The following is a 55,564-nucleotide window of genomic DNA, read 5'->3' as shown; positions in this document are numbered from 1 at the left end:
TGCCGGAGCCATAGACGGGGTCGCCGAGCAGGGGCGAGCCCCTGGACGCCATGTGCACGCGGATCTGATGGGTGCGGCCGGTCTGCAACATGCAGGCGACGCGGGCGGCGAGCGGGGCGTTGGAGGCCTTGGCCGGGCGGCCGAAGGTCTGCTGGACGACATAGTCGGTGATGGCCTCTCGCCCGCCGGAGCGCAGCACCGCCATCTTCTTGCGGTCGCCGCTGGAGCGGCCGATCTGGGTCTGGATGCGGCCCTTCTCGGGCGATGGCGCGCCGCGCGTCAGGGCCAGATAGGTGCGCTCGATATCGTGGGCGGCGAACAGGGCGGCCAGCCCCGCGTGGGCGCGGTCCGACTTGGCGGCGACCATGACGCCGGAGGTGTCCTTGTCCAGGCGGTGGACGATGCCGGGGCGGTCGGGATCGCCGAGGGTCGACAGGGCGGCGCAGTGGTGCAGCAGGGCGTGGACCAGGGTGCCGGTCTCGCAGCCGGGGGCGGGATGGACCGCCATGCCCGGCGCCTTGTCGATGACGATCAGGTCGTCGTCCTCGAACAGGATGGTCAGGGGGATGGCTTCGGGGCGCAGTTCAGCCGAGACCGCTGGCGGCAGGACGATCTGGTAGTCGCCGGGCGCAGGCTTGGCCTTGGCCCCCACAACGGCGCCGTTCAGGCAGACCGCGCCCGCGTCCAGCAGCGCCTGGATACGCGCGCGGGACAGTTCGGGAAGGGCGTCGGCCAGGGCGCGGTCCAGCCGCGCAGCGCCGGGGGCGACCTGGGCGGTCAGGACTGTCAGGTCGGATTCGTCGTCGGTCGCGGGCATGATGTCGGTCACAAGGTGCGTTTAGCACGGGTGGCGGACGCCATGAAAAAGGGCGGCCCGACGGGACCGCCCTTTCAATCGTCTCAGCGGGGTTCAGGCGTCGATCAACCGATGCGCGGGTCCAGGTCGCCGGCGGCGTAGCGCTTGGCCATCTGGGCGGTGGACAGCGGCTGGATCTTGGACGCCATGCCTTCGCAGCCGAACTGCTGATAGCGCTCCATGCACAGCTTGCGCATGGCTTCCTTGGCGGGCTTCAGATAGGCGCGCGGGTCGAACTCGCCTGGCTTCTCGGCCAGAACCTTGCGGATGGCGCCGGTCATGGCCATGCGGTTGTCGGTGTCGATGTTGATCTTGCGCACGCCGTGCTTGATGCCGCGCTGGATTTCCTCGACCGGCACGCCCCAGGTCTGGGGCATCTGGCCGCCGTACTGGTTGATGATGTCCTGCAGGTCCTGCGGCACCGACGAGGAGCCGTGCATCACCAGGTGGGTGTTGGGCAGGCGTTTGTGGATTTCCTCGATCACGTTCATGGCCAGAACGTCGCCGTCCGGCTGGCGCGTGAACTTATAGGCGCCGTGCGAGGTGCCCATGGCGATGGCCAGGGCGTCAACCTTGGTGGCCTTGACGAAGTCGACGGCCTGATCCGGGTCGGTCAGCAGGGCCGAGTGGTCCAGCTTGCCTTCGAAGCCGTGGCCGTCTTCGGCCTCGCCCATGCCGGTTTCCAGCGAGCCCAGAACGCCCAGTTCGCCCTCGACCGAAACGCCGCACGAGTGGGCCATCTCGACCACGCGACGGGTGACGTCGACGTTGTATTCGTAGGAGGCGGGGGTCTTGGCGTCTTCTTCTAGCGAGCCGTCCATCATCACCGAGGTGAAGCCGTACTGGATGGCGGTGGCGCAGGTGGCCGGGCCGTTGCCGTGGTCCTGGTGCATGCAGACCGGGATGTGCGGATAAAGCTCGACCAAGGCGTCGATCAGTCGGGCCAGGACCACGTCGTTGGCGTAGGAGCGGGCGCCGCGCGAGGCCTGGATGATGACCGGCGCGTTGACGGCGTCGGCCGCCTCCATGATGGCCAGGCCCTGCTCCATGTTGTTGATGTTGTAGGCGGGCAGGCCGTAGTCGTGCTCAGCCGCGTGGTCGAGCAGTTGTCGCAGCGTAATGCGCGCCATGGGTAGTCTCCTGAACCGATAGTGATTTTGCCCGAGGTCTTAGCCGGTCGGGTGCGGGAAGTCACGCCGCCGTGACAGGGCTTAGGCGTGGTGGACTTTGGGCGCGCAGGCCTTAAGTGCTCCGGCGCCTGCGGGGCGTCTGACCAAGGAGCGGCGATGAGCCAGAACGATGATGCGCTGGATGAAGACGGCGGCGGTTTCGACGTCGACGACTGGGCGCGGCTGACGCCTTTCGCCGGAGCGGTGGCGACGCTGGACGACGTTCAGGCGGGCAAGGCGGTCTTCGCCCTGGGCGACACCGAAGAGGCGCGCGTCATCGACATGGAGCTGCCTCAGCCCGTCATCTGGTGGGAGGAGGACGGCGAGCAGGCGGCCGTAATCGTTCAGGCCGAGGCCCATGTCGGTCCCCACGGCGAACTTATGGAAGTGCTGGGGCTGATCCTGCCCGATGGCGGCGGGGCGGTGGCTCTGCTGGACGATGTCGATCTGGTGGACGACACCGATCCGACGTGGCGCGATCTGGTCGCGCGTGCCGTCGATATGGACGGCGAAGGCTAAAGCTTCGGACAGCAGGGGCGAGGGCCGCGAACAGCCCTCGCCTTGACGTTTTTAGGCGGCGCGCAGGGCCTCTACGCCCGGCAGAACCTTGCCTTCCATCCACTCCAGGAAGGCGCCGCCTGCGGTGGAGACGAAGGTCATGTTGTCCGCCGTGCCCGCGTGGTGCAGGGCCGCGACCGTGTCGCCGCCGCCGGCCACGGCGACCAGCTTGCCGGCCTTGGCCAGTTCGGCGGCGTGTTTGGCGGCGGCCACGGTGGCCTTGTCGAAGGGCGGGACCTCGAACACGCCCAGCGGGCCGTTCCAGATCAGCGTCTTGGACAGGTCCATGGCGCGGTTCAGGCGGGCGACGGTCTCCGGCCCGGCGTCCAGGATCAGGTCGTCGGCGGCGATGCGGTCCAGGGCGCGGATGCCCGACTCGATGCCCGGCTTCACGCCCTTGGCGACCACGACATCAACCGGCAGCAGCAGTTCGCAGCCCTGGCGGCGAGCTTCCTCGATGATCTCGCGCGCGGTGTCGGCCAGATCCTTCTCGCACAGCGAACCGCCGACATCGACGCCCTGAGCGAACAGGAAGGTGTTGGCCATGCCGCCGCCGATGGCCAGGTAGTCCAGCTTGGCGACCAGGTTCTTCAGCAGGTCCAGCTTGGTGGAGACCTTGGCGCCGCCGACGATGCCGATGACCGGCTTCTGCGGCTTACCCAGCGCGGCGTCCAGCGCCTCGAGCTCGCGCGCCATCGCGCAACCGGCATAGGCGGGCAGAAGGCGGGCCAGACCCTCGGTCGAGGCGTGGGCGCGGTGCGCGGCCGAGAAGGCGTCGTTGACGTAGAGGTCGCCCAGTTCCGCCAGTTGTTCAGCGAATGCCGGGTCGTTCTTTTCCTCGCCCTTGTGGAAGCGGACGTTTTCCAGCAGCAGCACGCCGCCCGCGTCCAGATCGGCCACGGCGGCCTTGGCCTCATCGCCCACGCAGTCGTCGGCGAAGCGCACGGGGCCGTGCAGCAGCAGCTCAAGCGGCTCGACCACGGGGCGCAGGCTCATCGACGGCACGCGCTCGCCCTTGGGCCGATCAAAGTGGGCCAGCAGCACCACCTTGGCGCCCGCTTCGCGCAGGCGGTGAATGGTCGGCAGGGCGGCCTTCAGACGGGTGTCGTCGGTCACGTTCCCGTCCTCCATCGGCACGTTGAAGTCCACGCGGACCAAGGCGGTCTGGCCCGAAAGGTCGGAAACGTCGTCGAGGGTGCGGAAGGTCATGATGGCGTATCTCTGTTCTTCCTTCTCCCCTCGTGGGAGAAGGTGGCTCGCGGAGCGGGCCGGATGAGGGGCGGTGAACCAGACGCAGCGACTGAGAGCGGCGATGACGCCGGCCGAGGCGGCGATGTGGCGTATCCTGCGCGGTCGAGGGTTTGAGGCGCACAAGTTCCGGCGACAGACCCGCATCGGGCGCTGGATCGCTGACTTTTGCTGCTATGAACTCAGGTTGGTGATCGAACTGGACGGAGGCGTCCATCGGTTGCGCGAGGTCGAGGACGCTGCGCGCGATGCGGACCTGGGGCAGCGCGGCTTCACTGTCCTGCGCTTCGGCAATGAGGCCGTGCTGACAAATCCGAATCTGGTTCTGGATGCAGTCAGGCATCATGCGGCGCGTCAGCCCCCTCATCCGTCAGGCTCCGCCTGACACCTTCTCCCACGAGGGGAGAAGGGTCGAGAGCGGTGGTTTCAGATTACAGGTACTTGGCCATCACCAGGGCGGTGTCGGCCATGCGGGTCGCGAAGCCCCACTCGTTGTCGTACCAGGTCAGGACGCGGGCCAGCTTGCCGTCGACGACCTGCGTCTGCGGCAGGGCGGCGGTCGAGGAGGCGGCGACGTGGTTCAGGTCGACCGAGACCAGCGGGTCGGTGGTCGTGGCCAGGACGCCGCTCATCGGGCCGTTTGCGGCGGCCAGCAGGGCGGCGTTGATTTCCTCGGCGGTGACTTCGCGACCGGCGACGACCTTCAGGTCGACGACCGAGACGTTCGGGGTCGGGACGCGGATCGACGAGCCGTCCAGCTTGCCCTTCAGCTCCGGCAGGACCAGGCCCAGGGCCTTGGCGGCGCCGGTCGAGGTCGGGATCATCGACAGGGCGGCGGCGCGGCCGCGGTACAGATCCTTGTGCATCGTATCCAGCGTCGGCTGGTCGCCGGTGTAGGCGTGGATGGTGGTCATATAGCCACGCTCGATGCCGAACAGATCGTGCAGCACCTTGGCCACCGGGGCCAGGGCGTTGGTCGTGCACGAGCCGTTGGAGACGACGATGTCGTCGGCCGTCAGCGTCTCATGGTTGACCTTGAAGACGATGGTCTTGTCGGCGTTGTCGGCCGGCGCCGAGACCAGCACGCGCTTGGCGCCCGCCTTCAGGTGGGCCGAGGCCTTGTCCTTGGAGGTGAAGATGCCCGTGCATTCCAGGGCGATGTCGACCTTCAGATCGGCGTGCGGCAGGTTGGCCGGGTCGCGCTCGGCCGTGACCTTGATCTTGCCCGTGCCGACGTCGATCCAGTCCTCGCCGGTCGTGACCGTGCCGGGGAAGCGGCCGTGCACCGAGTCATAGCGGAACAGGTGGGCGTTGGTCTCGACCGGGCCCAGGTCGTTGATCGCCACGACCTCGATGTCCTTGCGGCCGTGCTCGACGATCGAGCGAAGGACGAGGCGGCCGATGCGGCCGAAGCCGTTGATGGCGACGCGAACGGTCATGGGGAGCAGTCTCCTGAACAAGGGGCGGTTGTGATTGGCGCCTTAGTGGGACGGAGCGCGCGCGGTTGCAACCCCGTCCCCGTCACAAGGCCCGTAACAAGATATGATCGCCTGTAACCGTCCGGATGCGGTCAAGCCGCTCAGCAGCAGCGGAAGCCGCCGCCTTCGCCGAACCGTCGCGCTTCGTGCAGGCGGAAGAAGGCGGTGCGGTCCAGCGGCGCCTGATCCGGGTGTGTCGCCTTCGCATGGGCGACATAGGCGTCGTAGTCCGGCTGGCCGATCATCAGCCCGGCGGTGCGTCGCGCGTCCTTGCCCCACCGCACCAGGGTGTCGCGGCAGGCGCAGAGGAGGTCCGCGCCGCCGGTGGCCGACGATGAAGAGGGCCTAGGCACGGGCGATGTCCATGGCTTCGTCGGCCAAGGTCAGCTCATGCGCGGCCGGGGTCTCCACCACGGTCGGTTGCTCGGACTTCAGCGCCTTGAGGCAGGCCCCGACGCCATACACCACGACCGTCAGCACCACGAACAGGAAGCCCGCCGTCAGCGCCGAGTTGACGTAGTCGTTGACGATGACCCGGTGCATGTCGCCGATGGTCTTGGCCGGGGCCAGGATTTCTCCGGCGGCCATGGCGTCCTGATACTTCCGCGCATGGGCCAGGAAGCCGATCTTCACGTCGGGGTGGAACAGCTTCTGCAGCCCTGCCGTCACGGTGCAGATCAGCAGCCAGACCGCCGGAACCGCCGTGGCCCAGGCGAACCTCTGCCGCTTCATCTTGAACAGGACGACCGTGCCCAGGATCAGGGCGACCGCCGCCAGCATCTGGTTGGCGATGCCGAACAGGGGCCACAGGCTGTTGATCCCGCCCAGCGGATCGACCACGCCGGTGTAGAGGAAATAGCCCCACAGCCCGACCGTCAGGGCCGTGGCCACGACATTGCCGGTCCAGGACTGGGTCTGGCGCATCTTCGGCACGGCCATGCCCAGCAGATCCTGGATCATGAAGCGGCAGACGCGGGTGCCTGCATCGACCGTGGTGAGGATGAACAGGGCCTCGAACAGGATGGCGAAGTGGTACCAGAAGGCCATCATGGCCTTGCCGCCGATGACGCCCGACAGGATGTGCGCCATGCCCACGGCCAGGGTCGGGCGCCGCCCGCGCGCGACAGGATGGAGTGTTCGCCCACGTCCTTGGCCAGCTGCTCCAGCTCGGCCGGGGTGATGTGGAAGCCCCACTGGGCCACGGCGGCGGCGGCCGAGGCCGCATTGTCGCCGATGACGGCCACCGGGCTGTTCATGGCGAAATAGACGGCCGGGTCCAGCACGGTGGCGGCGATCAGGGCCATGATGGCCACGAAGCTTTCGCACAGCATGGCGCCGTAGCCGATCAGCGGGATCTGGTTCTCGTTCTCCAGCAGCTTGGGCGTGGTGCCGGACGAGATCAGGGCGTGGAAGCCGGACACGGCCCCGCAGGCGATGGTGATGAACAGGAAGGGGAAGAGGGCGCCGGAGAAGACGGGGCCGCTGCCGTCGATGAAGGGCGTGATGGCGGGCATCTGAATGTGCGGGCGCACGATCAGGATGCCGATGGCCAGGGCGACGATGGCGCCGATCTTCAGGAAGGTGGACAGGTAGTCGCGCGGCGCCAGCAGCAGCCACACCGGAATGACCGAGGCGATGAAGCCGTAGGCCATCATGGCCAGGGCCAGGGTCGTGCCCGACAGGGTGAAGGCGGGGCCCCAGAACGGATCCGCGGCGATATGGCCGCCGCCGATGATGGCCAGGACCAGCAGCACCACGCCGATGACCGACACCTCGCCCACGCGGCCGGGCCGCAGATAGCGCGTGTACAGGCCCATGAAGACGGCGATGGGAATGGTGGCGGCGACGGTGAACGTTCCCCACGGACTCTCGGCCAGGGCCTTAACCACCACCAGCGCCAGCACCGCCAGGATGATGACCATGATCATCAGCACCCCGACCTGGGCGATGACGCCGGGGATCGGCCCCATCTCGGTGCGGACCATGTCGCCCAGCGACCGGCCGTCGCGGCGGGTCGACATGAACAGGACGATCATGTCCTGCACCGCCCCCGCCAGCACGGCGCCGACCAGGATCCACAGGACGCCGGGCAGATAGCCCATCTGCGCCGCCAGCACCGGCCCCACCAGGGGCCCGCGCCCGCGATGGCCGCGAAGTGGTGGCCGAACAGGACGTTGCGCGGCGTCGGCACATAGTCGAGGCCGTCGTTATGCCTGACGGCGGGCGTGGGCCTGCGCGCGTTCAGCCCCAGCACCTTTCCGGCCAGATAGCGGGCGTAGAAGCGGTAGGCGATGGCGTAGACGCACAGCGCCGCCACCACGATCCAGACGGCGCTGATGCTTTCGCCCTGGTGCAGGGCGATGACGGCGAGGGCTACGGCCCCCAAAATGGCGATGGCGCCGAAAATCAGCGCGGTCCTGAGCTTGCCCATGGCGAAGGGTCCTCCGGGTCGACTGGGTGCGACCTTTCGCCTTTTTGGACCCTAATCGCGCCCGGCGCCAATCGACAAAAGTCGTAGGCTGGCTTCCTTCTCCCCCTGTGGGAGAAGGTGGCAGGCGGAGCCTGACGGATGAGGGGTGTCGGCGCGGCGGTTTAGGTTCTGAGCGGACGTGGGGCCTTCCTTGAGGAAAGGTCGCGCAAGCACCCCTCATCCGGCCCTGACGGGCCACCTTCTCCCACAAGGGGAGAAGGATTAAGGAGCGACCACTCGTACCTTGCCCGCCGCTTCGCCTGCGCGCGAACGCGCCTCGTCCGTGTCGGCGCCGCGGGCCAGAGCCACGCCCATGCGGCGCGTCGCATAGCTCTCGGGCTTGCCGAACAGGCGCAGGTCGGCGGTCGGGACCGACAGGGCCTCGGCCACGCCCTCGAACACCACGCCTTGCGCCTCGATGCCGCCGTAGATGACGGCGCTGGCCCGGCTCGCGCAGGGTCACGTCCACCGGAAGGCCCAGAATGGCGCGGGCGTGCAGCGCGAACTCACTCATGACCTGCGTGGCCAGCGTCACGAGGCCGGTATCATGCGGACGCGGCGACACCTCCGAGAACCACACCTCGTCGCCCTTCACGAACAGTTCGACGCCGAAGACGCCCAGGCCGCCCAGCGCGTCGGTCACCTTGGCCGCAATGTCTTGCGCCGCCTTCAGCGCGCCGGGACTCATGGCTTGGGGCTGCCAGCTTTCGACATAGTCGCCCTTCTGCTGGCGATGGCCGATGGGGGCGCAGAAGGACGTAGCGATCGCGCCGTCCCGCAATGACCGCACCGTCAGCAGGGTGATCTCATAGTCGAAGTCGATCCGGCCCTCGACGATGACGACGCCGCCCGCGACCCGGCCCGAGGCTTCCGCGTAGGCCCAGGCGTCGGCCACGCCCTCAGGCCCCTCGACATAGGACTGGCCCTTGCCGGAAGACGACATCACCGGCTTGACGAAGCAGGGGAAGCCGACGGCCTGCGCGCCCGCCGCCAGTTCCTGCGCCGAGGCGGCGAAGGCGTAGGGGCTGGTCGGCAGGCCCAGCTCCTCGGCGGCCAGGCGGCGGATGCCCTCGCGGTTCATGGTCAGCTGCGTCGCCCGCGCGGTCGGGATGACGCGCGCAAAGCCCGCTTCCTCAATGCCGGCCAGCACGTCGGTGGCGATGGCCTCGATCTCGGGCACGATGATGTGCGGCGCCTCTGCCAGGATCACGCCGTTCAGCACCTGGGCGTCGGTCATGGGGATGACGTGGCTGCGGTGCGCCACCTGCATGGCCGGGGCGTTGGCGTAGCGGTCGACCGCGATCACCTCGGCGCCGAGGCGCTGCAGTTCGATGGCCACTTCCTTGCCCAGTTCGCCCGAGCCGAGCAGCATGACGCGGGTGGCCGTGTCGGAGAGGGGGTGCCGATACGCATGATCGTCTCCGCTTCCTTCTCCCCTTGTGGGAGAAGGTGGGTCGCAGCGCGACCCGGATGAGGGGTGACGGCGGCGCGGTGTCCGATGTCATGCCGCCGGTCGAAAAGATCATTGAGGGGCGCGCCGACACCCCTCATCGGATCTGCTTCGCAGACCACCTTCTCCCACAAGGGGAGAAGGAGTCTTCTTGATCGCTATCGCCTTACGGCTGCTTGAGCGCAGATTACAGCCGGGCCTTGACCTGTTCCACCACGGCCTCGGCGGTGATACCGAACTCGCGGTAGAGGACTTCAGCCGGGGCGGAGGCGCCGAAGCCGGTCATGCCGACGAAGCCGCCATCCTCGCCGATGAAGCGTTCCCAGCCCTGCTTGATCGCGGCCTCGACGGCGACGCGGACCGTGCCGCGGCCGATGACGGCGTCCTGATAGGCCTTGGGCTGCTGCTCGAACAGGGCGAAGCAGGGGACTGACACCACGCGGGTCGGCGTGCCTTCGGCTTCCAGCATCTCGGCGGCCTTCAGGGCCAGGGCGACTTCGGTGCCGGTGCCGAACAGGGTGACCTTGGCTTCGCCGCTGGCGGCCTTCAGCTCATAGGCGCCCTTGCGCGACAGGTTCTCGCCCGCGTCGGTGACGCGGACCGCCGGGGTCTTCTGGCGCGACAGGCACAGGGCCGTCGGCGTGGTCTTGTGCTGCAGGGCGACCTGCCAGCACTCCAGCGCCTCGACCGTGTCGGCGGGGCGCATGGTCAGCAGGTTGGGGATGGCGCGCAGGGCCGCCAGATGCTCGACCGGCTGGTGCGTCGGGCCGTCTTCGCCCAGGCCAATGCTGTCGTGTGTCAGGACGTGGATCACGCGTACGCCCATCAGGGCGCCCAGACGGATCGCCGGACGGCTGTAGTCCGCAAACGCCATGAAGGTGCCGCCGTAGGGGATGACCCCGCCGTGCAGCGCCAGACCGTTCATCGCCGCGGCCATGCCGAACTCGCGGATGCCGTAGTTCAGATAGCGCCCGGCGTAGTCCGGCGCGTCCATGATCTGCGTGTTCTTGACGAAGGTGTTGTTCGAGCCAGTCAGGTCCGCCGAGCCGCCGACCAGTTCGGGGATAGCGGCGAACACCGTCTCCAGCGCCTCGCCCGAGGACTGGCGCGTGGCCATCGCGGGCTGGTCGGCGACCAGCTGCTTCAGCTTGGCGTCCAGCGCCTCGAAGGCGCCGGTGGGCAGGTCGCCGGCCATGGCGCGGGTGAAGTCGTCGCGGTGGTCGTGGTTCAGCAAGCGGGCTTCCCACGCCTTGCGGGCCTTGGCGCCCTGTTTGCCGACCTTGGCCCAGGCCTTCTGGACGCCTTCGGGCAGTTCAAACGGCTCGAACGGCCAGTTCAGCCCCTGACGCGTGGCGGCGATCTCGACAGCGCCCAGGGCGGCGCCGTGGGTCTTGTGGCTGCCTTCCAGGGTGGCGGCGCCCTTGCCGATCTTGGTCTTGCAGGCGATCAGCGTCGGCTTGTCCTGCTTGGTCGCCCAGTTCAGCGCCTTCTGGATCTGCTTGTAATCGTGGCCGTCGATGGCCTTGACCGCCCAGCCCGAGGCCTTGAAGCGGGCCAGCTGGTCGGTGGCGTCGGACAGCGACAGCTTGCCGTCGATGGTGATCTCATTGTCGTCCCACAGGACGCACAGCTTGTTCAGCTTCAGGCGGCCGGCCAGGGCGATGGCTTCCTGCGACACGCCTTCCATCAGGCAGCCGTCGCCAGCGATGACCCAAGTGCGGTGATCGACCAGATCCTTGCCGAAGCGCGCCGCCAGATGCCGCTCCGCAATGGCGAAGCCGACCGAGGTGGCCAGACCCTGGCCCAGCGGGCCGGTGGTCGTCTCGATCCCGGCCATGTGGCCGTATTCCGGGTGGCCGGCCGTCTTGAAGCCCCACTGGCGGAAGTTTTCCAGCTGTTCCCGGGTCGCGTCCTTATAGCCCGTCAGGTGCAGCAGGCTGTAGATCAGCATCGACCCGTGGCCCGCCGACAGGATGAAGCGGTCGCGGTCGGCCCAGTCGGGGCGGTTGGCGTCGAACTTCAGGAATTTCGAATAAAGGACGGTGGCGACGTCGGCCATGCCCATCGGCATGCCGGGGTGGCCGCTCTTGGCCTTTTCGACCGCATCCATGGACAGCACCCGGATGGCGTCGGCCATCTGCTTGGGCGAAGGCTTGGCGAATGCGGCTTGGGCGTCGGTCACGGCGAGACCTTTCCTCAGGAACAGGATAAAGCGGGGGCGGCGCCGCTTTACCCCGGCGCGCCGGCAGGTTCTACACGGAATCTGGAAGAAAGGACCCCCATGGACGCGGTTACGGCTGCAAAGGCGCGGATCGATCGAGCGCTGGCCGATCTGGAACGCAAGGTGTTGGAGCTGAAGGCGAGGCCCGCCTCGGCCCCGCCCATCCCCGACGACGACCTGTTCGCGCCGCGTCCTTCGAACGCGGCCGACGTGGCGCGCATCGCCGAGCTTGAAGACGTCGGCCAGGAAACGGCTCAGGCTCTTGCCCGCGCGGCCGACGCCGTTCGCGAGGTGCTGGCGCAGCAGGCCGGGCAAGAGGAGACGAACTGATGGCGACAGTGACGGTAGAGGTCTACGGCCGCCCCTATGCGGTGGGATGCGCCGACGGTCAGGAGGCGCGGGTGCGCGATCTGGCGGCCCAGTTCAATGATCGGGTGCAGGGCGTGGCTGATCAGGTGGGGCAGGTCGGCGACGTTCGCCTGTTCCTGATGGCCGCCCTGATGCTGTCGGACGAGCTTGCAGAGGCGAAGCGTCAGGCGGCGGTTCAGAACTCGGGCCGGGCCAAGGCGGCCGCTGCGGCCGTCGCGGCGCCCGCTGCGAACAGTGAAGGCGTGGCCGAGGCGTTGAACGCCGTGGCCGCAAAGATCGAGAAGATCGTCCAGACGATATAGGACGCCGACGCCTCTCCCTCCCCGTCCCGGGGAGGGTGGCTGAGGCCGGCAGGCCGAAGCCGGGTGGGGGCGGCGAGGCTATTCAGGCGCTGAGAGCCTGTCACCAAGCCCTCCCCACCCGGTCGCTGCGCGACCACCCTCCCCATGACGGGGAGGGAAAAGGCGCGCTTCGCCATTGTTGAAATCCGCCCGAACGCCTATCTTGGCTGACGGCGGGTCCTGCTGCGGCTCACGTCGAAGACAACATATCCTTCTGACCTTAATTCACTCATAGGGATCTGTCCCTGTCCGGGCTCGAGGGCCTGGGCATACGGAGCCCACCTGGCTACCCAGGTCGAGAGGATTTAAACGTTCTTCACGGCTCACGCGGCGCCGCCAACCCTCTTTTAGTGCGTTATGCTCGCGACGCGGTCGCTCGCGGCTTGAGCGCTACTGTGCGCTATCGCCGCGCGGCGGCTCGCTGGCTGAGCGCTTCTCCTCCCCATTTCATGGGGAGGTGGATCGGCGGCGAAGCCGACGAGACGGAGGGGCCGTTTCCGCGGGCGCGACTGCCCCTCCACCGCTAGGCGGTCCCCCTCCCAACAAAGTGGGGAGGAAAGACGACGCACGACCGTGTAGAGAAGCCCGATGACCCCCAAGCATGAACTTCGCGCCGCCATGCGCGCCCTGCGCAAGCGTCTGGCCGAGGCCGACGCCGAGGCGGCCGAGCGCGCGGGGGCCATGCCAACGCCCTGCCGCCCGGCGAAACGGTCGCCCTCTACCGCGCGATGGGGTCGGAACTGGATGCGGACGCCCTCGCCAATGTCCTGCACCTGTCCGGCCGCCGCCTATGTCTGCCGGTGGTGCTGGAGCGCGACGCGGCCATGATCTTCCGCGCGTGGGCGCCGGGCGAGCCGCTGGAGCTGGACGCCGCCGGATGCCCGGCGCCTCTGCCGCTCGCTGACGGCGTGACGCCGGACCTGATCCTGACGCCCCTGCTGGCCTTCGATGCTCACGGCGGTCGGCTGGGGCAGGGGGCGGCTATTACGACCGGACCTTTGCGGTGTTGCCTGCCGCCCGGCGCATCGGCTTCGCCTATGCGGGGCAGCAGGTCGAACCGCTTGATCTGGAACCGCATGACATCCGCCTGCATGGCGTTTTGACCGAGACCGGCTATAGAGCCTTCCCATGAGATTGGCGTTTTTCGGTGACGTGGTCGGCAAGTCCGGGCGCGATGGGCTTTCGGACCACCTGCCGGGGCTGAGGCGCGACCTCAAGCTCGACTTCGTGGTGGTCAACGCCGAGAACGCGGCGGGCGGTTTCGGCATCACCGAGAACACCGCCAACGACATCTTCAACGCCGGGGCCGACGTCCTGACTCTGGGCAACCACAGCTGGGATCAGCGCGAGGCCCTGACCTATATCGTGCGCGAGCCGCGCCTGATCCGTCCGGCCAACTATCCGCGCCTGATGGACGCGCCGGGGCGCGGCGCCGACGTCTTCGTCACCGCTGACGGCCGCCGGGTGCTGGTCATCAACGTGCTGGGCCGCGTCCACATGGACCCGATGGACGACCCCTTCAGCGCGGTGGAGCGCGAGTTGGAGGCTGCGCCGCTGGGCGTCGTCGCCGACGCCGTCATCGTCGACATGCACGCCGAGGCGACCAGCGAGAAGATGGGCATGGGCCACTTCTGCGACGGCCGCGCCAGCCTGGTGGTCGGCACCCACACCCACGTTCCGACGGCGGACGCCCAGATCCTGCCCGGCGGCACGGCCTATCAGACCGACGCCGGCGGTTGTTGCGACTACGACTCCGTCATCGGCAACGACAAGGAAGAGCCGCTGCGCCGCTTCACCACCCGTCTGTCGGGCGGCCGCTATGTCCCCGCCAGCGGCCCGGCCACCGTCTGCGGCGTCTTCGTCGAGACGGATGACCGCACCGGCCTGGCTGTGCGCGTCGAGCCGATCCGCGTCGGCGGCCGCCTCAGCCAGGCGATCCCGCAGGTCTGACGACGCCTAAGCGCGTTTGGCCTGCACTAACTGCTGGCGCAGGGCGGCCAGCTGTCGGGCGCGGTGTTCAGGGGCGTGGGTTTCGCTCACATAGGCCTGGGCCGCGCGGGCCAGGGCCAGACGCCGTTCGGGCGCGACAATCAGGCTCTCGATGGCCTGGCTCAGGCCTCGCGGCGTCAGATCATCCACATAGACGGCGTGCGGGCCGCTGGCCTCGCGCAGGCCGCCGCGCCCGGATGAGACCAGCGCCGCGCCGGCCGCATGGGCCTCCAGCGCGGTCAGGCCCAGAGGCTCGGCCCAGACTGAGGGCGTCAGGGCGATGGCCGCGCGCTGCATCTCGGCGCGCACCTGCGCCAGCGGCGCCGACTTCAGCACCCGGACGCGCTCGCCGAACCGCTCTAGCGGCGCAAGGTGAGGCGCGGCCCACGCTGCGTGTTTGTCCCAGTCGTTCAGCATCAGCACGGCGCGCCAGTCAGAATGGCGCTCCAGCAGGGCGGGCAGGGCGGCGCAGATCAGGTCCACGCCCTTTTCCGGCATGGCGCGACCGGCGAAGGCGATCGCCGGCTCGCGCTGGTCCGTCGGGCCGCGCCACAGCTCCACGTCGATGGGGTTGGGCACAGCGAAGGCCTTGGCCTCCAACCGGGGGAAGTCCTTCAGAAAATCCCGCCGCGCCGCCTCGCTGACGAAGATCAGCCCGTCCATCCGGTCATAGCGCCGCTCATAGCGCCAGCGGTCGATGACATGGCGCGGCGGTTTCACTGCGTTGTGGCGATACAGGGTGATGGCCGCGTTCGGGAAATGCCGGGTCAGGGCGACGGCCTGCTGCGTCTGCTGATGGAACTCAATGACGTCGGGGCGATAGTCGGCCAGCGCCCGACGCAGGGCTTTCAGACGGTTCGCGGCGGGAAGGGTCTGCGTCGGCAGGTCGCCGTGATCCTGGGCGCCTTCGCAGCAGAAGATGCGAACCTCGCCGCTGTCCGCCCGCGCCAGGGTGCGCGCCACCGTCTCCATCGAGTTCGGCTGGTGCAGGTCGAAGCGCGCGCCGACAGGCATGACGACGGCGGTTCTCATGCCCGTGCGTTTCCGGTCAGTCGGGGGCTCTGGCGGCGGCGCGGGCTTCCAGCGCGCGCAGGCTGGCTTCTTCGGCCTTCAGGTCTTCAGTCAGCTGGGCCTTGAGCGCCGGATCGGCGATGGCGGCCAGGGCGGCGCGCGTCTCCTGCACCGCCTGACGACGGGCGGCGATCAGGCGCGACAGTTCGTCCGGCTCATGCAGGGACGGGCCGGAGGCAGTCGCACGACGGCTCGCCTGCGCCTCTTCTTCCTCGGTGGTCTTCACCGCGGCGGCCTGCCGGGCGGCGGCCGCGTCGCGCAGGGCGTGCTGGACCGGGTCGCCGCCCTCGAACTCGCAGGCCGACAGCAGGGCGGCGCCCGCGACGACGAGGATGAGGGCGGCGCTCTTCATCAGCCTTCGATCCAGTTCGGCATCCAGCCTTCGTGGAACTCCCGCACATGGGCGACGGGGATGCGGAAAAGCTCCCCTTCGGTCCCGAGGAGGCGAAGTCCGTTCCCTTGACCTGGCCTACGACCGAGGCGTGCAGCCCGGCGTCCTGCGCCTTGGCGATCAAGGCGTCGGCGTCCGAGACGGCGACCAGATAGCGGGCCTGGTCTTCGCCGAACAGGAAGGCGTGGGCGTGGGCGGCGCTGGAGGCGTTCAGCTCGATCCCGACGTCCGAGGCCAGGGCGATGTCCGCCGCCGCCCCGACCAGACCGCCGTCCGACAGGTCGTGAACCACCGTCAGTTCGCCCGCCTCGATCAGGCCGCGCACGAAGTCGCCGGTCTTGCGTTCCAGCTTCAGATCGACCGGCGGCGGGCGCCGTCCTCGCGGCCCAGAACTTCGCGCAGGTAGATGGAGGCGCCCAGTTCGCCGTTGGTCTGGCCGATCAGGACCAGCACGTCGCCCTCGGCCGCGCCGGCGAAGCCGGTGGTCACGTCGTAGTTGGTCAGCAGGCCCACGGCGCCGACGGTCGGCGTCGGCGGAATGGCGACGCCGTTGGTCTCGTTATACAGGCTGACGTTGCCGCTCACGACGGGGAAGTCGAGCTCGCGGCAGGCCTCGGCCATGCCGTCGGTGGCGCGCACGATCTGGCCCATGATCTCGGGCCGCTGCGGGTTGCCGAAGTTCAGGTTGTCGGTGATGGCGATGGGGCGGCTGCCCACGGCCGTCAGGTTGCGCCAGGCCTCGGCCACGGCCTGTTTGCCGCCTTCATAGGGGTCGGCCTGGACATAGCGCGGGGTGCAGTCCGAGGTGACGGCCAGGCCTTTCTCCGTGCCGTGGACGCGGATCACGCCCGCGTCCGCCCCGGTCGAGGAATCCTGCAGCGTGTCGGCCATGACGTGGCGGTCGTACTGCTCCCAGATCCAGCGCTTGGACGCCATGTCTGGGCAGGCGATGACCTTCAGCACCGCGTCGTTCCAGCTGTCCGGCGCGGGCACTTCGCCCGGATCGAGGCGCGGTTGCAACTCGGGCTGGACCCACGGACGGTCATACAGGGGCGCGTCGTCGAACAGCGGGGCCAGCGGCACGTCGCAGACGATCTCGCCGTGATGCTTCAGCACCAGATGGCCGGTGTCGGTGGTCTTGCCGATGACGGCGAAGTCCAGGCCCCACTTCTGGAAGATGCGGTAGCCGACGTCCTCGAAGCCCGGCTTCAGGACCGCCAGCATGCGCTCCTGGCTTTCCGACAGCATCATCTCATAGGCGGTCATGCCGGTTTCGCGCTGGGGCACCTTGTCGAGGTCCAGCTCGACGCCGACGCCGCCCTTGCCCGCCATCTCGACGGACGAAGAGGTCAGACCCGCCGCGCCCATGTCCTGAATGGCGGCCACGGCCCGAGGCCATCAGCTCCAGCGTAGCTTCGATCAGCAGCTTCTCGGCGAAGGGGTCGCCGACCTGCACCGTCGGGCGTTTAGCGTCCGACTCGTCGTCGAACTCGGCCGAGGACATGGTGGCGCCGTGGATGCCGTCCCGGCCGGTCTTGGAGCCGAAATAGACCACGTCGTGGCCCGCTTCCGGCGCGGCCGAATAATAGATCTCGTCAGCGCGGGCCAGGCCGACGCACATGGCGTTGACCAGGATGTTGCCGTTATAGCCCTTGTGGAAGTTCGTCTCGCCCGCGACCGTCGGCACGCCGACGCAGTTGCCATAGCCGCCGATGCCTGAGACCACGCCCTTGACCAGGCGTTTGGTTTTCTCATGGCCCGGTTCGCCGAAGCGAAGGGCGTTCAGCAGCGCCACCGGGCGCGCGCCCATGGTGAAGACGTCGCGCATGATGCCGCCCACGCCCGTCGCCGCACCCTGATAGGGCTCGATGTAGGACGGGTGGTTGTGGCTCTCCATCTTGAAGATGCAGGCGTCGCCGTCGTCGATGTCGATCACGCCGGCGTTCTCGCCGGGGCCGCAGATGACGCGCGGTCCGGTGACCGGGAACTTCATCAGCTGGTTCTTCGACGACTTATAGGAGCAGTGCTCGGACCACATGACCGAGAAGACGCCCAGCTCGACCTGGTTGGGCTCGCGGCCCAGCCGGTCCAGCAGGACCTGATATTCATTGGGGGCGAGGCCGTACTCTTCGGCCAACTGGGCGATGGTTTTTGGGGCGCGCTCATGGGCGGGCCTTCTAGCCCTCTCCGAGGCGTCTGTCAGCCCGTCACCGGCGTTCGACGCCGCGTCTCAGACCAAAGGTGACAATGACCCCCGCCACCACCAGCACGAAGGCCGCCGCCAGGGCGGTGAAGGCCAGCACCGGCTTGATCTCCTGCTCGGCCACAAAGGCCCCGACCAGACCCCAGGCGATGGGCAGGGGATAGGCCATCGTCCGCAGCGCCCAGGTCACGCCGATCCCGACCAGGGTGGTGACGACGACGGCCGCCACGGCCCAGCCGGTCGGTGACAGGGCGGCGGGCAGGGCCTCGAACGCCGTCGCCACGGTGATCAGGTTCAGCGGCGCCGCGACCGTCAGCCACCCGGCCAGCGCCGCCAGCGGCCAGATCACGAACCAGCGGTCCCGCTCCATCGCCCCGGTCGCCCGAATGGCGCGCGCGCTGGCCAGCATCGGCAGCAGCAGGGCCAGCAGCGCGGCGAAGATGACCAGAACGCTGGCCGCCTTCAGGTTCATCGCCGCCATGACGATCCAGAAGCCGATGCCGAAGAAGGCCACGGCCGACGGCCAGCCCATGCGGTTGATCAGGACGCTCTCGCCTGTCTGCGGCAGGGCCTGACGCCCGGCGTAAACGAGGATTCCCAGATACAGCAGGCTCCAGATCGAGAAGGCGTAGCCGGCCACCCGCAGCGTTTGGTTGCCGTCGGCGGCGAACTCGGCCTGGCTCAGGCCGAAACCGCCCAAAGCCTGCACAACGGGCACGATGACGGCGAAGACGGCGGCGGCCAGGACAGCGAGGCGGCGTGTCCGCTGGGCGGGCGTGGGGCGTTCGATGGCGATCATGCGTCTCTCCGGCTCAGCTTCGCCTTAACTACGCGCCGGGGCCCAGAAGGTTCATCGGGCCACGATGGAACCGCCGCCCGCCTTCCCGCCTTGCTTTCAGGTCATTGAGAAGGAGGTCGTCATGCCTGACCCAAACAAGCCGGAACCCATCGAGCAGACGCTTGAAGAGGAGGTCGAGACCAACCGCGCCCTCGAACAGGGCCTGGGCGTCGGCGCCCGCGAACTGGCCGCCATCCACGAGTCCGGGGCCGAGGGCACCCTGGAGCGCGCGACCGATGAGGACGGCGAACCGGTCGAGGAAGAGGTCGAGGTCGGCGACGCTGGCCGCAGCACCAGCGTCCTGGATCGCAAGGAGCCTTAAACGGCCGCGTAGATGCTCTGGAACAGGGTGGCGCCGTCGGCGCTGCCCAGTTCGGCTTCGAACGCACGGTCCGGGTGAGGCATCATCCCCAGCACGTTGCCGCGCTCGTTCTGCAGGCCGGCGATGTCGGCGACCGAGCCGTTGGGGTTGTCCACGTAGCGGAAGACGACCTGGCCCTCGCCCTCGATGCGTTTCAGCGTCTCTTCGTCGGCGTAGTAGTTCCCGTCGGCGTTGCCCTGGGTCATGACGATTTCGCGCTGGCCCTGATAGCCCGAGGTGAAGCGGGTCTGGCCGTTGGCGACGGTGATGCTGATCGGCTTGCAGATGTATTTCAGGCTGCTGTTGCGCATCAGGGCGCCCGGCAGCATCCCGGCTTCGCACAGGACCTGGAAGCCGTTGCAGATGCCGACCACGGTGACGCCGTCGTCGGCGGCCTTCTTGACCGCCTGCATGATCGGGGCCTGAGCCGCCATCGCGCCGCAGCGCAGATAGTCGCCGTAGGAGAAGCCGCCCGGCAGGACGATCAGGTCGAGGCCCTTGGGCAGTTCGGTCTCGGCGTGCCAGACCATCTGGACCTGTTCGCCAGTGGAACGTTCGACGGCGACCTTGCAGTCGCGATCGCAGTTGGAACCGGGAAAAACAATGACGGCTGCGCTCATGGCCGGGCCTCCTAGCACCCTTCGGCGGGAATGTCAGGCGGGGCCGCAAAATGAAAAGGCCGCCCACGGCGGGGCGGCCTTTCCTGTCAGAGCGAACGCCCGGTTCAGGCTGTCTGACGACGGCGCTGCAGCGTCAGGGCCGCAAAGCTCGCCAGCGCCATGGCGAGCAGGATCATGGCCCACTCCGTCAGGGTCGGGACGGCGGCGGGGGTCGAGGTGGTCGTGGGGCCTACCGCGATGCTGGAAGGATTGACGCCGACCGTGATGGTGTCGACCACGGTGTTCGTGGCCGTATTGACGACCGACACCGTTCCGGGAATCCCGCCGCCATGGGCGCCGTAGTTGGCGACGTAGAGCCGCGATCCGTCGCTGGAAAAAGCCAGCGAGTGAGGGTTCGATCCCACGTTGGTGGCGGCTGTCTCAGCGAGAGTCGTCGTGTCATAGCCGTAGACGACGCCGCTGCTCCCGTAGCTGGCGACATAGACGGAAGTTCCGTTCGGATGCACCGCCGAGGCGTGAGGCGTCAAGCCGGTCGCATATGTGCCCATCACCGTGTGATCGCTCGTTCTGATCTTCGTCACCGTGGGACCTTGAGCGTCGACGACGTAGGCGAAGTTCCCATCCTTGGAGAACGCTACGTGGTAGGCCGCCTTAGATGAGCCGGACGGAATAGACAGTGTTTTAATCACGGCGTTGTCGCTCGTCTGGATGACGGAGACGCTGCTGCTTTTGAAGTTAACCGCGTAAACAAAGGCGTTGTCGGGCGAGACGGCCACGCTGATGGGGCCGTCTTGGACCGTCACAGTGGCGATGACTTTATTGATCGACGTGTCGATGACCGAGACGGTGTCCGAGCCGAAGTTGGCGCTGTAGGCGCGGGCGCCGTTGGGCGATATCGCCACGCTATAGGGCGTGGTTCCGACGGTAATGCTGGTCAATTGGGTGTGGCTGGCGGTGTCGATGACCGAAACAGTGCTGCTGCCGGCGTTTGCGGCGTAGGCGCGAGCGCCATTGGGCGAGATGGCTATGCCCTGGGGGGTGGCCCCGACGGCCACGGTATGGATCGAGTTCCCCTCATTGGGACGAATGATCGAAACCGTGTTGGAGCCGGCGTTGGCGACATACAAGGTCTGAGCAAACGCCGGACCGGCCAACCCCATCGCAACGACGGCGCCGAGAAGCACGCGTCGCACGCGCCCGGCGACTGGCGTAATATTCATGATTGAGCCTTCCCCTCTGTGCAAGAAACGCTGGTTTCTCGCAGTCTGGGGAAAAAGCACTCTTCGCTGCTTATGGCAACGCTTGAGGAGCGGTTATGATCACGATGTTCTGCCGCGCCCGGTCAGCCAGGCGATGAGCCAGACCGCAAACGCGCCCAGCGACAGCGCCGCTCCGACCCAGCTGGTCGAGGGGCAGCCCCAGACCGCCGCCACCGCCGGTCAGCACCGCCACGCCGAAGCGGTCAGCGGCCCAGGCGCCCAGATTGCCCGCCATCATGCCCGGGCCAAACAGTGCGAAGACCCAGAGCGCGCCTCCGGTCCCACGCCCGTCACGCGTTCGTCGTCAACCCGCCAGGCCGGCCTTGATGCGCGGATGAGACACCGACAGGCCCAGGGACTGCGCGGCGTACAGCTCCAGCAGGACGCGATCCTCCTCGTCGCCCAGTCGCAGCCATCGCGCGGCTATGGGCGGCGGCGGGACGGCGCGCGTCGATACGTCGGGCGTCCCCAGGCCGCGCGCCGAGACCGTCTGGGCCAGCCGCACGGACGGCGCCAGGGTGCGGACCTCGTCCACATGCGGGGGCTGCCGACCAGGACGGGCTCCTCGCCGTGATAGAATAAATAGAGAGCGTCGCGTTCCGGCAGGCGCGCCCGCGTCAGGGGGCGCAGGGGCTGGTCCAGCAGCCGCCGCAGCAGGTCGGGCATGGCCGACAGTCGCGCTTGATGCATGTCGGCCGCCGAGCCTTAGCCCCGGTTCTCGTAGGTCGCCGTGATCGACGCCTTGGCCAGGGTGTGGAAATGCAGGTTGAAGCCGAAAACGGCGCCCGAGTTGTCCACGGTCACGTCCAGACGCTCCACGTCGACCGCGAAGACGGTGAAGATATAGCGGTGCGGGCCGTGGCCGGGGGCGGGGCGGCGCCGCCGAAGCCCGCCTCGCCATAATCCGTGCGGCCCTGCACGGCGCCCTTGGGCAGATCGGCGCCGCCCACGGCGCCCGCGCCGGCGGCCAGCTCACGGACGTGTGCGGGGATGTTGGCGACCGTCCAGTGCCAGAAACCCGAGCCGGTGGGGGCGTCGGGGTCGTAACAGGTGACGGCGAAGCTCTTGGTCCCTTCCGGCGCGCCCGACCACGACAGTTGCGGCGAGGTGTTTCCGAACGCCTTGACCTGGGCGTCGGGCAGGACGCCTCCGTCGGAAAAATCGGTCGAAGTGACGGTGAAGCTCATGGCGGCCCTCTCCCTTGGCGGCGGATTCGATCTCTAGGCTAACGGAAGACTCGCCACGGGCGTTGCCGCGCGACATTCTGTCCCCAGCTTAAGTCAAGCTGTCTTGATGAGCGGAGGAACGGGATGCTGCAAGCCCTGTTGGACCGAACCTTTCAGACGCGGGCGATCCGGGTGCGGCTTCCGGACGGTCGAGAGCTGACGGCGGGGCCGGGCGAACCGGAACTCACGGCCGTGTTGGCGGACATGAAGGCGGCGGTCGCCATCGCCGCCAACCCCGACCTGGCCTTGGGCGAGTGCTTCATGGACGGGACGTTCAGCATCGAGGGCGGGAGCATCTATGACTTCCTGCGGCTGACCAGTTCGCAACTAGCCTTGCGGCAGCGCTCGCCGAAACTGAGTTGGCTCCAGCGAATTCGTCGCGGGGCGGAGCAGGCCAACGACCGCCTGCACGCGCGCAGCAACGTCCACCACCACTATGATCTGACAGTCGACTTCTATCGCCTGTTTCTGGACGAGGACCTGCAATACTCCTGCGCCTTCTTCGAAACGCCGGCCGCCACTCTGGAAGAGGCGCAGGCGGCCAAGAAGCGCCGCCTGATCGACAAGCTGTTGCTGGAGCCGGGTCATACCGCCCTGGACATCGGCGCCGGATGGGGCGGGCTGGGCCTGTCGATGGTCGAGCGCGGCGCGCGCGTGACGGGCGTCACCTTGTCCACCGAACAGCACCGCACGGCCAATGAGCGGGCGGCGGCCCTGGGCGTCGCCGATCGCGCCGATTTCCGCCTTCAAGACTATCGCGACCTCGACCAGACCTTCGACCGCATCATCTCGGTCGGCATGTTCGAGCACGTCGGGGCGCCGAACTATCAGGAGTATTTCGCCACCGTCGCCCGCCTGCTGGACGACGACGGGGTGGCGGTGATCCACGCCATCGGCCGCAACTCGCCGCCCAACCGCACCCAGCCGTGGATCGCAAATACATCTTCCCCGGCGGCTATATCCCGGCCCTGTCCGAGGTGCTGCCCGCTATCGAGCAGGCGGGCCTGTGGGTCACGGATATGGAGATCCTGCGCCTGCACTACGCCGAGACGCTGCTGCATTGGCGCGAGCGGTTCCTGGCCCGGCGCGGCGAGGCCCTGGCCATGTATGACGAGCGCTTTTGCCGGATGTGGGAGTTCTACCTGGCCTGCAGCGAAGTCGCCTTCCGCGAACTGGGCCACATGGTGTTCCAGCTGCAGCTGTCCAAGAAGCAGACGGCCGTGCCGCTGAGCCGGGATTATCTGTGCGGGTAGGGGCTTTCCTCCCCATGCAATGGGGAGGTGGACCGCGTAGCGGTGGGAGGGGCTTTACGGCAGCGGAACCAAGCGGCCCCTCCGTCACGTCGGCTGCGCCTTCGCGCCACCTCCCCATTGCATGGGGAGGAAATGAAAAAGGCCGCCCTTTCGGGCGGCCTTGATCGTCTGATCTCTTACCGCCTCAGGCGATTTCGATCCGGTAGCTTTCGATGACCGTGTTGGCCAGCAGGGTGTCGCACATGCGCTTCACCTCGGCCTCTTTGTCGGCGACGGCGTCGTCGAGGTCGAACTCGATCAGCTTGCCGACGCGGGCGTTGGCGACGCCGCTCCAGCCCAGACCCTGCAAAGCGCCTTCGACCGCCTTGCCCTGGACGTCCAGCACGCCGGGCTTGAGGAAGACGTGAACTTTAACCTTGGCCATTAATGCAGCCCTCCCTGAATCACGGTCGGCATGTCTTTCATGATGCCGAGGCGGCGGGCCACCTCGGTGTAGCTTTCGATGACGTCGCCCATGTCGCGGCGGAAGCGGTCCTTGTCCAGCTTCTCGCCCGTGGTCGAATCCCACAGGCGGCACGAGTCGGGGCTGATTTCGTCAGCCAGGATGACGCGGCTGAAGTCGTTCTCCCACACGCGGCCGAACTCGATCTTGAAGTCCACCAGAGTGATGCCGACGGCGCCGAACATGCCGCACAGATAGTCGTTCACCCGCACCGTCATGGCCAGGATGTCGTCCAGTTCCTGGGTAGAGGCCCAGTTGAACGCCGTGATATGCTCTTCGGTCACCATCGGGTCGTTCAGCTCATCCTTCTTGTAGTAGAATTCGATGATCGAACGGGGCAGGGGCGTGCCCTCTTCCTGACCCAGGCGCTGGGCCAGCGAGCCGGCGACGACGTTGCGGCAGACGACTTCCAGCGGAATGATCTCGACTTCGCGGATCAACTGCTCGCGCAGGTTCAGGCGCTTGATGAAGTGGTTGGTCACGCCGATCGAGTTCAGGCGCGACATGATGAATTCGCTGATGCGGTTGTTGATGACGCCCTTGCCCTCAAGCGTCGCCTTCTTCTGGGCGTTGAAGGCGGTCGCGTCGTCCTTGAAGTATTGGATCAGCGTGCCGGGCTCAGGTCCCTCGTACAGGATCTTGGCCTTGCCCTCGTAGAGCTTCTTGCGCTTGGTGTTCATCATCGGGTCCCGAACGGGAAGAAAAACAGATGACCGCAAAACGAAAAACGCGCGGCCCGAAGGTCGGGGCGGCGCGGTCCTGAATCGACGGCGGCTATGACAGAGCCACGCGCCCTTTAGCCGAAGGGCGTCTGTGACACAAATATCCTGAAGCGCCCTTACGTCAGCGTCGCCACGGAAGCCCAGTTGCGTTCGGTCGCGGCGGGGGCCATAGAGCCGTTTGCGGACAAGACTTGGTCCGCGGCTGGAGTTACGACGCGCATGACGACCTTCGACGATCGGGAACAGGCCTTCGAGGCCAAATACGCCCTCGATCAGGAACAGGAATTCAAGGCCATCGCGCGTCGCAACAAGATGCTGGGCCTGTGGGCGGCCGAGAAGATGGGCCTGTCGCCGGAAAGCGCCGAGCAATACGCCGCCGCCGTGGTCCGCGCCGACTTCGAACAGCCGGGTGAGGAAGACGTCTTCCGCAAGGTCGCCGGCGACTTCAAGGGCTCGGGTCTGACCGTCTCCGAGGGCGAGCTGCGCTCCAAGATGGACGAACTGGCCTCGATCGCCCGCGAACAGATCCGCGCCGGCGAATAAGCCGCTGGATCAGCCCGGGGAGCTTGGCGGCTGAGTTCCTGATGGGGACTTCAAAACGGCGGCCTCATCCTCAGAGGCTGACCAAAACATAAGGCCGCTGCCGGCGATCGGCAGCGGCCTTTTGCTTTTGAGCGATGGGCTCGCCGGTTATTTCGGCATCAGCACCGTGTCGATGACATGCACCATGCCGTTGGACTGAGCCATGTCGGCCTGGGTTACCATGGCCTTGCCGCCCTTGGCGTCGGTCAGCTCCCACTTGCCGCCGCCCATGTCCTTGGCCGTCAGCTTCTCGCCCTGAACGGTGGTCAGGGTGGCCGTCCCGCCGTTGGCCTGAGCCTGGGCGGCGAGGTCCGCGGCGGTCAGGCGACCGGGCACGACGTGGTAGGTCAGAATCTTGGTCAGGGCGGCCTTCTGCGCCGGCTGCATCAGACCCTCGCGCGTCGCGGCGGGAATCTTCTCGAAGGCGGCGTTATCGGGGGCGAAGACGGTGAAGGGGCCGGGACCCTGCAGGCGCTCGGCCAGACCGGCGGCCTGGATCGCGCTGACCAGGGTGGTCAGGTTCGGCGCCTTGGAGGCGTTGGCAACCAGATTGTCTGACGGGTTCATCGCTGCGCCGCCGGCCATCGGCTCGGTTGCGGCGGAGGTCATGGGCGGCGGCGCCACCTCGACGGGGGCTGGCTCTTGCTTGGCTTCGTTCTGGCCGCAGGCGGCCAGCGCCAGCAGGGCGAAGCTCGAAACGGCCGCGAGCGCGGCGGTGCGATGGGTCATCATGGCTTCTCTCCTTCGATGAACGGGCGGCGCCCGTGTCGGGAAGGATTACGACTCAGAACCCCAAAAGGATGCGGCGGCGATCAAATTTTCCGGCGCGACACGTGAACGGGCCGCGCCGATCATGTGCGCCCAGCGGCCAGATAGGGGCTCAAAGTGGACCACTGCGCCAGTTTTTCTCGAAGGGCCGCGCGTGGGCGGGGCTGGATGACGGCAGGTCGAGCAGGGCGGCCGTGGTCGCGCCCTCCAGGATGCGCCGCCCCGCGCGCGCCGCCGTTCCGCCATTGAAGGCGACCGCGTGCAAGGCCGGAAGACGCGCCGTCAAGTCGATCAGATCGGCGGCTTCGGGATTGCGGATGGCGGCGTCCAGACTGCCGCGACGCTCGGCCGAGGCGATCACGTCCCATAGGCCGACGCCATGCGCCAGGAGCGCCTCCAGCCGCGCCGGGTAGGGCCGGGCGGCCAGCGGCGCGCCGAGCAAGGCCTCCATCAGCCGCCAGAAGGCGTTGCGCGGGTGAGCGTAGTATTGACCCGCGCTCAGCGAGGCGTCGCCCGGCAGGCTGCCGAGGATCAGGACGCATGTGCGCTCGTCAACGACGGGCGCAAAGCCGACCCGGCGGGCCGTGCTCACCGGTCGCGCCGGAACCCGGTTAGCTGACGGCCGAAGGCGGCGATTCCTCGCCCATCAGGAAGCTGGTCACCGGGTGCATCGGATGGTTGGCGCGCGGTTCGCCGCTGTTGTAGGCGGACACCATGCCGAAGTTGAAATAGATGAAGCCGTACTGCTTGCCGCTGCGCTGGATCAGGGCGGCGACCTGTTCCCTGAGGTCCCCCGCCGCGCCTTGCAGGGCCTCCATCGGGATTTTGACCGGCCGCCCGTCCTCGCCCGAGAAGCTTAGGGACCAGGGCAGGGAGGTCTCCATGATCTCGCTGATCAGTTCCGCCGTCGGTTTCTCGAACACGTCGGGAATCTGCACCAGCCCGTCGCGCGCATAGACGTCCGCATATTTCTGAACGTCGAGGGCGGGGTTCAGGCGAAGGGGCGGCTGGGACATCGTGCGGGCGCTCCGGGGCGTGGGATCACGCCGATATTCCCTCATAGGGCAGGCGGAGCGCCGGGGCCAAGGGCCGTGATGGCCCCTGGCTTTCTATACAGAGGCTCAGGCCTCGCCGAACACCCGAGCGAAGATCACGTCCACGTTCTTGGTATGGTAGCCGAGGTCGAACAGCGCCTCGAGCTGGTCGTGGGGCAGGGTGACGCGCGGGTCGGCCTTCAGGAAGTCGATGAAGACGCCTTCGCCGCGCCAGACCTTCATGGCGTTCTCCTGAACCGCCGCATAGGCATCCTCGCGCGAGACGCCCGCCTGGGTCAGGGCCAGCATGACCCGTTGCGAGAAGACCAGGCCGCCCAGGCGGTCGAGGTTCTTCTGCATGTTCTCGGGGTAGACGTTCAGGCGCTCGATCACGCCCGCCAGACGGTGCAGGGCGAAGTCCAGGTGGATGGTGGCGTCCGGGCCGATGCCGCGCTCGACCGAGGAATGGCTGATGTCCCGCTCGTGCCACAGGGCGACGTTCTCCATCGCCGGGGTCACGGCCGAGCGGACCAGACGGGCCAGGCCGGTCAGGTTCTCGGTCAGGATCGGGTTGCGCTTGTGCGGCATGGCCGACGAGCCCTTCTGGCCCTTGTCGAAGAACTCCTCGGCTTCGAGGACTTCGGTGCGCTGCAGGTGGCGGATCTCGACGGCCAGACGCTCGACGGAGGAGGCGACGACGCCGAGGGCGGCGAAATAGGCGGCGTGGCGATCGCGCGGGATGACCTGGGTCGAGACCGGCTCGACGGCGAGGCCCATCTGGTCGGCGACGTATTGCTCAACCGCCGGATCGACGTTGGCGAAGGTCCCAACGGCGCCCGAGATGGCGCAGGTGGCGATCTCTTCACGGGCGGTGATCAGGCGACGCTTGGCGCGCTGGAACTCGGCGTGATAGCCGGCCAGTTTCAGGCCGAAGGTCACCGGCTCGGCGTGGATGCCGTGCGAACGGCCCACGGTCGGGGTGTATTTATGCTCCTTGGCGCGCTTTTCCAGCGCGGCCAGAACCCGGTCGACGCCGCCCAGCAGCAGGTCGGTCGAGCGCGCCAGCTGCACCGCGAAGCACGTGTCCAGCACGTCCGAGGAGGTCATGCCCTGGTGCAGGAAGCGGGCCTCGTCGCCGACGATCTCGGCCACGTGCGTCAGGAAGGCGATGACGTCGTGCTTGGTGACGCTTTCGATCTCATCGATGCGGTCGGCGTCGAAGGTCGCGTCCTTGCCCTTGGCCCAGATGGCCTGCGCGGCCTCGGTGGGAATGACGCCCAGCTCGGCCATCTTCGTGGCGGCGTGGGCCTCGATCTCGAACCAGATCTTGTACTTGGTCTCTTGCGACCAGATGGCGACGGCGTCGGGGCGGGAATAGCGCGTGATCATGGACGCGTCGTGTCGTTCGCGAGGGGCCGGGAGTCAAGGTTGGCCGGGCCGAAGTGGCGGCTTTTGAGCATCACTTCCGCGCGGATCGGCATTCCTCGGCGCGGAAATCTTGACTGGTGGGGGCCCTGTCCCAGATACAGCGCGCTCAGAGGACGACCTCTCCCATTATGGGCATGACGCCGGGACGACCCGGCACGCCATGCAAGGGAGACTGTCATGGCCTGGATTTTCCTTCTGCTCGCCGGTCTGTTCGAGATCGTCTGGGCCTTCCTGATGAAGATGTCGGAAGGCTTCACCAAGCCGTGGGCGACCGTTGGCACCATCGGCTTCATGATCGTCAGCTTCGGCCTGTTGTCGCTGGCGATGAAGTCCCTGCCGCTGGGCACCGCCTATGTGATCTGGACCGGCATCGGCGCTGTGGGCGCCTTCGTCGTCGGCATCGCCGTGCTGGGCGAGCCGATCACGCCCTGCGCATCCTCGGCGCCGTGCTGATCGTCAGCGGCCTGGTGGTGCTGAAGCTCGCCTCCAGCCAGTGACGGCCCGCGGCCGCGCCCCAGGCTCGCCTAGCGCGAGCCGCCGCCCAGCACGGCCTCGGCCACCTGAAGCGGCGCCGGGGCGGGCGGGACGTAGTCGAGGCGGATCGGCACGGCGCGCGCGCCCGAGGCCAGGGCCTCCAGCGTCTTGACCGGCCCGCCCATCATCCGCTGATAGATCCAATAGGCCGCGACGACCTTCTCGACGTATTCGCGGGCCTGAGGCACGTCGATGCTCTCGATCAGCAGCAGGGGATCGGCGTCGGCGCCCAGCTTGCGGATCGCCGCCAGCATCGGTCCCGGCCCGGCGTTGTAGGAGGCCACCGCCTTCAGCAGGTCGCCCTGGAAGGACTCGATCTGGAACAGGCGGTTCACATAGTCCTGGCCCAGCTTCATGTTCACTGCCGGGTCCAGCAGGCGCTGGGGCGTGCGGACATAGCCCTGGTCTCCGGTCATGTGGGCGGCGGTGGTCGGCATGACCTGCATCAGCCCATAGGCGCGGCGCCCGAGCGGGCGTTGGCGTCAAAGCCCGTCTCCTTGCGCGCGATGGCGTAGACGAGGGCCTTCTCGATGGTGAAGCCGCCGATCGGCTGCAGTTCGGGCATCGGGTAGTGGAGGGCGTCGATGCGGCTGGCCTCGGACTGGGCGGCGCGGCCTGAGGAAACCAGGCGATAGAGCCCGGCCCACATCGGGCGCGCCGCGGTGTCGCCGCTGGCGGCGCGCAGGCCGTTGCGGGCGGCCAGTTCGGCGTCGCTGCGTCGCCCGACTTCGTACAGGGCCACGGTGCGGCGAGCGTCCTCGTCCGACTGGATGAAGGCGTTGAGCGCGCGCGTGTCGACGCCGATCGGCTCGGGCGCCAAGGCGGCGCGCTGCAGCGTCGCCTCATAGGAGCGCGGCCCCAAGTTCTCGATCACCGGCTCTTCGCCTAGCTGATGCAGGGCGATCTGGCCGTAGAAGGTGGCCGGCCAGCGCGCGGCCTGGCGCAGGTATTCGACCACGCGCTCCTGACGGCCCGACTGGGCCGCCGCCCGCGCCGCCCAGAAGGCGCCGCCCGAGCGCACCCACGGATCCTCGGTCGGGTCCTGGGCTACGTGTTCAAAGGCGCGGAAGGCCTCGGCGTGCCGGTCCATCCGCCAGGCGGCCAGCCCGGCCGTCCACCAGTCTCCGATCTGCTGGCCCATGTCATAGGCGCCGGCCAGATCATCGTTGTTCAGGGCCACGCGCGCGGCCTTGGCCGGATCGTTCACCCCGCCGTCGCCGGGGCTGGTCAGGCTGGCCCAGGTGCGGGACAGCAGGCCGCCCGGACGCTTGGGCTCGGGCGCGCCGTCGGGCAGGCGCCGCATGGCCAGGGTATAGACCCGGTCGGCCATCGGCAGGTCGGAATAGGTCTCCAGCCAGGCCGCCAGCTCCTCATAGGCGGCGACGTGGCTGGGGTGGAACAGGCGCTCGAACTCGACCTGACCCAGAAGGACGCGGTCCTTGGCCTGACGCGCCGAGCTGCGGGCCAGCTCCAGATCGCCGCGCCGCAGGGCGTCGAAGGCGGTGGTGTAGCTAAGGCGGTCCTCGCTGCTCAGCGCCGTAGGCGAGGCCTCGGCGATAGCGGCCGTCGCCACATAGGGGCGGGAGGAGTCAGCTTCCTCGGCCTGGGCGACGCCCCCAGCTAGGGCGCACAGGGCGAAGGCGAACAGAGACGCGCGACGCGTCCGGCGGAAAGAATACATGACGCGGCGGCCCCCTTCGTCGGCGTCGGCCCCGTCTCGATTCGGGATTCTACGACGCTCTGCGGACTGGTCTCCAAGAGGGCAGGATGCCTGAATCAGGCGCCCGGCTCAACCACTTCGCTTCGCAGACGGACGGACAAATCGAGAATGTCCTTCCAAACCAGACCCTTGGCCTGGGGTTGGCGCAACAGGAAGGCGGGATGGAGGGTGGCGATGGCGGGCGCGGCGATTCCGCCCTCGGACAGCCGCCATTCGCGCCACTGGCCGCGGATCCGCATGATGCCGTCGTCGGTCTTCAGCACGGCCTTGGCCGCCGACGCCCCGACCAGCAGCACCGCCTTGGGCTTCAGCAGGGTCGCGGCGCGCTGGACGAAGGGCGCGCAGGCGGCCTGTTCCTGGGGCGTCGGCGCGCGGTTTCCCGGCGTCTTCCAGAAGACGGTGTTGGTGATGAAGGTCTCGTCCAACAGGCCCGCCGCCGTCAGGATGCGGTCCAGAAGCTGTCCCGCCTGCCCGACGAAGGGCTGGCCGCGCACGTCCTCTTCTGCGCCGGGGCCTTCGCCGATGATCATCAGCGAGCCTTGCGGATTGCCGCGCGCAAAGACGGCCTGACGGGCGCCCATGGCGCGCAGGGGGCAGCCCTCGAAGGCCGCGATGGCTTCAGCCAGTTCGTCCAGCGTCGCCGCGCCCGCCGCCAGACGGCGGGCCTCAGCTGCGGCTTCGTCGACCGACGGCGCCGCGTCGGGCGCGCGCAGGGGCGTGATCGTGGCGGGGCCCTTGGCCGCGACCGGGGCGACAAAGATCGTCCGGTCGACCGGCTCGTCCTCGAAGCAGGCGTCAACGCCCGCGTCGCGCCAGAAGGCGAACAGGGCCTCTGCGGCGGCCATGTCGAGGAGGAGGCGTTCATAGGACCCTAGGCAATAGGCCTTGACCGCCCCCGCGTCACCTCCCGATAAGGCGAATAAGCACGACGACAATGAGGATTGAGGGGACATGGCCGAGGAAATGATCGAAGGCGGCGCCAAGAACGCATGGCAGGAAGCCGTCATCGACAACCTGCCCCCGCTGGAGGCCCTGGTCGGCGCCGAGCGCGAGGTCATGGAGTATGACGTCGTCATCGTCGGCGGCGGCCCCGCCGGCCTGTCCGCCGCCATCCGCCTGAAGCAGCGGGCCGAGAAGGACGGCAAGGAGATCTCCGTCGCCGTGCTGGAGAAGTCGGCCGAGATCGGCGGCCACGTCCTGTCGGGCGCCGTCATTGATCCCAAGGCGCTGAACGAACTCTTCCCCGACTGGAAGGAACGCGGCGCCCGCTGGAGACGCCGGTGACCAAGGACAAGTTCCTGGTCCTGGGGCCGCAGGGGCAGGCGTCGCTGCCGATGTTCGCCCTGCCGCCCTTCATGCACAACGACGGCTGCTACATCGCCTCGCTGGGCAATGTCGCGCGCTGGCTGGCCGAGCAGGCGGAAGGCTTGGGCGTCGAGGTCTACCCCGGCATGGCCGCCAGCCATGTGGTCTGGGACGAAGAGACCGGCCGGGTGAAGGGCGTCGTCGCGGGCGTCTTCGGCATCGACCGCGAGGGCAAGCCGACCGGCGACTTCCAGCCCGGTCTCGAACTGCACGGCAAATACGTCTTCATCGCCGAGGGCGTGCGCGGCTCGCTGGCCAAGACCATCATGGCCCGCCACAACCTGTGCGACGCCGCGGATCCCCAGAAGTTCGGCATCGGCCTGAAGGAACTGTGGCAGATCCCGGCCGAGAAGCACCAGCCCGGTCTGGTCCAGCACACGACCGGCTGGCCGCTGGACGACAAGACGGGCGGCGGCTCGTTCCTGTACCACTTCGGCGACCGCTACGTGTCCGTCGGCTTCGTCGTGCACTTGAACTACAAGAACCCCTTCCTGTCGCCGTTCGACGAGTTCCAGCAGTTCAAGCACCACCCCTCGATCGCCGAACATCTGGAGGGCGGCGCCCGCATCTCCTACGGCGCCCGCGCCATCACCGAGGGCGGCTTCCAGTCGGTGCCCAAGCTGGCCTTCTCCGGCGGCGCCCTGATCGGCTGTTCGGCGGGCTTCGTGAACGTGCCGCGCATTAAGGGCAGCCACAACGCCATGAAGACCGGCATGCTGGCCGCCGACGCCGCCTATGACGCCGTGATCGCCGGCCGTTCGGGCGATGTGCTCGAGGCCTATGAAGCGGCCTACAAGTCGTCGTGGGTTTACAAAGAGCTGAAGGTCGTCCGCAACGCCAAGCCCCTGCTGTCCAAGCTGGGCACGATGATGGGCGGGGCGGTCGGCATGTTCGACCTGTGGGTCAACCACCTGACCGGCGGCTTCTCCTTCTTCGGCACGATGAAGCACGGCAAGACCGACGCCGCTTCGACCGAGCCGGCGGCGATGCACAAGGCGATCGCCTATCCCAAGCCGGACGGGAAGCTGTCGTTCGACAAGCTGTCGAGCGTCTTCATCTCCAACACCAACCACGCCGAGGACCAGCCTGCCCACCTGAAGCTGCTGGACCCGTCGGTGCCGATCAACGTCAACTTGCCCAAGTACGGCGAGCCCGCACGGCTGTATTGCCCGGCGGGCGTGTACGAAGTCGTCTATGCCGACGAGGCGAACCGCGCCGATCCGCGCTTCGTCATCAACGCCCAGAACTGCGTCCACTGCAAAACCTGCGACATCAAGGACCCGTCGCAGAACATCGTCTGGACCACGCCGGAGGGCGGCGGCGGCCCGAACTACCCGAACATGTAAGACACGCGCGCGGCTTCTCCCTCCCCGTCCCGGGGAAGGTGGTCGCGCAGCGGCCGGGTGGGGAGGGCCGGGCGATCCTGGCCTCGGTGTTTGAATAGCCAAGCCGCCCCCACCCGGCTTCGCCTTCGGCTCAGCCACCCTCCCCGGGACGGGGAGGGAGAGGCGTTGCGGTGCTTTTCCTCCACATGATCTTGCGGGCGCAGGGGAAAGCGTGAAGGGTCCGGCCATGCGTTTCGTCTCTTCTCGCCCTGTCCTGTTCCTAGCGGCTTCCGCCCTTGCGCTGTCGCTGGCCGCGCCCGCCCTGGCGCAGGACGCGCCGCCCGAACCCGCACCACCCGACGCCGCGTCGCAGGACGCCCCTCCCAGGATGTAGAGACGCACTCCGAGCCCAACGGCGACCCGGTTCCGCACATCATCATCGCCGATGAACCGCAAACGCCCGAAGAACCTAAGGTCACGCCCATTCCCGCCGAATGGTCGCCGATCCCGCTGGACGCCCATCGAACCAGCGCCTTCGGCCTTTACCTGGCCGGTCGCAACGCCCTGACCAGCGGCGAAAGCGCGACCGGCGCCGATTACTTGGCCCGCGTCTACGCCCTGACGCCCGAGCAGCCGCGCGTGCGCGAGCAGGCCTTCACCGCCGCCCTTCTGGCGGGCGACCTGAACGAGGCGGGGCGCATCGCCCCGACCGATCCCGACGTCTCGCCGGTCATCGTTCAGGCGGGGCGACTGGTGCAGGCGGTGCAGGCCTATGCCGGCGGCGACGCGCGCCGGGCCAACGCCCTGTTGATCGCCGCCCCGGTGGGCGAGCCGCACGACCGCGCCGGCTTCTATGTCCAGGCCTGGATCGCCGCGGCGGCGGGGACTGGGACCGCGCCCTGGCCATGCCGCCGGCTGATTTCGACCCAGTCAGCAATCTGGTGGCGCGGGGCAATCGCGCGCGCCTGCTGGAGCAGCGCCGCCGCTACGCCGAGGCCGACGCCGAATGGCGCGACCTGACCAGCCACGCCCTGGCCGGCGCCCTGTTCCGTCTGCCTTATGGCGAGTTTCTGGAGCGGCGCGGCCGTCGCGACGAGGCCCTGGCTCAGTATGACGCCGCCGTCACCGCCCGCACCGCCGACCGCCGGGTCATGGAGGGCCGCGAACGCGTCTTGTCCAAGGCCCGGCCGCCGGCCTTGGTGAACTACCGTGAGGGCGCGGCCCAGGCGCTGCGCACCGCTGCGGACCAGATGGTCGCCCAGCGCGCCTATGAGTTCGGCGCCGTCTATCTGCGTCTGGCACAGAACCTGGCGCCCAGCGACAACACCCAGCTGCTGATCGGCCAGACCCTGATCCAGGGCGGCATCGAGCCGGCGGGCCGCGCCGCCCTGGCCGAGGTCAGCGAGGCGTCGCCGGCGACTTACGCGGCCGCCCGGGTGCAGATGGCCATCAGCCTGGCCAAGGTCGATCGCAACGACGAGGCCCTGGCCGAACTGCGGCGCGCGGCCTCCGTACGGCCGGACGAGGCGGCGGTGGCCTATATGCTGGCCAGTCAGTTGCTGCAGATGGAGCGGCACGAAGAGGCGCTGGAGCTGTTGAACGGCCCGTTGCTGAACACGGCGGATCAGGGCTTCGAGGTCCATTTCCTGCGCGGCGCCGCCTATGAATCGCTGGACCGGGACACCGAGGCGGAGGCCGAGCTGTGGGCCGCCCTGCAGATGCAGCCTGACAATCCGACCCTGCTGAACTACCTCGGCTATCTGTGGGTCGATACGGGCTCGCGGGTCGAGGAGGGCGCCGCCATGATCGCCCGCGCGCACGCCGCCGATCCCAAGGACGGCAATATCCAGGACTCGCTCGGCTGGGCCCAGTTCCGTCAGGGGCAGTATGAGGCGGCCGTGGTCAATCTGGAGGGCGCTGTCGACAAGGAGCCGGCCAACGCCGAGATCAACGACCACCTGGGCGACGCCTATTGGGCGGTGGGCCGCCAACGCGAGGCGGGCTTCCAGTGGAACCGTGTGCTGACGCTGGAGGTCGACGACAAGCGCCGCGCCGAGGTCGAGGCCAAGCTGCGCGACCGCCTGGGCCAGGACCCGACCGGGGACAAGGGGATCGGCTCTGCGGGCGGCGCGTCCGACTGACGCCATGCAGACCCATGACGCCCTGAGCGGACTGGCGCCCGCGAAGATCAACCTGTTGCTGCACGTCGCAGCGGTGCAGGCCGACGGCTATCATCCGCTGGTCAGCCTGGCCGCCTTCGCCGATGTCGGCGACCGGTTGACCGTGCGCCGCGCCGACGCCTTGTCGCTTGCGGTCGAAGGGCCGTTCGCGGCCGGGTTGGACGGGCAGGGCGACAACCTGATCATCAAGGCGCTGCTCGCTCTCGGGGAGGCGGCGGGAATCGGCGCGCCGCCCGTGGCGGTCACGCTGGACAAGCGCCTGCCCATCGCCGCCGGACTGGGCGGCGGATCTGCGGATGCCGGGGCGGCGCTGCGGTTGACGGCGCGCCTGCTGGGCCTCGATCTGCCGGAAGACGAACTGGAACGCCTCGCCCTTTCCGCCGGGGCGGACGGCCCCATGTGCCTGCGCGCTCGCCCGGCCTGGGCCTGCGGGATCGGAGAGGCTCTGGAGGACGAACCGCGCCTGCCGACCCTGCACGGCGTGTTGCTGAACCCCGGCCTGCCGTCGCCGACGGGCGCCGTCTATCGCGCCTATGACGCCGCGCCCGCCGCCGGGGCGGATCGCCCTGCGCCGCCTGCCGACTGGTCGGTCGCCTCGGTCATCGACTGGCTGTCGGCTCAGAGGAACGATCTTGAGGCGCCCGCCCTGTCGGTCACGCCGGGGATTGAACAGGCGCTGGCCGCCATGCGCCCTGCGCCGGGCTGTCGCCTGACGCGGATGTCCGGCTCGGGCGCCACGGTCTTCGGCCTGTTCGATGATCGTGCGGCGGCGATCGAGGCGGCCTTGGCGCTTGATCGGCCGGGCTGGTGGTCGCGTCCGGTGGTGCTGGGCGCTCCGGATATCGAGCCGCGTTCGGTAATTTAACCGGATTTACAGCCCCTGCGGTCAAGCTGGCGGCCATGACCCAGCTGACGCCCGAACAGACCGCCGCCTTCGAACGCGCCCTGTCGCGCCTGTCGCCCGCCGACCGCGCTCGCGTCGCAGAGATCAAGGACGCTGCGGCCCGCGCCGCCGCCGAGGTCGCGCCTCACTGGGACTTCGAACTGGCCGCACGCACCGTGGACGGCCTGCTGGGGGAGGGCGCGAACGACGACCAGAGACGCGGCTTGATCGCCGCCTGGGCGCTGGAGCTGCCCGGAAGGATCGCCGCCGAGCGCCTGCCGCAGGCGGTTCTGGCCGGCTATCCGACCTATATCGACCGTCTGGCGACCTATCTCGACAGCGGGGCGGACCCGTATGATCCCGACTTCTGGGCCAAGGACGTGCGGGTGGCCCTGGCCCTCAGCGTGCCGGGCAGCAAGACGCAGATGCTGGACCTGTCCTCGCCGGTGGGACCTGGCCTGGTGGTGCGGCATATGCTGGGCGGGCGCGGTCCTGGTCCGTTGATCGCTTGGCTGCAGGCGGGAGGCTGGCGGCCCTGGCTGGAGACCCACACCGAGGCGCGCGACCTGTCGGACTTCAACGAGGCGGGTTGGGAGCGCAACTGGGCCGCCGCCGCCGCCCTGTTACAGACGCGGCCGGAACTGGCAGGCGTCATCGGCTCCAGCTGGTTCTTCGATCCGCCGCTGGAGACCATCAGCCCGCGCCTGACCTATCTGCGGACAACGCCCGTGAACAACGGCGCCTTCATGATCCATCAGGGCGGCGGCGAGATCCATGACGAGCGCGCTTCGGCCTCATCCCCGACGCGCCGGGCGATGATCGAAAAAGGCGAATACCGCGCCTGCTCCTGGCTGCTGTGCTGGCCGCGCAGGCCCCTGATCCGCTGGGCGACGCAGCAAGGCCTCATCTGAGCGCGGGGCGGCTGAACCTTCAACCTATAGGTGCGACATCTTGGCGCGCCGTGTCCGGATTTCTCGGCTGGGCCTTGGGGCGGAACCTCGAGCCCCTTCCCGGCGGCGCTCGGAAAAGCGGGGTTTGGAGAAAAATCCAATTTCGAGCGGTCGAAGCGTTGCCGTATCGTAAAATCATAGTTGTGAAGAAGAATCTCCGTTCCGTGATTGACAGTAGTCGGAACTTTCCGGCTCAAATGCAGGTGGAGGGAGCGCCGTGAATCGACGGTCAGGGGACTATCGGGACGGACGCGCCTTTTTGTGCAGTCATCATAGCGGGGAACCATGATTAACGCGTTCAAGGCCGGCCTTCTTGTTGCAGTCGCCGGATCGGCCCTTGTCTGGGCCAGCGACGCCTCCGCCCAGGCGCCGGTCGCGCCCCCGGCGGGCGGTTTCTATATGGCGGACGGCTCGCGCACCGCTGATTATCAGGCGGCGCTGGCCTCCTGGCGCGAAGACGCGCAGTTCTCGATCGACTACTCCAAGGCTTATCTAGGTCTGGAGCACGCCTATGCCCTGGGCCTGACCGGCAAGGGCCTGACCGTCGGCGTAAATGACGCGGGCGTCTACATGGACCACCCGCTGTTCGGCGGGGCGGGCAAGATCAAGGGCCTGAACACCGTCGTCTCCGACGACTACGGCAACAACGGCCGCATCAATCCGCGGCGCGGCTGGGAAGGTCACGGCACCCACGTGGCGGGCACCATCGGCGGCGGCCGCATGGAAGGCGAGCTGATGTTCGGCAACGCCTTCGGCGCCAACATCTATTCGGCCACGACCAACTTCGCCGCCGGCGACTTCCTGTGGTTCCGCGACGTCTACATCAACGGCGACATCGTCAGCACGCCCCAGACCAACATCATCGACCTGGCCGCCACCGGCGAGGTGCGGATCATCAACAACAGCTGGGGTTCGTCGAACAGCCTGCCCTTCAACGCGTCCGAGGCGCTGGTGCGTCAGACCTTCGGTCCGCGCAGCAACTACGGCGACTTCTACAAGCCGGTTCTCGACAATGACGTCCTGGTCGTCTTCTCGACCGGCAACGGCGGAGGCGCGCATGCCGGCATCGACGCCGCCGCGCCCATGTTCGATCCGCGCCTGCGTTCCAACTGGCTGTCCGTCGCCAACTATACCGGCGCCCTGACGCCCAGCCCCTCCACCAGCTTCTGCGGCCAGACCGCGACCTGGTGCGTGGCCGGTCCGGGCCATCAGATCATCTCGGCGGTGCCGGGCTTTGACTTCGACTTCAACGCCATTGTCGCCATGTATCGGCCGGCGGATTACATTTCGCTCTACACGCCCACGACGGTGGCGGCGTTGCAGAACGCGGCTGTAAACCGTTTCCTGGGCACGCTGAACGCCTATCTGAACGCCAAGTTCGCCGCCGAGGCTGCGGGCCTGCCGTTCGATGAGGCCGCCGCGCGTCGTCGGGTGGCCGAGGACGCGGTCGCCATCACCCTGATTTCGGGCGGCCGCATGGGCGACCCGGACGGCTTCACCTCGCAACTCGCCAGCCTGCTGACCTCGGCCGGCAACATGGCGATCCTGACGCCGGCCTTCTCGTCCGACGTGCTGACCCAGGCCAACGCCCTGCTGATGCAGCGGCTGGAGAGCCTGATCACTTACACCGGGCCGGGCTATGCGGCCTACACGGGCACTTCGATGGCTGCGCCCAACATCTCGGGTTTTGCGGCCCTGCTGATGGAGCACTTCCCCGAGTATGACACGGCGCTGATCAGCGACATCCTGGTGTCCAGTTCGCTGGACCTGGACGCGCCGGGCGTGGACCTGCTGTCGGGCTGGGGGCGCCGCAGATGGAGGTCGCGCTCAAGGGGCCGACGGCTCTGCGCGACGTTCGGGACGTCGATGTCCGCGTCGGCACGGTGGACGTGTGGAGCAACGACATCGGCGATGCGCGCGACCGCTATTCGGCCGAGGTTCTGGCCTCCTTCCCCGACGACATCGGCGGCATCGTCAAGAAGGGCGGCGGCGAGCTGATCCTGACGGGCACCAACGACTACACCGGCGCCACGCGCGTCGAGGGGGCTGCTGACCGTCAACGGCAGCCTGATCAACTCGACCTCGACCGTGGCGGAGCTGGGGATGCTGGGCGGCCTGGGCCGTCTGGCCGATGTGGTGGTCGAGAAGGGCGGCGTCCTGTCGCCCGGCGATACCGCCAATCCGTTCGGCACGCTGACCATCGCCAACGACCTGCTGTTCAAGGACGGCTCCTATCTGTGGATCCGCTCCAGCGTCAACGGGGCCCAGCATTCGCGCGTGGCCGTGGAAGGCGCGACCACGCTGGAAGGCGGCGAAGTCATCCTCAAGGCCGACCAGGGCGAATGGAATCTGCGCACCCGCATGAACATCCTGCAGTCGGCGGGCGGCGTGACCGGCGCCTTCGCCGGCGCCAAGAGCGATCTGGCCTTCCTGAAGCCGATCCTCACCTATGACGCCAATACCGTGAAGCTGACCCTGGTCCGCAACGATGTGACCATCGCCTCGGCCGGGACCACCCCGAACACGAAGGCTGTCGGCGGCGCCCTGGACGTCATGACGGCGTCGATCATCCCGGACGCGCCCGCAGGCCGCAACACGGCGCTTGAAGACGCCATCCTGGACGGCAGCTTCGACAATGTGCGCGGCGCGCTGAACAGTCTGACGGGCGAGGTCCACGCGACCCTGGCCGGCGTGGCGACCGGCGACTCGCGCTTCATCCGCGACGCCATGCTGACGCGCGGCCGCAACGGCACGACCGAGGCGGTCGACGGTCGCGGCGTCGCCGTCTGGGCGTCGGGCGTCTTCGGCAGCGGGCGTCAGGACAACGGCGAACTGGCCGGCTTCCGCAGCGAAACCTCGGGCTATCTGGCCGGGGTCGAGAAGACGCTGAACGGCCGCTCGCACATCGGCGTCGCCGTCGGCGAAAGCCAGTCGGAAATCCGCGCCAACCGCCTGAGCTCGACCGGCGAGGTCAAGACCCAGCACATCGGCCTCTACGGCGCCGCCAGCCTGGGCGCCTTCGACTTCCGTCTGGGCGGCGCCTGGATGGATCGCGCACCCGCACCGACCGGACGGCCTCGCTGAACCGCTTCAACGAGCAACTGACCGGCCGTTACGACGGCGAGGCCTGGCAGGCCTATGGCGAGGTGTCCTGGCGCAAGCCGGTCATGGGCTCGACCGTGCTGGAGCCCTACCTGAACTACACCCGCGTCGAATATGATGCGGACGTGGTCGAGCGCGGCGGCGACGCGGCCCTGTCGGGCGACGTCTCCCAGACCTCGGACCTGCTGACGGCCGGTCTGCGCACCGAAACCTATCTGGCGGGCGGCAACGGCCGTCCGGCGCTGTCGGCGATCGGCCATCTGGCCTGGACCGAAGACCTGAGCGGCGACGGCCCCGTGTTCAACGCGGCCTTTGCAGATGGTCCGGTCTTCCGCGTCGAAGGCGCCGACCTGAACTCGGGCGCGCTGCAGGCGGGTCTGGGCTTCAACATCGAGGCCAACAAGTCGACCAATATCGAGGTCGGTTACTCGGGCGTCTTCAACGACGACTACAAGGACCACCGCCTGACCGGCCGCGTCAGCTTCCGGTTCTGATCAGTGCGGACGCCGGGGCTTCGGTCCCGGCGATCCTGACGGACAGACGCCGTCGCCCTCAGCGGGCGGCGGCGTTTTTCTTTGGGTGAAGTCAGAGAGCGCCGCCGCTGACGCGCTCCCACGCCTCGCCGACCGGCAGGATCTCCAGCCCCGCCGCATTGGCCAGGCGGATCAGGCGGTCCAGGTCTTCGGGCGTGCAGCCGTAGGGGGTGGGATCGCTCTCCACATCGTGCCCATAGGCGATCAGCCAGCCGGGCGCTTCAGCCGCGCGCGCGACCAGCGCGTCGAGGTCGTAGTGGGGCAGGCGCCGCGACTCCAGGCCGATGGCCTGAAGGTTGGCCCGGTCGGCCCGGCCGGCGTTGACCCCGTCGCGCACGCCGCGTCCCAGCAGGAAGCGCTCGTCGATCACCGCCTTGGCGCCCAAGGCCACGTCGCCGAACGGCCAGGCGAAGGTGGTCATGACGTGGCCGTCCAGCCGATCGCTGACCCACTCGGCGTTGCGCGCCAGCTGGTTCGTCAGTTCGGCGGGGCTCAGGCGCAGGGCGCTGACGTGGTCGAAGGTGTGGCAGCCGATCTCGTGCCCGGCCTCATGCGCGGCCTGCAGGTGTTCGACCTCGAACTGGGCCTTGCCGATGTTCTCGCCGCCGCACAGGCCGCCCGCGACGTAATAGGTCGCCCTGATCCCGTGTTCAGCCAGGATCGGCCCGGCTTCGGTCCAGGCGCTGGCCGGGAAGTCGTCGAAGCTGAGGCTGAGAATCCCGCGCGCCGGCGCGACTGTCACCGGCCTGACGCCCATATAGCGCGCCGCCCGGCGGCGCATCTGATCGATCCGTTGCTGCATCATGAGCGCCTTCTAGCGCATCGGCGCTTGCAGAAGGGTGAAGGTTTCGGCCCGCTTGCCTTGCTGGCGAAGCGTGGCGGCCCTATGGTCCGCGCCTCCCGAAATCGGACCGAAATGTCGACCGTGGCCGCTGCTGAACCTCTATCGTTTCAGGACCTGATCCTGACCCTGCACCACTATTGGAGCGAGCAGGGCTGCGCCATTTTGCAGCCCTATGATATTGAGGTCGGCGCCGGCACCCTGCACCCGGCCACCGTGCTGCGCGCCCTGGGCAAGAAGCCGTGGAAGGCCGCCTATGTGCAGCCCAGCCGCCGCCCCGGCGATGGTCGATACGGCGAGAACCCCAACCGGCTGCAGCACTATTACCAGTATCAGGTCATCCTGAAGCCGAACCCCGACAACCTGCAGGAGCTGTATCTGAACTCCCTGCGCGCCATCGGCATCGACCCCAGCCTGCACGACATCCGCTTTGTCGAGGACGACTGGGAAAACCCCACCGTCGGCGCCTGGGGGCTGGGCTGGGAGGTCTGGTGCGACGGCATGGAGGTGACGCAGTTCACCTATTTCCAGGGCGTCGGCGGCATCGAGGTCGACGTGGTCTCGGGCGAACTGACCTACGGGCTGGAGCGTCTGGCCATGTATGTTCAGGGCGTCGACAACGTCTATGACCTGAAGTTCAACAAGGAGGGCCTGACCTATGGCGAGGTCTTCCTGGAGAACGAGCGCCAGCAGTCGGAAGCCAACTTCCACGGCTATGACGTCGCCGCGCTGAAGCGCCGCTTCGAGGACATGGAGCGCGAGGCCGCCCACTTCCTGACTATGAAGGGGCCGCAGGGGCAGCCGCTGGTGCTGGCCGCCTATGATCAGGTGCTGAAGGCCTCGCACCTGTTCAACCTGATGGACGCCCGCGGCGCCATCGCCGTCGCCGAACGCCAGAGCTACATCGGCCGCATCCGCGACCTGTGCAAAGCCTGCGCCCTCGCTCAAGTCGAACACGAACGGGCGACCGCCTGATGTCCCAGCTTCTCCTCGAAATCTTCTCCGAAGAAATCCCCGCCCGCATGCAACAAGGCGCCGCGCGCGAGCTGGAGCGCATGGCGTCTGACCGTCTGAAGGCCGCGGGCCTGACCTGGGACGCGCTGACCACCTACGCCGGGCCGCGCCGCCTGACGCTGGTCATCGACGGCCTGCCCGCCGCCACGCCCGACCGCAACGAAGAGTTGAAGGGGCCGAAGACCTCGGCCCCGGCGCAGGCGCTGGAAGGCTTCCTGCGCAAGACCGGCCTGACGCAGGACCAACTGGTCGAGCGCGACGGCGTCTGGTTCGCTGAGATCAGCAGCAAGGGCCGCGCGACCACCGAGGTCGTGGCCGAGAGCGTCGACGACATCATCCGCCACTTCCCCTGGCCCAAGTCGATGCGCTGGGGCACGGGCACCCTGCGCTGGGTGCGGCCGATCAAGCGCATTCTGGCCCTGTTCGACGGTGCGGTGATCCCGTTCGAGGTGGACGGCATCCAGAGCGGCGACGTGACCGAGGGCCACCGCTTCATGGGCGCGGGCCAGCCGTTCGCGGTCAAGGACTTCGCCGACTACCGTACCAAGCTGGAGCGCAACTTCGTCCTGCTGGACGCCGCCGACCGCAAGCTGCGCATCCTCGAGGGCGCCAAGGCCGTCTGCGCGGCCAAGGGGCTGGCTCTGGTCGATGACAACGGCCTGCTGGACGAGGTGTCGGGTCTGGCCGAATGGCCGACGCCGATCCTGGGCGACATGGACCCGCAGTTCCTGGCCCTGCCGCCGGAAGTGGTCCAGCTTTCGATGAAGGTGCACCAGAAGTATTTCGCCGTGCGCGAACCGGGCAAGGAAGGCCTGGCCCCCACTTCGTCGTCGTCGCCAACGTCGAGGCGACCGACGGCGGCGCGGCCCTGGCCGCAGGCAACGCCAAGGTGCTGTCGGCGCGTCTGAGCGACGCCGAGTTCTTCTGGACCGAGGACCAGAAGGTCGGCTTCGACGCCTGGAACGCCAAGCTGAAGGACGTCACCTTCCACGCCAAGCTGGGCACGCTGGCCGAGCGCGTCGACCGTATCGCGGCGCTGGCGCGCGAGATCGCCCCGCTGGTCGGCGCCGATCCGGCGCAGGCCGAACAGGCCGCGCGCCTGTCCAAGGCCGACCTGGCCTCGGGCATGGTGGGCGAGTTCCCGGAACTGCAGGGGATCATGGGCGGCTACTACGCCCGTCTGGCCGGTCAGCCCGACGCCGTGGCCGACGCCATCCGCGACCACTACAAGCCGCAGGGGCCGGGCGACACCGTCCCGACCTCCCCGGTCACGGTCGCCGTCGCCATGGCCGAAAAGCTGGACACCCTGGTCGGCTTCTTCGCCATCGACGAAAAGCCCACGGGCTCGAAGGACCCCTACGCCCTGCGCCGCGCCGCGCTGGGCGTGATCCGGCTGGTGCTGGAGAATGGGGTGCGCGTCGAGCTTTCGAATATCGTCATCCATGCAGGGCGGCGACTAATGGCTCAGCAGTTGGCTGGCCGCGCCGACAAGCTTGAGGCTTTCTTGGAGCCGCTTCGCAAGAGCGGCGACTTGGCAGACGATGGGCTGTTGCAACAGCTTTCAAGCGTATCTCAAAAGACTGCCGGTGTGCTTGTCGTTGATACCGTTGAGAAAACGCCGCCTCAGGAGTGGGAGCGTCGACGCTCCCTCGATTTTGGGTTGTTTGTAATGGACCGCCTGACCGTCCTCCTGCGCGACAAGGGCCAGCGCCACGACCTTGTGGCGGCCGTCTTCGCTCTGGGCGACGACGATCTGGTGCGGATCGTGCGTCGGGTGGAGGCGCTGGCCGCCTTCCTGGCGACGGACGACGGGGCGAACCTGCTGGCGGGCTACAAGCGCGCCGCCCAGTTGCTCAAGGCCGAAGAGAAGAAGGGACCGCTGCCGGCAGCGCCGTCGCCACCGGCCTGCCGAACCAGCCGGCGGAAGAGACCGCCCTGGCCTTCGCCGCCGCCGCCGCCGCCTCGGCTGTGGACGCCGCGCTGGAGGCCGAGGACTTCGCCGCCGCCATGACGGCCCTGGCGCGCCTGCGCGCTCCGGTCGACGCCTTCTTCACCGCCGTCATGGTCAACTCCGACGTGGCCGAAGAGCGCGAAAACCGCCTGAAGCTGCTGGGCCAGGTGCGCGGCGTCATGAACCGCGTCGCCGACTTCGGCCAGATCGCGGGCTGATCCATCATCCCTTCTCCCCTTGTGGGAGAAGGTGGACGGCGAAGCCGGACGGATGAGGGGTGCGAGGACACGGGCGGGCGGCTTCTGATCAAACCTCGCGCCGACACCCCTCATCCGGCCCTGACGGGCCACCTTCTCCCACAAGGGGAGAAGGATTTGAGGGTGCTAACGTCTTCGGCTGCTTGAGCACCCTTTCCCACAAGGGGAGAAGGCTCAGGCTACCGCATAGCGCGCGGTGATGCCGTCCGGCTGGAAGTCGTGCTGCTCCAGCCGGTCCAGCGAGGCCAGAACGCGGGCCAGGAAGTCTTCGGGATCGCCGTCCTCGATCGCCGGGCGCAGCCAGTCGGTGGCGACGGCGCGCGCCGGATAGGTCCCGACCGGGCCGGGGACGCTCAAGGCGACTTCGATCCCCTCGGCGATCCAGCCCGCCACAGTGACGAAGAAGTCCATCCCCGCCAGAAAATCCGAGCGGCGCAGGACATAGAGGGTGATGACCCCGTCCTCGACCCCGTCGGGCCGCACGATCACGCCGCTGCGGTCGGGCCGCCAGTCGTCCGACAGCTCGACCGCCCGCCACAGGCAGAACCAGATGCGGCACGTCTGCGGCCGGATGGCGTGCACCGAACATCCGGCCCCGTCGACGCAATAGCCGCACAACTCTCCCGTCGGCTTGGCCAGCTCAGGCAGATCCAGCGGTATCACGCGGCAGCACTCCACACAGCCGCCGCAGGTCCGCTCGGGAAGAAGAGGAAGGCTCATGCCCGCCCCTTAGCCGAAAATCCGGCGAAAAGCGCCGGATGTCGATCACCTCGGGCGAGACCGGCGGATCTTTGTCATGAGTAGGGCGGCGGACAGAGAGGAAGCCCGATGGGCCTTCTTTTTCAATAACTTAGATAGACTAACCCGCCCTGGGGTGGTCATTGAAATACAAAGAGATTTTCTGGGTTTGGCTAACGGCCAGAAGTGGAAATCGGACACGAAAAACCCCGCCGGCGTTGCAGCGCGCGGCGGGGTTCAAAAGGGCTTGGTTCAGCACTCAAGGCCAACAGCATCTTACCGCGCTGTATCTTCCGTCGCAACGTCGGAGGTCAGCCAATGAGCCGCCTTCTCGACCTCGAGAATTTCGTCGCCGAAAAGCTGGCCTGGCATCAGCGCATCGTCAGCGACCCGACGGTTTCTCTCTCGGCCAAGGCCGTCGCCGGCTTCATTCTTCATGACCTGAACGCCAGCGAAGGCGGCGCCTGGCGTGGCCAGGAGAGCATGGCGGCAGGTCTGGGCGTCAGCCCACGCCAGTTGCGGCGTCTCTTGGACGAACTCGAGGCGGCTTCATACCTGCAAGTCGAGGTCCGCAAGGGGCGCGGTCGAACTAATATTTGTCGCGCCACCCTGCCCGGTGAAAGAGTTGTGGCATCAGAAAACCGGACATCAACGGCCGCTCAAGCTGTCGAAAAGCGGACATCGGCGACCGTTCAAACGCCGAAAAACCGGACATTGGCGTCACGAAAACCGGACATGGATGTCCGACAATACCTTTATGATCCCATTAGAAGATTTCCGCCGCCCCAGGCGAGGCGGTCGCGCGTCGAGGAAGTAACGTCAGCGAGGATCGTTCCCTTCGAGCATCCAGGCATTCGAGCGCGCGTAATGGGGATCGCCGGGGAGGGTGCTACGATCAGCTACCTCGACCCCGCTAGATGGGATGCTGACAGCAGCAGCATCGTCTGCACCAGTGCTACAGGCTTTAATCGGTTGCGTGACCTTGCCGGAAAGCCCCTCGCCGCGATGGGCGTGTCCATCACCCTCAAGGGTGCGGGTGCGGGGCGACTAGCGGCATAGGCTTGGCGCTGCGGCGAGTTGCGCCGTTATTCGCCGCATGTCCTGCAGGGATTATCCTTGCATTTGCGGTGAATGGGCCACCTTCGCCGCGAAGGATGCGGTGATTGTTAGCATATTCACGAACTGGACGGTTGGCCGCGTCCTACCGTGAAGAATCCTGGGCAGATGCGGGCGGGGGGAATGAGCTAGGATCTTGCTGAACGTGTTCGCGAAGATGCCCACCGCCCAGTCGCGATGCGGGGGTAAGAATGGCTGTTCGCCGATCTAGCTCGGCTTTCAGCGAACGAACCCAATCGAACTCTGCCGTCAAAGGATGAGGATCACCAGAGTGATTTCTGTAACGTTCTACCAAGATGGTGGGCAACTGAGGCGTAACGACGCCATCGACCAGCAGAATGCTAGCGAATTCTCCTGGATCGATATGGTGAAGAAACGGCACACCTCGAAAGCACCCATCCTCGGGTGCGTAGTCGGTCAATGGCCCGAAATCGCCGGTGGCAAGGCGTCGTAATACCTGCTCGGCGGCAGCGGCCGTCCGACGATCAACAGCCGCATCTACCCGGCCGAGCAGATGTTGACGAATTTCGACGAACTCGCTCGTCTCTGAGGCCGCGAACCCTAACCCCTCATGGGAGGAGAAATCGATCGCATCATGCAGTCGGAACGTTGCCTCTAGAAGCTCGCGTTCAGCCAGGTCGTCGATATAGCTGGTCAAAAGGTCAACTGGCTGACGCCCCCAAGTTGGTAGCCTTGCAGGCTCAGATCTATCGCCGTCCCGGCCACATGCAGGATCTCGCCGGGGTGCCGGACGCGAAATCCATCGAGGTCGCCCAGGAGCTGAGTTGCGACCTCGGCAAAATCCACGGTCGACAGTTGCGGCCACCGCCATAGGCGCCGCCAAGCGGGGGTCAACGTCGGACCCACAACGCGAGGATGTCTCGCTAACGTCTCCCGGAGTACGGGGACATCTAGTTCCCCTGTTGCCGCGAGTGACGCGAGAGCGGCTGTCGGGATCACCGGATCGAGCCACTCGATGTCCCGGTGGGTAGCCAGGATCCTGTCAAGCTGGCGGTCAGGCTCTTCGCCGCTGCTGGCGCGATAGGCCGCAAGGGCTAGGTCGGCAGGGGCCTGAAAATCAGCGGGCTTTATATTTCCGGCGCGTAGATAGGCCCACATTACGACGGTCTGACGGAGCAGCTCCGCGGCGGCTTCCTCGGAATTTTGCAGAACATCGTCAAACGCGATGACCATCCTGTCGAAATCATCGAGGGCGACACGAAGGGATCGCAGATTATGGAGCCCCGCTGCATCGAAGTCTCGAAGAACTGCTTCTTTCGTTGAAAGGGCGACTCTCTTGGCAAAACTGCTGTAGAGACGGTTCGCAAAGTGACCGTAAACATCCTCAAGTTTAGACCTGAGCTCTACGGTTCGAACTATAAACTTCTCCTTATCAATTTCAAACTTTTTGTCTTCGATCTTGTCTTCTGCTGCGACCAAGATTGCCTTTACGTTCTCATGCTCAACGAAATTATTCAGGAACCCCATTATCTCTTTGGGCGGTAAGATCGATCGCTCTAGATCATCCAGCACTATTACGGCGTCGCGCAAGCTAAGAATAAATTTACGGAGCCCGGCCCCATCGCTCTGTTTGACGGCCGCGTTGCGAGTGATGAGATTCATCAACCTGCCGCCACCTTCTAGTGCGGCTCGAAGAGCGGCATGGTTTAGTAGAGGATGGCGGGCGGCAAAGATGCGTTCAACAAGCTGATCATGCGTCGCCACCCCATACAGACTGGCGTATATGTGACGGTCGGCGAGCGGTTCATCCTTGAGTCTACGAGCGTCACGGGTCGCCAGGTAGGCTTTCAGGCTATGTGTCTTGCCCGATCCCCAAGGCCCCCGAACAAGCACCGCTCCTTCGCCTGACGGCGAACGGTCGAGGTAGTGGTCAAGGTAGTCGAAAGCAGCCTGATTATTCTTGGTCATTGCTATCCGCTATCCGCTCCTGGCCCCAGGGCAAGCAGCACGCGTTTGAATATAACGTTGAGGTTCACGCCGGCGCAGGACGATATCGTTACTTCGCCGCTCACTGGCCGGCCGACTAGCTTCCCGACGTTAGTTCGCCGCCCGGAACGCGGGAAGACAACATATAGTGTCTGCATTTCTTAAACTCCCGATATGTCGGGCGCGGCGATGGAGGCAAACATGGCCAAAGGCGAGCAGACGAGTGGGAAAGTGGGCAAAGCATCGAAGGTTCTTTGCGACGACACACTGAGGAAAACTCGAAGACTGCGGCAGGATCAGTGCTGACGCAGCGTCCAAACAAGCAGTGAAAACTAGCCGATACGGCATCACTGCGGCTTCCTTGCGCCAGCATCAAGCGTGGCTATATCTCTAGAAGACATTGCGAGCCACAATACCTGGGCCTGAGACTTGTCGCTCTAATCCGTCTCGACGTTCTTTAGTCGGCCGCCCTCCGGGCCAACGCCGCGCCTCCAACCCGCGTCTAGTTTGGCGCCGCAAGCACCTTCAAAAGAACCCGTTTCACAAACCTTGCCGAAACGGCGCAGCCGTACTCGTGATATCGATCGTCCTTCTCTGGGTTAGCGAGATCAACCACGGTCTTGGCGGCGAAATACACACCAGAGCCGTCGAAGAAGTCCTGACCGGCGAAGAGAACCGACGCCGCTTCCATGTCCACGCCAGCGACCTTGCGTCCCTGATCCCCGATAACCTCGGACACACTCTCGTCGGCGACAACTTGCGACCCCGAGACCATCGGCTGAAGCTGGATCGGGGCATTGGCGAGTTCGGAGTGCATAAGCCCGCCACGCAGCTCTGCCGACACCTGGGCATTCGCCATCTGCGCAAGGGTCGCGCGCAGATTGGGCGGCACCACGACCTGCAGAAGGTCCGGCGTCAATTCGCCGTTGACGAACTTCCCGGTCTGGTAGTTCCAGCTGACGTCCGGAACGATGAGCGCTCCAAGCTCCGTCTGACACCCGCGGCCTCCGCAGATTCCCGACATCGCCAGAGCACGCGGTCTGAACAACGCCAAGGCCTTAGTCGCCACGATGGCGGCACTGATCATTCCGGGCGTGGGCTGAACGACGATGACGCCACGAAGGTCGCCGATACTCAGAAACTGACAGTCCAGCCCATGAAGAACCTCACTACGGCCGATCTCGCATTCGGCGGTCGCGAAACCCGCGCGCTCTTTCGCCAGGGCGCAGACGACCACGAAGTCGAGCGGGCGTGTACAGCGAGAGTGCCTGACCTTCGCGGCGAGGGTCTGCCGCCACGAGCCTGTTTCGTCGAACTTCACGACGGCGACGTCGTGTTGGGCGAAGCTATCGCGGGCAGACTGCACGACCTGGCTGTGCGCCGTCATCACAATCCATGAAGCCGTGCGGCCGGACAGATGATGCTCGATCAACTCGCACCATTGCTCCGTCGCATCAACTTCCGCACCGTCGGTGATCTGGGGCAGAACTAGATCGACAACGATCAGATCGAACCGGTCCGCGGCGATCTTGACCATTGCGTCGTTGACCGTGACCGCTAGGATTATCTGAGTCTCGTCGCGGTCGAGTTCGGTCCAGAGAACCGCCTCGATCTGCTCGCGCTTCGCGGCGTCGTTCTCGACCAAAAGAATCTTCATATCGGCTCTCCCATGGTGGCGAGCAGTTGAGCGGCCCAATCACCGGTCTCGTTGAAAAGAATGGCTTCAACGGCATTAGGCACTCCGTCGGCGTGCAGAATGCCGACGATGTCCTTGAGCGGGACATGCCGACGGTCGTACTCGACGGTCGGATGCTGGGTCAAAATGGCGACCCGCTCCGGCCGCTCGTGCTCGGCCAGAAACAGCAGGACGTCGAGACCACCCACTGGCTGCGAATAAGTGTCCACTGCCCCGGCGTCGCTGGTGTGGCTGGGAATGGCCATGTCCAGCACCACGAATTCGAATGACCGGTCTTCAAGCTGCGTCATCGCGGTTCGCAGAGAGGTGGCCACCTCGATCTCGGAATCCCACAAGCTTCTGACCGCGGCCTGGATTGCAACGAGCTTGAAGGGATCGTCTTCGACAATCAGCACATTCATTCCACGAGCCCTTCAAAGGGAAGGGTGAATGAGACACAGATTGCGTCCGACCTCGCCCCGGATTTGTGGATCTCGAAACTCAGGATACGCCGCTCCGAGCGCCACTTTTGCAGCTTCCGGATCCCGCTGCCCTCTTCGACCACGTCAGCGTTGTCTGGCCCGGCGCGACCAGCCTCCTCGACGCGGAATAGGGCTTCGTCGATGGTATCCTGAAGCTTCAGGAGACTTTTGACGCGGAGCGCGAGAACCTTGGCGGTTCCAGTGTCCTGAACACTTGCCTCAATCCAGAGCGTTCCGGGGTATCGCCCGTGCTTGGCGGCATTCCTGACGGCGATCGAAAGCGCGTCATAGGCCGTGTAATAGGTCGCTCCGACTAGCTGAAGGTCGCGCTCGCCGACGTACGTAATCCCAGGATCGAACGCAGGAAATTCGTCTCGAGCCTCCCAAACAGCGACCTGCATGATGTGATCCAACTGCGCGACCGGTGAAATGTTCGGCGGCTTCTTGAACCAGGACGTAACCGTCTGGAACTGATCGTTTACACCGATATTGACCGTCTTCTCAAAGGCCGCGCTGACATTGTCGTTCGCCCAGTTCAGCTTGATGGTCCCCCACTTGGTCCGAGCGTCATTGACGGACGCCTGGCTCTTCTCGAGCCTCGTTCTCGAACATGAACCAGCAATAGGATTCGATGATCGCCGGGACGAACAGAATGCCGCTGTCCTCCTGGCCCTTGTCATGGATCGCCTTCAGGCAGACGAGGCACAGCTGCCACTGTTGCGGGCTGTGGACCTCCGCGCTCAGCAGTCCGTCCTTGTGAACGGCCTTCTCACGGAAATACAGGCGTCCGGCGAAGGCATCGATCGAAGTCGAGAACTCTTTTCGCCAGGCGCTGTACTGGGCCGCCACGTTCGGCGGCAGATCGGCCGGCGCGTCCGGCAGTCCATTTAGGAGCGTTCCACGGAGCGTCCCGTGACGGATCCGGCGCCCCAGAAATGAGGCGATGCCGAAGTCCGGATTACGGCAGAACTCCTCATAGCACTCGACAAGCGCCTGGAGCGCCCGGATCGTCGGATCGCGGTGGGCGGTTAGGAAGCGCGTGGCCGACTTCGAAGAATCGGTCAGCTCCCCGATCACCGGCAGGTTCGCGACACCCTGGCGGATGAAATCCGAGAACTCCGGAAGTTTGTTCTGCTCGATCCACTGCCTGAACCTTACGCCGTCTATGTTTAGTCGGGTCTCGTTAAGCGCTCCCCGCACCGCGGCGATTTTTCTGTCGAGACGGAGCTGGCCCGCCTTCTTGCGGAACACATCGTCGTCCGCGACGTCGGCAAACCAGTCCAGCAGCTCAGCCCGCGTTTCATAGATCGCATCGGACGAGGGCATCAGGAATGCCATCTGGCTCAGCATCGTCTCATCGAGCAGCATGATGAAATACTGGACGACGTTTGCGCTCAGGGCGCGGACCTGCTCCAGGAAACGCAGGATACTGCCGCCGCTATGTTCCCGAACGAATTTCTGGAACTTCGTCTTGAAGGCATAACTGTCCCTCGTCGCGGAGCTGTGCGCGCGTAGCAGGGTCTGCAGGATCAACTCGACAAACTGATCTTTGGCGCTGGCCGCGCCGCGACGGAGGACCTCGGTCGAGAGAAGGCGGTCGATCTCGAACGTATGCCCCATCAGCGATGCGAGCGCCGCATCGCCAACGCTTGAAAAATCGGGATCGCGCTCCCCGACCCAAACGACCGCGCAGCTCCGTGTTAAAACCCCCGCTGTGCATACGTCGAACCGGTCAGGCAAGGGATCGAATTCAACGGTCTCGGGTGGCACCAGGTCGAGAATCCGTAAGACGGGTTCGAAGAAGGACTGGGTAAACGCGCGCGCAACCCCGCCCGGCGCCGGTCGGAATTCCGGCAGGTCGTACAAGGGCTGCAAGGCGAGCCTAATGTGTCTGAAGCGCTCAAGCTCCAAAAACGCCGACGCAGCGCGGAAGGCGTGAAGATCCGCGAACGGGTCCGATTCCACCAGAAAGGTCATGTCGTGGTGAGGCATCGCGGCGAGATCGTCCCAGGCGGCAACGACTTCGGCCGGCAAAGCGACGTCGATCAGCCCCTCGGCCCTGTGAGTCATCAAAGCGAATGCCGCATCGATCAGGCTGATGTCGTAGGAAACGGAGACCAGCCGCGCCGCCTCCGCATGCGTAAAGCCGTGGGGATTAAAGCACAGATGAGAGAGCTTGCGCATCATAGACGCGCCACTCTCCAAGCTGGCGAAGGTCCGGAAACGGGATTTCAGGTCGAGATAGTTGTAATCGGACGCGATCACATCGATCGTCACCATCATTCCGTAGTTCTTGCCCGAGGTGCCATAGGACGAGAGCAAATCCGCGCAGTATCGGAACGATGGAGTTTCTTTGGGGGCGTAGCCGACCACGACAGCAGCTTTGCGAGCGAGCGCGAGGGAGTGTCCCAACTCGGTCAGGATCGTATCAAAGAGGATCGGGATCAGGACATGGTCGGCCGCCGCTATTGCTTCGTTGAGAAGTTTGAACAAAGAGAACGCCCCAACGACCCGTTCCGTGTTCTCGCTGACCCTGTAGGCGATATAATCGAGCGCGAGTTGGCCACCTGAACTGAGCGACAGGCCGCCTCCGCCCTCGAATGGCGGGGTGAGCGGAAACTCGTCGATGATCTGGAGATGGCTGTACAGCGAGCTGCCTCGCAAGACGGTGTCGAACGTCTCCAGATCCGCAATCTCAGTTGCCTCCAGAAGCCGCCTTAGTGTCGTTCGCTGTTCCCGGATCGATGCCTTGCGATCCAGCAGTCCGCGAGCCAAATCCCGCACTTTTGTACTTTCGATATCGCGAAGCGTGAGGCCTGTTTTCACTCGCAATCCTGTTCGTCTGCGCATTTTGCAGCGTGCTGTTCACGATCTGCCGCGTTATGGCGGACATCTTCAGATTGCTGACGAGGAGCCCAAGGTCAAGCTGACCCTACCGGTAGGCAGAGGGCCCCCGAGTTTTCAAATTGACTTGGTCGCCGCACCATCTCAAGCGCCGATGACTTGTGTGGCTCTCGAACGCCGGCACTCGCTCCCTCGTCTTGGCAGGCCTCGCCACGCCCGTTGATGGCGTTCGCCCGAAAGCGGACTTCTCCAACCGCAGCATTGAGTCATGAGGCGCGATTGGCGCTCCGGCTGGCTGGGCTCGGCTTGTTATCTACGGGAGCCTCTGATTCTAATACACGGCCCGCATTTTTGCGGTCTCGATTGTCGCGAAAGATATGGAGTGTTGCCTTGCCGAGCTTCTCTGGGAACGATGCCGCCTCTCGCGCTTGGCGACGTGAACAGATGCAGATCAGCTGCGACTACGAAGGTTTGCCGCGTGATCGTCATGCTGATGCGGTGTGCGCAGCTTTGGACGCTTTGAGCTTATCTGACGAGGATCGTGTGAGGGCATTAACCGCCTACTTCAGGGGTTTAGCGGTGACGACTGCCGAGTGTGAAAGTTCTGGAGAGTCATAAATCGGTTTAGCGCTAGCGGCGACTGAGTGTCGCTGAGGTCCCCTAAATGTCCGCCGAGGCGCGAACACCGTCCCATAAGCCGCGATCGTTCGCTTGAGCGAAATTAGTTCAAAATGGCCTGGGCGATTTCGCTTGAGCGAAATGCGTGCGTGAGGGCGTCGTATTCGCGAGGCTAGAGGTCGGATGGCCAGGCCGCGATCCGAGCAAATGTTGCGGGCACCGATTGTGATGAAAGGCCAACCTACGTCCCGTTCGGTAGTGATCGCGATGTTTCGCTTGAGCGAAATCGAAGGCCTTGAAACGACGTTCTGTATCGAGGGCAGGATAGGCTTTGCGCCAGCATTGTAAACATTTGGGGGATCTATGGGGGTTGTGAGTGTTCGTTTGCCGCCTCAGCTCGCTGAGCGTTTCGGCCGCGTGGCAGCATCAGGGGTGGCCGAAGCCACGTCCTACGCCGATTGGTAAGCCGTTATTTGCAAGAGGCGGGGGAGGAGGAGCTTGTCGAGCGTATTGCCCTCCAAACGCGTGGCCAAAGCGATAAACTGACGCTGCGCCTCCGCCCAGGCGAACTGTCGCTACTCGAGGCGGTGTCTCTAAGCGAAGGGTTCACTCGCACTGGCTGGGTGACTGCGCTCGTGCGCTCGCGCCTATTCAACCGCCCCTCGTTGAACCCATCTGATTCGGAGGCCTATCGGCTGTCGGTATTTGAATTGAATCGGATTGGCATCAACTTAAATCAGATCGCTCGCCTGATGAACCAAGCTGCTCAGGAGGGAGTGGTCCTGGCGCCTGATGTTGAAGCGATCACTGAGGCCCGTGATGAGATACGAAAGATCGCGTTAAATTTGCGCGAGGTCTTGCGACGCAACCAGGCATCTTGGGGTTAAATTTCATGGCGGTGATGGGGCGAGATCTGATTTTGCTGCTAGGTTCTAGATCTAGACTTGTAGACTTATAGAGTTATATACTTATAGTATTTGGATTTTATGTTGCCGACATTTGAGATGTGTGGCTAACCTTCTGCTTCATTTTATGACGCAGTGGTGGCCAGGATGATTCGTCGACAAAATGTAGTGCGAAAG

Annotated in this window: 52 protein-coding genes, 1 other RNA gene and 9 pseudogenes (1 of these 62 cut by a window edge); 25 read left to right on the top strand and 37 right to left on the bottom strand. The window is 66.4% G+C overall.

The window, feature by feature from the left end; all coding sequences use genetic code 11:
* Positions 1–829, bottom strand: the 5' portion of a protein-coding gene (locus V8F63_RS01370; protein WP_392354296.1) for an RluA family pseudouridine synthase. The gene continues 170 nt to the left of window position 1, outside the view; 829 of the gene's 999 nt are visible here — the first part of the coding sequence; its start codon is at positions 827–829; its stop codon lies beyond the left edge, outside the window.
* 92 nt (positions 830–921) lie between these two features.
* The gene (gene fba, locus V8F63_RS01365; protein WP_392354295.1) at positions 922–1,986 is read right to left on the bottom strand and encodes a class II fructose-bisphosphate aldolase; all 1,065 of its coding nucleotides are present in this window, start codon (positions 1,984–1,986) and stop codon (positions 922–924) included.
* 156 nt (positions 1,987–2,142) lie between these two features.
* Here fba and V8F63_RS01360 point away from each other — a divergent pair, with 156 nt between their 5' ends.
* Positions 2,143–2,544 (top strand): hypothetical protein, encoded by a 402-nt coding sequence (locus V8F63_RS01360; RefSeq protein ID WP_392354294.1) that lies wholly within the window; start codon positions 2,143–2,145, stop codon positions 2,542–2,544.
* Between the two features lie 51 nt (positions 2,545–2,595).
* Here the strand turns inward: V8F63_RS01360 and V8F63_RS01355 are convergent, their stop codons facing one another.
* The gene (locus tag V8F63_RS01355; protein ID WP_392354293.1) at positions 2,596–3,792 is read right to left on the bottom strand and encodes a phosphoglycerate kinase; all 1,197 of its coding nucleotides are present in this window, start codon (positions 3,790–3,792) and stop codon (positions 2,596–2,598) included.
* Between the two features lie 73 nt (positions 3,793–3,865).
* Here V8F63_RS01355 and V8F63_RS01350 point away from each other — a divergent pair, with 73 nt between their 5' ends.
* On the top strand, positions 3,866–4,216 hold the full coding sequence (locus V8F63_RS01350; RefSeq protein ID WP_303705689.1) for an endonuclease domain-containing protein: 351 nt from the start codon (positions 3,866–3,868) through the stop codon (positions 4,214–4,216).
* A 46-nt stretch (positions 4,217–4,262) separates the two neighbouring features.
* On the opposite strand, the gene gap is transcribed toward V8F63_RS01350, so the two are convergent.
* The 7 genes and pseudogenes from gap to tkt all read right to left on the bottom strand — a co-directional run bounded on the left by gap (position 4,263) and on the right by tkt (position 11,366).
* Complete coding sequence (gap, locus tag V8F63_RS01345) at positions 4,263–5,270, bottom strand: type I glyceraldehyde-3-phosphate dehydrogenase (RefSeq protein WP_392354292.1); 1,008 nt, start codon at positions 5,268–5,270, stop codon at positions 4,263–4,265.
* Positions 5,271–5,410: 140 nt separating this feature from the next.
* The gene (locus V8F63_RS01340; protein ID WP_278069666.1) at positions 5,411–5,662 is read right to left on the bottom strand and encodes a YbdD/YjiX family protein; all 252 of its coding nucleotides are present in this window, start codon (positions 5,660–5,662) and stop codon (positions 5,411–5,413) included.
* On the bottom strand, positions 5,655–6,398 hold the full coding sequence (locus V8F63_RS01335; RefSeq protein ID WP_392354291.1) for a carbon starvation CstA 5TM domain-containing protein: 744 nt from the start codon (positions 6,396–6,398) through the stop codon (positions 5,655–5,657). Before V8F63_RS01335 ends, V8F63_RS01340 begins: the two co-directional genes overlap by 8 nt.
* A pseudogene (locus V8F63_RS01330) lies at positions 6,356–7,740 on the bottom strand (carbon starvation CstA family protein). The gene V8F63_RS01335 and the pseudogene V8F63_RS01330 overlap by 43 nt, the downstream one beginning before the upstream one ends.
* 261 nt (positions 7,741–8,001) lie before the next feature.
* Entirely contained in the window at positions 8,002–8,169 is a 168-nt protein-coding gene (locus V8F63_RS01325) for a hypothetical protein (protein ID WP_392355006.1), read from the bottom strand.
* 97 nt (positions 8,170–8,266) lie between these two features.
* Positions 8,267–9,151, bottom strand: a pseudogene (purT, locus tag V8F63_RS01320) (formate-dependent phosphoribosylglycinamide formyltransferase); the annotation flags it as partial.
* A 265-nt stretch (positions 9,152–9,416) separates the two neighbouring features.
* Positions 9,417–11,366 carry a transketolase gene (gene tkt / locus V8F63_RS01315; protein WP_392355005.1) on the bottom strand — a complete coding sequence of 650 codons (1,950 nt, stop codon included), beginning with the start codon at positions 11,364–11,366 and terminating at the stop codon, positions 9,417–9,419.
* A 144-nt stretch (positions 11,367–11,510) separates the two neighbouring features.
* On the opposite strand from tkt, the gene V8F63_RS01310 reads away from it, so the two are divergent.
* The 6 genes and pseudogenes from V8F63_RS01310 to V8F63_RS01285 all read left to right on the top strand — a co-directional run bounded on the left by V8F63_RS01310 (position 11,511) and on the right by V8F63_RS01285 (position 14,110).
* The gene (locus V8F63_RS01310) at positions 11,511–11,780 is read left to right on the top strand and encodes a hypothetical protein (RefSeq protein WP_227157756.1); all 270 of its coding nucleotides are present in this window, start codon (positions 11,511–11,513) and stop codon (positions 11,778–11,780) included.
* The gene (locus V8F63_RS01305) at positions 11,780–12,121 is read left to right on the top strand and encodes a cell division protein ZapA (RefSeq protein WP_025977852.1); all 342 of its coding nucleotides are present in this window, start codon (positions 11,780–11,782) and stop codon (positions 12,119–12,121) included. Before V8F63_RS01310 ends, V8F63_RS01305 begins: the two co-directional genes overlap by 1 nt.
* Before the next feature lie 216 nt (positions 12,122–12,337).
* A non-coding RNA gene (gene ssrS / locus V8F63_RS01300) (6S RNA) lies at positions 12,338–12,498 on the top strand.
* Between the two features lie 390 nt (positions 12,499–12,888).
* Positions 12,889–13,080: pseudogene (locus V8F63_RS01295) on the top strand (5-formyltetrahydrofolate cyclo-ligase); the annotation flags it as partial.
* An 83-nt stretch (positions 13,081–13,163) separates the two neighbouring features.
* Positions 13,164–13,292, top strand: a complete 129-nt coding sequence (locus V8F63_RS01290) for a hypothetical protein (RefSeq protein ID WP_392354290.1) — start codon at positions 13,164–13,166, stop codon at positions 13,290–13,292.
* On the top strand, positions 13,289–14,110 hold the full coding sequence (locus V8F63_RS01285) for a TIGR00282 family metallophosphoesterase (protein ID WP_134581505.1): 822 nt from the start codon (positions 13,289–13,291) through the stop codon (positions 14,108–14,110). The genes V8F63_RS01290 and V8F63_RS01285 overlap by 4 nt, the downstream gene beginning before the upstream one ends.
* A 6-nt stretch (positions 14,111–14,116) precedes the next feature.
* Here V8F63_RS01285 and V8F63_RS01280 read toward each other — a convergent pair whose 3' ends face one another.
* From V8F63_RS01280 to V8F63_RS01265, 4 genes and pseudogenes are all read right to left on the bottom strand, one after another.
* Positions 14,117–15,181 (bottom strand): glycosyltransferase family 4 protein, encoded by a 1,065-nt coding sequence (locus V8F63_RS01280; protein WP_244093208.1) that lies wholly within the window; start codon positions 15,179–15,181, stop codon positions 14,117–14,119.
* A gap of 16 nt (positions 15,182–15,197) precedes the next feature.
* Positions 15,198–15,572, bottom strand: coding sequence for an indole-3-glycerol-phosphate synthase (locus tag V8F63_RS01275; RefSeq protein ID WP_392354289.1), 375 nt, complete (start codon positions 15,570–15,572; stop codon positions 15,198–15,200).
* A pseudogene (gene purL, locus V8F63_RS01270) lies at positions 15,572–17,814 on the bottom strand (phosphoribosylformylglycinamidine synthase subunit PurL). Before purL ends, V8F63_RS01275 begins: the two are co-directional and overlap by 1 nt.
* 4 nt (positions 17,815–17,818) lie before the next feature.
* A complete protein-coding gene (locus V8F63_RS01265; RefSeq protein WP_253120638.1) occupies positions 17,819–18,613 on the bottom strand; it encodes a hypothetical protein in 795 nt (264 codons plus the stop codon).
* A 121-nt stretch (positions 18,614–18,734) separates the two neighbouring features.
* Here V8F63_RS01265 and V8F63_RS01260 point away from each other — a divergent pair, with 121 nt between their 5' ends.
* The gene (locus V8F63_RS01260; RefSeq protein WP_227157761.1) at positions 18,735–18,974 is read left to right on the top strand and encodes a hypothetical protein; all 240 of its coding nucleotides are present in this window, start codon (positions 18,735–18,737) and stop codon (positions 18,972–18,974) included.
* Here the strand turns inward: V8F63_RS01260 and purQ are convergent.
* The 6 genes and pseudogenes from purQ to V8F63_RS01230 form a co-directional block, all read right to left on the bottom strand.
* Positions 18,971–19,633 carry a phosphoribosylformylglycinamidine synthase subunit PurQ gene (gene purQ / locus V8F63_RS01255; RefSeq protein ID WP_134581502.1) on the bottom strand — a complete coding sequence of 221 codons (663 nt, stop codon included), beginning with the start codon at positions 19,631–19,633 and terminating at the stop codon, positions 18,971–18,973. The two genes, V8F63_RS01260 and purQ, sit on opposite strands and share 4 nt — an antisense overlap.
* A 104-nt stretch (positions 19,634–19,737) precedes the next feature.
* Complete coding sequence (locus V8F63_RS01250) at positions 19,738–20,913, bottom strand: IPTL-CTERM sorting domain-containing protein (RefSeq protein WP_392354288.1); 1,176 nt, start codon at positions 20,911–20,913, stop codon at positions 19,738–19,740.
* 10 nt (positions 20,914–20,923) lie between these two features.
* The gene (locus tag V8F63_RS01245) at positions 20,924–21,130 is read right to left on the bottom strand and encodes a hypothetical protein (protein WP_392354287.1); all 207 of its coding nucleotides are present in this window, start codon (positions 21,128–21,130) and stop codon (positions 20,924–20,926) included.
* Between the two features lie 66 nt (positions 21,131–21,196).
* Positions 21,197–21,427 (bottom strand): hypothetical protein, encoded by a 231-nt coding sequence (locus V8F63_RS01240; RefSeq protein ID WP_392354286.1) that lies wholly within the window; start codon positions 21,425–21,427, stop codon positions 21,197–21,199.
* A gap of 170 nt (positions 21,428–21,597) precedes the next feature.
* Positions 21,598–22,079 (bottom strand): annotated as a pseudogene (locus V8F63_RS01235) (YbhB/YbcL family Raf kinase inhibitor-like protein).
* A 152-nt stretch (positions 22,080–22,231) separates the two neighbouring features.
* Complete coding sequence (locus tag V8F63_RS01230) at positions 22,232–22,414, bottom strand: hypothetical protein (RefSeq protein WP_392355129.1); 183 nt, start codon at positions 22,412–22,414, stop codon at positions 22,232–22,234.
* Here V8F63_RS01230 and V8F63_RS01225 point away from each other — a divergent pair.
* Together V8F63_RS01225 and V8F63_RS01220 are read left to right on the top strand one after the other, a co-directional pair.
* Positions 22,380–22,973, top strand: a pseudogene (locus V8F63_RS01225) (cyclopropane-fatty-acyl-phospholipid synthase family protein); the annotation flags it as partial. The gene V8F63_RS01230 and the pseudogene V8F63_RS01225 sit on opposite strands and share 35 nt — an antisense overlap.
* Before the next feature lie 71 nt (positions 22,974–23,044).
* Complete coding sequence (locus V8F63_RS01220) at positions 23,045–23,371, top strand: class I SAM-dependent methyltransferase (protein WP_392354285.1); 327 nt, start codon at positions 23,045–23,047, stop codon at positions 23,369–23,371.
* Between the two features lie 184 nt (positions 23,372–23,555).
* Here V8F63_RS01220 and purS read toward each other — a convergent pair whose 3' ends face one another.
* Together purS and purC are read right to left on the bottom strand one after the other, a co-directional pair.
* Positions 23,556–23,795 (bottom strand): phosphoribosylformylglycinamidine synthase subunit PurS, encoded by a 240-nt coding sequence (gene purS, locus V8F63_RS01215; RefSeq protein ID WP_025977839.1) that lies wholly within the window; start codon positions 23,793–23,795, stop codon positions 23,556–23,558.
* Positions 23,795–24,553 (bottom strand): phosphoribosylaminoimidazolesuccinocarboxamide synthase, encoded by a 759-nt coding sequence (gene purC, locus V8F63_RS01210; protein WP_119413497.1) that lies wholly within the window; start codon positions 24,551–24,553, stop codon positions 23,795–23,797. Before purC ends, purS begins: the two co-directional genes overlap by 1 nt.
* Positions 24,554–24,814: 261 nt before the next feature.
* Here purC and V8F63_RS01205 point away from each other — a divergent pair, with 261 nt between their 5' ends.
* On the top strand, positions 24,815–25,138 hold the full coding sequence (locus V8F63_RS01205) for a DUF1476 domain-containing protein (protein WP_025977837.1): 324 nt from the start codon (positions 24,815–24,817) through the stop codon (positions 25,136–25,138).
* Positions 25,139–25,285: 147 nt separating this feature from the next.
* On the opposite strand, the gene V8F63_RS01200 is transcribed toward V8F63_RS01205, so the two are convergent.
* From V8F63_RS01200 to purB, 4 genes are all read right to left on the bottom strand, one after another.
* A complete protein-coding gene (locus V8F63_RS01200; RefSeq protein ID WP_253120631.1) occupies positions 25,286–25,909 on the bottom strand; it encodes a fasciclin domain-containing protein in 624 nt (207 codons plus the stop codon).
* Positions 25,910–26,057: 148 nt separating this feature from the next.
* A complete protein-coding gene (locus V8F63_RS01195) occupies positions 26,058–26,537 on the bottom strand; it encodes a DNA-deoxyinosine glycosylase (protein WP_392354284.1) in 480 nt (159 codons plus the stop codon).
* A gap of 19 nt (positions 26,538–26,556) precedes the next feature.
* Positions 26,557–26,961: a hypothetical protein gene (locus tag V8F63_RS01190; RefSeq protein ID WP_392354283.1), complete on the bottom strand. Its 405-nt coding sequence runs from the start codon at positions 26,959–26,961 to the stop codon at positions 26,557–26,559.
* Positions 26,962–27,066: 105 nt separating this feature from the next.
* On the bottom strand, positions 27,067–28,368 hold the full coding sequence (gene purB / locus V8F63_RS01185; RefSeq protein ID WP_392354282.1) for an adenylosuccinate lyase: 1,302 nt from the start codon (positions 28,366–28,368) through the stop codon (positions 27,067–27,069).
* A 216-nt stretch (positions 28,369–28,584) separates the two neighbouring features.
* On the opposite strand from purB, the pseudogene V8F63_RS01180 reads away from it, so the two are divergent.
* Positions 28,585–28,904, top strand: a pseudogene (locus tag V8F63_RS01180) (multidrug efflux SMR transporter).
* Between the two features lie 27 nt (positions 28,905–28,931).
* Here V8F63_RS01180 and V8F63_RS01175 read toward each other — a convergent pair.
* The 3 genes from V8F63_RS01175 to V8F63_RS01165 form a co-directional block, all read right to left on the bottom strand.
* The gene (locus V8F63_RS01175; protein WP_392354281.1) at positions 28,932–29,387 is read right to left on the bottom strand and encodes a transglycosylase SLT domain-containing protein; all 456 of its coding nucleotides are present in this window, start codon (positions 29,385–29,387) and stop codon (positions 28,932–28,934) included.
* Complete coding sequence (locus tag V8F63_RS01170) at positions 29,387–30,622, bottom strand: lytic transglycosylase domain-containing protein (RefSeq protein WP_392354280.1); 1,236 nt, start codon at positions 30,620–30,622, stop codon at positions 29,387–29,389. The genes V8F63_RS01175 and V8F63_RS01170 overlap by 1 nt, the downstream gene beginning before the upstream one ends.
* A 95-nt stretch (positions 30,623–30,717) precedes the next feature.
* A complete protein-coding gene (locus V8F63_RS01165; RefSeq protein WP_392354279.1) occupies positions 30,718–31,506 on the bottom strand; it encodes a uracil-DNA glycosylase in 789 nt (262 codons plus the stop codon).
* Positions 31,507–31,717: 211 nt separating this feature from the next.
* Here V8F63_RS01165 and V8F63_RS01160 point away from each other — a divergent pair.
* From V8F63_RS01160 to V8F63_RS01125, 8 genes and pseudogenes are all read left to right on the top strand, one after another.
* Positions 31,718–33,372, top strand: a pseudogene (locus V8F63_RS01160) (electron transfer flavoprotein-ubiquinone oxidoreductase).
* A 579-nt stretch (positions 33,373–33,951) separates the two neighbouring features.
* Entirely contained in the window at positions 33,952–34,371 is a 420-nt protein-coding gene (locus tag V8F63_RS01155; RefSeq protein ID WP_392354278.1) for a hypothetical protein, read from the top strand.
* The gene (locus V8F63_RS01150) at positions 34,257–35,492 is read left to right on the top strand and encodes a tetratricopeptide repeat protein (RefSeq protein WP_392354277.1); all 1,236 of its coding nucleotides are present in this window, start codon (positions 34,257–34,259) and stop codon (positions 35,490–35,492) included. Before V8F63_RS01155 ends, V8F63_RS01150 begins: the two co-directional genes overlap by 115 nt.
* A gap of 4 nt (positions 35,493–35,496) precedes the next feature.
* Positions 35,497–36,396 (top strand): 4-(cytidine 5'-diphospho)-2-C-methyl-D-erythritol kinase, encoded by a 900-nt coding sequence (locus V8F63_RS01145; protein ID WP_392354276.1) that lies wholly within the window; start codon positions 35,497–35,499, stop codon positions 36,394–36,396.
* A gap of 35 nt (positions 36,397–36,431) precedes the next feature.
* Positions 36,432–37,325 carry a hypothetical protein gene (locus V8F63_RS01140; RefSeq protein WP_392354275.1) on the top strand — a complete coding sequence of 298 codons (894 nt, stop codon included), beginning with the start codon at positions 36,432–36,434 and terminating at the stop codon, positions 37,323–37,325.
* A 324-nt stretch (positions 37,326–37,649) separates the two neighbouring features.
* Positions 37,650–39,362: a S8 family serine peptidase gene (locus V8F63_RS01135; protein WP_392354274.1), complete on the top strand. Its 1,713-nt coding sequence runs from the start codon at positions 37,650–37,652 to the stop codon at positions 39,360–39,362.
* A gap of 90 nt (positions 39,363–39,452) precedes the next feature.
* Positions 39,453–40,448: an autotransporter outer membrane beta-barrel domain-containing protein gene (locus V8F63_RS01130; RefSeq protein WP_392354273.1), complete on the top strand. Its 996-nt coding sequence runs from the start codon at positions 39,453–39,455 to the stop codon at positions 40,446–40,448.
* Positions 40,406–40,960: an autotransporter outer membrane beta-barrel domain-containing protein gene (locus V8F63_RS01125; protein WP_392355004.1), complete on the top strand. Its 555-nt coding sequence runs from the start codon at positions 40,406–40,408 to the stop codon at positions 40,958–40,960. The genes V8F63_RS01130 and V8F63_RS01125 overlap by 43 nt, the downstream gene beginning before the upstream one ends.
* A 91-nt stretch (positions 40,961–41,051) precedes the next feature.
* Here the strand turns inward: V8F63_RS01125 and V8F63_RS01120 are convergent, their stop codons facing one another.
* The gene (locus tag V8F63_RS01120; protein ID WP_392354272.1) at positions 41,052–41,804 is read right to left on the bottom strand and encodes a polysaccharide deacetylase family protein; all 753 of its coding nucleotides are present in this window, start codon (positions 41,802–41,804) and stop codon (positions 41,052–41,054) included.
* Positions 41,805–41,924: 120 nt separating this feature from the next.
* Here V8F63_RS01120 and V8F63_RS01115 point away from each other — a divergent pair, with 120 nt between their 5' ends.
* A complete protein-coding gene (locus V8F63_RS01115; protein WP_024354710.1) occupies positions 41,925–42,815 on the top strand; it encodes a glycine--tRNA ligase subunit alpha in 891 nt (296 codons plus the stop codon).
* Positions 42,815–45,023, top strand: a pseudogene (gene glyS / locus V8F63_RS01110) (glycine--tRNA ligase subunit beta). Before V8F63_RS01115 ends, glyS begins: the two are co-directional and overlap by 1 nt.
* A gap of 213 nt (positions 45,024–45,236) precedes the next feature.
* Here glyS and V8F63_RS01105 read toward each other — a convergent pair.
* A complete protein-coding gene (locus tag V8F63_RS01105; protein WP_392354271.1) occupies positions 45,237–45,782 on the bottom strand; it encodes a hypothetical protein in 546 nt (181 codons plus the stop codon).
* Between the two features lie 336 nt (positions 45,783–46,118).
* On the opposite strand from V8F63_RS01105, the gene V8F63_RS01100 reads away from it, so the two are divergent.
* The gene (locus tag V8F63_RS01100; RefSeq protein WP_392354270.1) at positions 46,119–46,859 is read left to right on the top strand and encodes a hypothetical protein; all 741 of its coding nucleotides are present in this window, start codon (positions 46,119–46,121) and stop codon (positions 46,857–46,859) included.
* Positions 46,860–47,001: 142 nt separating this feature from the next.
* Here the strand turns inward: V8F63_RS01100 and V8F63_RS01095 are convergent, their stop codons facing one another.
* From V8F63_RS01095 to V8F63_RS01070, 6 genes are all read right to left on the bottom strand, one after another.
* Positions 47,002–47,574 carry a hypothetical protein gene (locus V8F63_RS01095; protein WP_392354268.1) on the bottom strand — a complete coding sequence of 191 codons (573 nt, stop codon included), beginning with the start codon at positions 47,572–47,574 and terminating at the stop codon, positions 47,002–47,004.
* Positions 47,571–48,845 (bottom strand): AAA family ATPase, encoded by a 1,275-nt coding sequence (locus tag V8F63_RS01090; RefSeq protein WP_392354267.1) that lies wholly within the window; start codon positions 48,843–48,845, stop codon positions 47,571–47,573. The genes V8F63_RS01095 and V8F63_RS01090 overlap by 4 nt, the downstream gene beginning before the upstream one ends.
* Before the next feature lie 520 nt (positions 48,846–49,365).
* On the bottom strand, positions 49,366–50,520 hold the full coding sequence (locus tag V8F63_RS01085) for a hypothetical protein (RefSeq protein ID WP_392354265.1): 1,155 nt from the start codon (positions 50,518–50,520) through the stop codon (positions 49,366–49,368).
* Positions 50,517–50,954, bottom strand: a complete 438-nt coding sequence (locus V8F63_RS01080; RefSeq protein WP_392354264.1) for a hypothetical protein — start codon at positions 50,952–50,954, stop codon at positions 50,517–50,519. The genes V8F63_RS01085 and V8F63_RS01080 overlap by 4 nt, the downstream gene beginning before the upstream one ends.
* 2 nt (positions 50,955–50,956) lie before the next feature.
* Positions 50,957–51,421: a hypothetical protein gene (locus V8F63_RS01075; RefSeq protein WP_392354262.1), complete on the bottom strand. Its 465-nt coding sequence runs from the start codon at positions 51,419–51,421 to the stop codon at positions 50,957–50,959.
* Between the two features lie 166 nt (positions 51,422–51,587).
* Positions 51,588–53,846: a hypothetical protein gene (locus V8F63_RS01070; protein WP_392354260.1), complete on the bottom strand. Its 2,259-nt coding sequence runs from the start codon at positions 53,844–53,846 to the stop codon at positions 51,588–51,590.
* A gap of 1,109 nt (positions 53,847–54,955) precedes the next feature.
* Between V8F63_RS01070 and V8F63_RS01065 the strand changes: the two genes are divergently transcribed.
* Complete coding sequence (locus tag V8F63_RS01065; protein ID WP_392354259.1) at positions 54,956–55,369, top strand: MobC family plasmid mobilization relaxosome protein; 414 nt, start codon at positions 54,956–54,958, stop codon at positions 55,367–55,369.
* Positions 55,370–55,564 lie beyond the last annotated feature (195 nt).

Source organism: Brevundimonas sp. LF-1 (assembly GCF_037055305.1).
Lineage (GTDB): Bacteria > Pseudomonadota > Alphaproteobacteria > Caulobacterales > Caulobacteraceae > Brevundimonas > Brevundimonas sanguinis.
The sequence above is the reverse complement of the archived record's forward strand: the minus strand, read 5'-3'. Positions and strand labels throughout refer to the sequence as shown.

Coding starts and splice junctions, on each gene's coding strand:
- V8F63_RS01105 (WP_392354271.1), bottom strand. CDS start 45,782: ATGAGCCTTCCTCTTCTTCCCGAGCGGACCTGCGGCGGCTGTGTGGAG.
- V8F63_RS01090 (WP_392354267.1), bottom strand. CDS start 48,845: ATGACCAAGAATAATCAGGCTGCTTTCGACTACCTTGACCACTACCTC.
- purQ (WP_134581502.1), bottom strand. CDS start 19,633: ATGAGCGCAGCCGTCATTGTTTTTCCCGGTTCCAACTGCGATCGCGAC.
- V8F63_RS01175 (WP_392354281.1), bottom strand. CDS start 29,387: ATGCAGGTCATGCCGACCACCGCCGCCCACATGACCGGAGACCAGGGC.
- fba (WP_392354295.1), bottom strand. CDS start 1,986: ATGGCGCGCATTACGCTGCGACAACTGCTCGACCACGCGGCTGAGCAC.
- V8F63_RS01190 (WP_392354283.1), bottom strand. CDS start 26,961: ATGTCCCAGCCGCCCCTTCGCCTGAACCCCGCCCTCGACGTTCAGAAA.
- V8F63_RS01285 (WP_134581505.1), top strand. CDS start 13,289: ATGAGATTGGCGTTTTTCGGTGACGTGGTCGGCAAGTCCGGGCGCGAT.
- tkt (WP_392355005.1), bottom strand. CDS start 11,366: ATGGCCGACGCCATCCGGGTGCTGTCCATGGATGCGGTCGAAAAGGCC.
- V8F63_RS01140 (WP_392354275.1), top strand. CDS start 36,432: ATGACCCAGCTGACGCCCGAACAGACCGCCGCCTTCGAACGCGCCCTG.
- V8F63_RS01265 (WP_253120638.1), bottom strand. CDS start 18,613: ATGATCGCCATCGAACGCCCCACGCCCGCCCAGCGGACACGCCGCCTC.
- V8F63_RS01245 (WP_392354287.1), bottom strand. CDS start 21,130: ATGATGGCGGGCAATCTGGGCGCCTGGGCCGCTGACCGCTTCGGCGTG.
- V8F63_RS01205 (WP_025977837.1), top strand. CDS start 24,815: ATGACGACCTTCGACGATCGGGAACAGGCCTTCGAGGCCAAATACGCC.
- purS (WP_025977839.1), bottom strand. CDS start 23,795: ATGGCCAAGGTTAAAGTTCACGTCTTCCTCAAGCCCGGCGTGCTGGAC.
- V8F63_RS01100 (WP_392354270.1), top strand. CDS start 46,119: ATGAGCCGCCTTCTCGACCTCGAGAATTTCGTCGCCGAAAAGCTGGCC.
- V8F63_RS01135 (WP_392354274.1), top strand. CDS start 37,650: ATGATTAACGCGTTCAAGGCCGGCCTTCTTGTTGCAGTCGCCGGATCG.
- V8F63_RS01150 (WP_392354277.1), top strand. CDS start 34,257: ATGCCGCCGGCTGATTTCGACCCAGTCAGCAATCTGGTGGCGCGGGGC.
- V8F63_RS01120 (WP_392354272.1), bottom strand. CDS start 41,804: ATGATGCAGCAACGGATCGATCAGATGCGCCGCCGGGCGGCGCGCTAT.
- V8F63_RS01310 (WP_227157756.1), top strand. CDS start 11,511: ATGGACGCGGTTACGGCTGCAAAGGCGCGGATCGATCGAGCGCTGGCC.
- V8F63_RS01305 (WP_025977852.1), top strand. CDS start 11,780: ATGGCGACAGTGACGGTAGAGGTCTACGGCCGCCCCTATGCGGTGGGA.
- V8F63_RS01085 (WP_392354265.1), bottom strand. CDS start 50,520: ATGAAGATTCTTTTGGTCGAGAACGACGCCGCGAAGCGCGAGCAGATC.
- purB (WP_392354282.1), bottom strand. CDS start 28,368: ATGATCACGCGCTATTCCCGCCCCGACGCCGTCGCCATCTGGTCGCAA.
- V8F63_RS01275 (WP_392354289.1), bottom strand. CDS start 15,572: ATGAAGAGCGCCGCCCTCATCCTCGTCGTCGCGGGCGCCGCCCTGCTG.
- V8F63_RS01355 (WP_392354293.1), bottom strand. CDS start 3,792: ATGACCTTCCGCACCCTCGACGACGTTTCCGACCTTTCGGGCCAGACC.
- V8F63_RS01360 (WP_392354294.1), top strand. CDS start 2,143: ATGAGCCAGAACGATGATGCGCTGGATGAAGACGGCGGCGGTTTCGAC.
- V8F63_RS01200 (WP_253120631.1), bottom strand. CDS start 25,909: ATGATGACCCATCGCACCGCCGCGCTCGCGGCCGTTTCGAGCTTCGCC.
- gap (WP_392354292.1), bottom strand. CDS start 5,270: ATGACCGTTCGCGTCGCCATCAACGGCTTCGGCCGCATCGGCCGCCTC.
- purC (WP_119413497.1), bottom strand. CDS start 24,553: ATGAACACCAAGCGCAAGAAGCTCTACGAGGGCAAGGCCAAGATCCTG.
- V8F63_RS01075 (WP_392354262.1), bottom strand. CDS start 51,421: ATGCAGGTCGCTGTTTGGGAGGCTCGAGACGAATTTCCTGCGTTCGAT.
- V8F63_RS01145 (WP_392354276.1), top strand. CDS start 35,497: ATGCAGACCCATGACGCCCTGAGCGGACTGGCGCCCGCGAAGATCAAC.
- V8F63_RS01230 (WP_392355129.1), bottom strand. CDS start 22,414: ATGCTCCCGCCCTCGATGCTGAACGTCCCGTCCATGAAGCACTCGCCC.
- V8F63_RS01280 (WP_244093208.1), bottom strand. CDS start 15,181: ATGAGAACCGCCGTCGTCATGCCTGTCGGCGCGCGCTTCGACCTGCAC.
- V8F63_RS01170 (WP_392354280.1), bottom strand. CDS start 30,622: ATGTATTCTTTCCGCCGGACGCGTCGCGCGTCTCTGTTCGCCTTCGCC.
- V8F63_RS01335 (WP_392354291.1), bottom strand. CDS start 6,398: ATGGCGCACATCCTGTCGGGCGTCATCGGCGGCAAGGCCATGATGGCC.
- V8F63_RS01260 (WP_227157761.1), top strand. CDS start 18,735: ATGCCTGACCCAAACAAGCCGGAACCCATCGAGCAGACGCTTGAAGAG.
- V8F63_RS01165 (WP_392354279.1), bottom strand. CDS start 31,506: ATGGCCGCCGCAGAGGCCCTGTTCGCCTTCTGGCGCGACGCGGGCGTT.